We start from the raw sequence: 52,782 nt of genomic DNA, 5'->3' as shown, positions 1-52,782 counted from the left end.
AGACCTCCTCGGACGGCACACCGGGCAATGTGCCAAGATCGCCGTCAAGTCCGGCGAGCCATCCGTAGGGCGTTACGTTGAACTCCCACTCCGACTGGGCCTCTGCGGGAGTGAACAAAAGGGCCGCCACGGACAAACCGAGAGCAACAGCCCCAAGACGAATATGAACAGCCATCTGCCACCTCCCAAGTTGCGATTATTACAATATCAGAGACAGACCGGTCATTTTGCGACAAACTTCCGACCATGCTGACGGCGCTTCAAGATGTCAGAGCCTGGCACCCGGAATGGGTGGAACTCCCCAAGGCCTCGCAAAAGGGCGATACCTCACTCAAGGCCGTGTTCGGTGCACCGATACGCTACGGTGGCCGGCTAGCCGGGATTTCCAGTCCCAAGCATATGCTTCTCATGCGGAATCCGCGTTCCAGGGAGGCGAGGAATGAAATCCTGTTCAGCGACATGAAGGCGATGATCCGGCAACACCCGCCGCGCAGAACGGCGGAACTCGTATTGGATACCCTGCGTTTGCTGAGTGTCGTCGGAGATTTCTCGGAAGAGGTGATCGCCGAGAGACTTGGCATTGGGAAACGAACGCTTCAGAGGCGTCTTTCCGCGGAAGGCCACAGGTTTCGCGACATCGTTACGTCTTTCCAGATGAAACGGGCTGAGGCATTGCTGCTCGAAACCGATTACTCGGCTCAGGAGATCGCAGGCTGTCTCGGGTATCAGGAGGTGAACAGCTTCCGCCGAGCATTCCGGAGCTGGGCCGGTATGACACCAACGGAGTATTCCGCGAGGCGAGCCGGGAGCCGAATGATCTCCCAGTGATCGAAGAGACCGCCTCCGTGGGACGCTGTATGTGGCGCAGTTGACCCGCAGAGACCGCAATTCGCTCGGAGGCCGACAATGGGCCGAATTTGCCCAGACCCGTTCCTGCTATCCGCCGATCCGATCAAAGTCGGATGACGTACTCCTTGGTTGTCGTTTCGATGACTTCCCACGTGCCGGAAAAGCCCGGACGAATGACAAAGCTGTCGCCGGCTCGAACCTCGAATTCCTTGCCGCCGTCTTCCGAAATGATCGAATGACCTTCCAGAATGCGGCAATACTCCCACTCATCGTACTGGATCTTCCACTTGCCCGGAGTGGACCGCCAAGTCCCGCAATACAGGCCGTCCCGTTCTTCGATGTTCCAGGTCGTGAACTCGGGGGAGCCCGCGATGAGCCTGTCAGCGGAGGGCCGGTCGATCTCGGCGTTTTCGGTCGCGGTGATACGGAGAAAAGTCTCTGACACGAGGGCATCCAGTTTTGATCTGTGATACCAGCGTCATACACTGACCGAGCACGGATTCCCAAACAATGGCTGTCCGCCAGCCCATTTCTTCAAGGTCGCCTGCGGGATGCCCCTGTAAACCGAGCGCCCAGCCCGGTTCGGCCCTTGCAGCAGTCACGCCCGAGCTTGCTCGTTATCATTCCTGCCCGAAGTGCCGCTTATGAAGACGTTTCGGAGAGATGCCCGGCAATTGTCCGGAACATGTCCAGCATGATCGTGTCGAGCGCCTCGTCTTCCGGCAGGGGCTGGGAGGAGAGCTTGATGATCGTCACCTCGTGCCGCGGATCAACATAGATCCATTGACCGTGGATACCGATGGCGATCATCGCGCCGGGATGCGCGTCCGACAGGTACCATTGGTTGCGATAGGATCCCGTGGGCACAAGCCCGTCGAGCCCCGAGCCGCGGCTCCAGGCCTGCCGGTCGCCATTCTGCAGGATGTCCTTGATCCACGACTCCGGCACGATCTGAAGCCCGTTCGCCCGGCCCTTGTTGCGCATCATCTCGCCGAAACGGGCAAGATCGCGCGCGCGAGTGCAGATGCCACCTGCCGTGCGCGAGCCGCCCTCCCTGTCGACCGTGATCCAGGCATCGGCCTCCGCGCCAAGCGGGCGCCAGATCCTGTCCGACAGCAGATCGGCGAATTTGCATCCGGACGCGCGTTCGAGAATCCAGCCGAGCACGTCCGAATTGGGCGAGACGTAGTGGAACGCCGCGCCATGCGGGCCGCTATCCTTGGGCAGCGTTGGCAGGAAGCTGTGCAGCCCGCCTACATAGGGGAAATTGCCCGGCGGGTTCCAGTCCATCGCCACGCGGTAGCGGGAAACGTCGCCCTGCGGGTCGAGATAGTCCTCGATGAAGCGGATCGAGACCACCATGTCGAGCACGTGGCGGACCGTGGCATCGCCCCAGGCGGAGTTTGCAAGCTCGGGGATGTAGTCTGTCACGGGTCTTTCGGGGTCAAGCCGGCCTTCTTCCACGAGGATCCCGGCAAGCGCCCCGGTCACGGATTTCGAGACCGAGAAGATGATGTGCCGGTCCTCGGGCGCCATCAGCCCGTCATAGCTTTCATGGACGATCCTCCCCCGGTGCAGGACCAGGAACGCATCGGAATAGGCGCTCTCCAGTGCCTCGGCGACGCTCTGGCCGGAGGGCAGCGCGAGGCTCGCCAGATCGAGTGCGCCCGCTTGTTCTACCGGGCCACGCTGCGTCGGGGCGGCAATGAGGTGGCCATGAAGCAGATGGTCCACATGGTGAAAGCTCCACCGGCAGAAGGGGTGGGTTCGCCAGTTGGTCAAGTTTGTTTCGGCTTCGAGCGTTTCGGTCTCGGACATGGGGCAGCCCTTCACAAAATCTTTTTCACACAATCGGATAACCGTCGGGCCGTCCGCCCTCAAGCGCTCATGCACACCATCGCCGATGCGGTGTCTTCCCGCTCAGGCCAGCGCCCGGTCGAGTGCGGCGACCGCGTGGATCTCCGTCGTGTCGAAACAGGGCAGAGGAAGCTCTTCGGGCCTTAGCAGCAGGCCGACCTCGGTGCATCCGAAGATCACCGAATCCGCGCCCGCGGCGGCGGCACGGTCCACGATGGCGTTCCACTGCGCGCGGGAGGCCGGCTCGATGATCCCCTTGCAAAGCTCGTCATAGATCACGCCATGCACGCAGGCACGGTCCGGGGCGGAGGAGATCATGACTTCGAGCCCGCGCGCCTTCAGCCGGCTGGTGTAGAATTCCTGCTCCATCGTATAGGCGGTGGCCAGAAGGAGCGGCTTGCGACGGCCCGCCTTCAGCAAGGCTTCCGCCGTCACATCGGCGATATGCAGCAGGGGCACCGAGATCGCCGCCTGCACCTCGTCGGCCATCTTGTGCATCGTGTTGGTGCAGATCAGGATCATCTCGGCCCCGCCGCGCTCCAGCGCCTGCGCGGCTGCCACCATGGCCCGCGTTGCCGCATCCCAGTCGCCATCGGCCTGATAGGCCTCGATCTCGGCGAAATCGAAGGACCACAGCAGCAGCTTTGCCGAATGCAGCCCGCCAAGGCGCTCGCGGACAAGGCGGTTGAGCAACTGGTAATAGGTGGCCGTGCTTTCCCAGCTCATGCCGCCGATAAGGCCGATGGTTTTCATGGCGTGTCCCTGGATCATGGGGAGAGGAACTCGATCCCGCCCATCCCGGCAATCCGTTCGACATCGGCCTCGTAGCGCTCCGACAGTTTGGCGACGCGCTGCTGCGTCCAGCCGGGCAGGTCGAATTCCTCCTCGACCGCCTCGGGGCGCGCGAACTTGTCCAGAAAGGCCGACACGACGCGGCGCCAATGTTCCGGGCCAGAGGCCGGGTGGCCATCGAGATAGGATCTCAGCCGGCCGAAGCCGTCTTCGGTCATCAGGCTGGCGATGAAATCGTCGATCCCCTCCAGCCGCATCGGATCGGGCAGGCCCGAGAGCGCGCGCAGGATATCCAGCCATATCAGCGGGCTGTCCTCGTTGCACCAGATGGTCAGCTTCGCATCGGGCACCGCCGCGTGCAGCCGTTCCACCATATCCGCCCAGGAGAGCGCTTCCGGGTCGATCCGGGCGAGATAGCCCTCGAAGCTCTCCTCGGTGGAAAAGCGGGCATGCAGGGCCGGGATCAGGGTCGCGGGATTGCGCAAGGCCAGCGCAAACTCGGCCGGTTGCCCGGGAAAGAGGTTGCGGATCCACGGGGCGCGTTCGCCCACGAGCGGATAGAGCACGCCGTCCTGAATGGCCCGTTTCGGCACGCAGAGGAAGGAATCGTTGGAGAATAGGATTTGCTGGGGGTGGTCGATCTCGGTGATCTCTTCAAGGATATGGTCTTGCACTTCCTCGGTCGCCGGCTGCCCCTTGAGCTGGATCATCGCCTCGCGCAGCACCGGCCGGAAACGCCCTGGCTGCGCCACCACGATCCCGTTTTTCTGCAAAAGGCTGTCATTGCGCAGCAGGCAGCGCAGGGCGCGGTCCTCGTCGGTCGAGTGCAGGCCGATGTGATAGATAACCTTCATGTCGGCTGCCCGTCCTCACGTTGCCCGGTACGCTGCTCCGGTCTCTGCAGCGCAGGTTACAAAGGCGCGGGCGCGGGAGCAAACAGGATGCGGCAGGGCAGGGGCATTCCGTTGCCCTGTTGCCCTGCCGCCATTGCCCTTCAAGGGGAGGCGCGGCTTACCAGGCCTGGCTCAGGCCCGGATCGCGGCGTTTGGCGCGGGTGAAAACAGCGCCAATGCCTTGCGGACAGCGGTTGGAGACCCGTTCGAGGGTTGCGCGCGCGGCCTGTTTGTCCTCTCCGCGCCGCAGCTCGACAATCGCGTAATCTGCGGCGCTGGCGACAAGGCTCGCGCTTGTCGTCTGTTGCAGGCTGCCACCATCGATCAGAACAACGTCATGGCGGGCCGTCATCTCGGCGATGCGGCGGCGCAGTTCGGGCAGGGACATCTCCGAGCATGCGTCCCCGAAAGCCGTCTCCACATGGTAGCTGCCATTCGCCGTTGCCTCGTGTTGTGCAGGGTCGACATGGAGCAGCGCGACGGAGAGATCGGTGCGCGAAAAGCTCTCGGCCAACGCATGCGCGAGCGCCGTCTCGCCGCCTTCGCCGGTGCGCAGCATGGCAAGCGACCGGCCCGAGCCGGCCGGTGATGTGCTGCGTGCGGGCACAAGTTGCAGCGTCGTGCGCAACCGGTCGATCTCCGGGGCAAGCCGCGCGCCGTCGCTGTCGGGATCTCCCGTAAGCACCGCGAGCGGGTCGACGCCCATCGTGGCGAGGTTCATCTCGTCGCTCCAGCGCAGGCGGCGGCTGCCAAGGCCAAGCCCGAGCACCAGCAGGCTGGCCACCATTCCGCCACCGACAAAGCCCATCGCGGCTTGCATCTTGGCGCTGTCCTCGGCCGGTTCGTCCGGCGTGACGGCGGGCGACATGACGTCGGTCAGTCCGGGCGAAGTCTTGCGGCTCTCCACCCGGATCACGTCCAGCGCGGCGCGCGTGTCGTCCAGCATCCGGCGGGTCTCGGAGCGCTCTTCTTCCAGAAAATCCAGTTCGACCCGCTGCGCGTTGAGCGCGCGCGCCTCCTGCCGCGCCTCCTCCAGCTCGCCTGCGACCTTCGCCAGCAGTGCCGCGATCGTATCGATATTGTCCTCGTCGCCCGCATCGCTCTGATCGGTCAGCGCGCCTGTCTGGCCCAGCACCTGGATCTGGTTGCGGCGATCGGCCATCGCCCTTTCCAGGATTGCGATCTCGGCGCGCTTATCACGCACCTGCCGCGAGCTCTCCGTGTAGCGCTCCAGCAAGGTGGCGAGCCCGGCTTCCTGCCGCGCCAGCTCGATGTTGATGTCGGCCAGCCCGCGGTCCAGCAGCGTGGCGCGCAGGATATGCTCATCGTTCATGTCCGCACTGGCCTGCCCGTCATTCTGGCGCATCGAGGTAAGCGTGCGCTCCACCTCGGCCTTGCGGCTGGAGAGCGCGTCGATCTGGGCGATCTTCTCGCTATGGGCCTTGGCGATGGCGAAGGAGCCATATTCGCGGCCGATTTCGAGGATACGCCGGTCCAACCCGCGCAAGGCCTCCAACAGTTCCGCCTCCCGCCGGGTCAACTCGGAGGAACGCATCCGCATCTGCCGCCCGTCCGCCTCGGATTTGAGCGAGAGATAGGCGTCGGTTACCGCTCTGAGCTTGGCGGCGGCGAACGCGGCGTTCTTGCTCTTGGTGTCCAGCACGATCAACGTGTCCGAACGTTTCACGGCCACGGACTGACGCAGATCGGAATCGGTCATCTCGGCCGTCAGCTCCGGGAAATCGGCCCGCAACGTTTCTGCGGCGCGCGACATCACGTCGGGGCTGTTGGCAAAGGCGGTCTCGGCCTTGACGAAGCTGTCGAAGGTCTTGAGCACGCTGTCATCGCCGGAATTGTAGAGAATGCCGGCTTCCTTGGGATAGACCCGCAGCACCGCCTGGCTCTCGTAAGTCTTGGTGCCGCTCAGAAAGCCAGCCGCGCCGAGCGCGCCGCCAAGCACTAGGCTGAGGGCGAACCAGGCCGGCCAGCGGCCGCGCATGGCGCGCAGAAGCGGGGCGAGCGGGTTGGTGGCCGGGGCTTCCGGCGCCTGCCATGTGGTCATGGGCTCGGCGTCCTGCAAAGGCGCGCCCACGGGCATGGTCATGGTTCCGTCCATCATCTTTTTCTTTCGTTTCAGCCGGTCGGGAGCCGGCTGGTCTCGTCGCGTTCCCAGGCGCCGTTCGGCGCGGCGGGGGCGAGTTTCAGGCTGATCGCAACGGTGGCCATGACGGCACCGTAGACGGCGAAATCGAACCAGCGCGCGGGACGGCGGGCGGCACGGAGAGCAGCCGTGCCGAAACCACCGTGGGGGTGTGTCTCGGCGCCACAGACCCCGCGAAGCCGCAGCGCGTCGGTGCCCCGGCGGCTGCGGCGGCGGATGCGGAAAAGCGCGCGGAGCGTGGTCGGAACGGCAACGGCAAAGCCCGCTTCGGGTACATAGGCGCGCCGTCTGAACGCGGTGCTGCGCGCGATATACTCGTCATCGGCCACCACTTCGGGCAACGGAAACAGGCCGCGCATGATCTGGTGCGAAAGCGCGAAGACGCCGCCGAACTTGCCGTCGTCGAAATAGGGGTTGAGCTGCCAGCCGCGATAGAAGGCGCGCACCAGCGGCGCGGCGGCGGCGAGATCGGGTTCCATGCGGCCGCAGGCGACATCGGCGCGGCCTTCGAGGATCGGTTCAGCAAGACGCATGAGGCTCGTCTCGGGCAGGCTCAGATCGGCATCGAGGCAGATGATGGCGCGCCCGGTCGTCCGCCCGGCGCCAAGGTTGAGCGCGTTGGTCTTGGAGGGGAAATCCGTCTCGATCACGGTGGCTGCGGGGCAGATGGTGCGGGCGGCTTGCGCCGTCTCGTCCCGGCAGCCATTGGCGATCACGATCAGCTCGATACGTCCCGCTTCGCAGGCCTCGGCCAAGGGGGCAAGGCTGCGGGCGATGACGGCGGCCTCGTTATAGGCGGGCACCAGTACGGAAACGGCGGGCAGGTTCATCAGGCGGCGCCTCGCAGGAAATGCGCCACCGCACCGATCAGACCCGCATCCGCGCTGGCCGAGATCCGCTCGGCGGAGGGCAGGGTTGGCGCGCCGGACAGCCGGTCGAGTGACGGGCCGAGTTCCTCGGCGCTTTCGATGACGGTCACATTGGCGAGGCTCGCCATCTCCGCCGCCGTGGCGAGCTGGTGATCGGTCCGGTGCTCGCCATGGGCGGCCAGCCGGGGCAGGATGACGATGGGCTTGCCCAGCTCGGCGGCAGTCAGGATCGAGCCCATGCCGGCATGGGAGACAATGATATCCGCCTCTTCGACGGCCCCGGCATAGGCCGCGGGGGAAAGAAAGGCGGTACAGTCCATGTTCTTGAACACTTCCTGGCTGTTCCCGCTCTGCGCGCGCACGCGCTGATCGGGGTTTCGGGCGGCCCAGGAATCAAGCGCCCGCAGCAGGCGGTCGAAGGGCAACTGGGTTCCCACGGTGGCGAGGATCATGGCAGCAATCCGTTGTTCAGGTTTCAGAGCACGCGGCCGTGGAAGGCGGCGGGGGTGGCGTCGGCCACGCCGGGCCATTGCGTCAGCACCTTGTCGGTGATGCGCAGCGCCAGCCGGGCAGAGATCGAAAGCTCATGTGCATTGGCGATGGAATCGACGAACATGCCGCGAATACCGAAGAGCCGCCCGAGCGCGATGGCGAGATAGCCGCCTGCGGCGCCGGTGGTGACAATCGCGTCCGGCCGGGTGCGCAGCAGGATGCGCAGCACCGCAAAGGCGCAGAACAGGAGCTTCAGCGGCTGGTCCTTGTTGGCATCGGGAAAGCTCGAAAAAGGCGCCGGGCCGACCATCTCGGCCGCGCCGGGATCGGAGCAGGCGAAATGCACCTCCGCGCCCTCGAAGGCCGGGCGCAGGCGCAAAAGCTGGATCCAGTGGCCACCGCCGGAGGAGATGGCGAGCACCTTCGGGCGGCGGGTCTTTTGGGACGTGGGCATCGGCGGTCTCCGGTTACGGGTTTCGATGCCCCTTCTTAAGGACTCCTTTACCGTAACGGACGCCCCGCAAAGGGGCAGTCGCCGCCGCTTTTGTCTGGTGGGACTATACTTTCGAGACGGCCCGCAACTCTTCCGGATGCGCCAGCTCCCGATAGAGCGCCACGAGCCGCTCCGCCTTGGCGCTCCACACCCCCTCGCGCAGCACCTTCTGTCGCGCGCCCTGTCCCAGCCGCAGCCGAAGGGCGCAATCCTCGGCGAGATGGCGGACGGATTCCGCGATATCCCTCGCATAGCGCTCCGGCTCGGTAACCGGCAGGCGGAAGCCGCATGTCTCGTCGACGATCCAGTCCGGCCCGCCCCGCGCCGCCGTGATCACCGGCAATCCCCACCGCATCGCTTCGTAGAGTACACCGCCCGCCGGTTCGCGGAAGGACGGGAAGCAGAAGACATCATGCGACATGTAGAGCGCCTCGACCTCCTCGCGCGGGATGCGGCCGCGAAAGCGCACGCGGTCGGCCACGCCCAGCCGTTCGGCCTCCGCCCGGCAAAGATCGATCTCCTCGCCCGCGCCGGCGCTGGTCAGGGTGACGCCGGGCATGTCCTTCAGATGGGCCATGGCCCGCACGGCATCGCGCAGCCCCTTGGTCCGCACACCCCGGCCGACATGGAGGAGCTTCAACGCGCCCGGTGTCGCGCTGCGGCCAACCTCCGGGGCCAGCCCGTCAATGCCCAGCTCCAGCACCGGCTCGAAACGTTGCAGCGGCACCTCGGCAAGGATCTCGCGGACATAGGGCGCCACGCCCAACACGGCTGCCGCGCCGAAATAGCTCGCACGCAACCACGGATCGTTGCGAAACCGCCAGGCGTCCAGCCCGCGCAGCCGGGTGAAAAGCGGCGCGCTGCCAGCCTCGCCGCGAAAGCTCTCGGGCGTGTCCAGCGCGCCGCCGAGCGGGCCGATCACGTAGGGAATGTCGAAATGGCGCAGCGGCGAGGGATAGCGCGCGGCCTGTGGCATGAGCTGGTGGGCGATGTCGAAATGCCGCCCGTCGCCGAGGGCGGATTTCAGGAAGCCGCGCACCCGTCGGCAGAAGGCCGGCCAGGCGGGCTTGGCCATGGCGTTGAAGCGCTCGTGAACACGGGCAATGGCCGGCTCGGGCCAGGTGACGACCTCCGCCTTGGGCAATTGCGCGGCAAGTGGCGTGCGGCCCGGGCGCTCGAAGGAGAGCACGGTCAGCGCAACTCGCTCGGCCAGCGCTTCGGCCCATTTGAAGGCGACGAAGGCCTCGCCGACATCCGTGCCGTCGATATTGGGGGCGATCAGGAGGACGCGCATGGCTCGCTCACCCCGCCTTCGGCAGCGCCGCGCCGAGATCGGCCGTCACACGCCGGAAATGCGCCGCCCGCGCGCGGCCCGACGGGCCGGTGAGCGGCGAGAGCAGCGTCCAGGCGATGGCGCGGCTGAGGTTGAACCCGGCCAGAAGCGTCCAGCAGGCGGCGCCGCCGAGCGGGCCGAAATGCTTTCGGTGCAGCCGCACGGTGCCCTCGGTGAGCAGCACGTCCTTGCGGTGGCTGAGCTTGCGCACCGAGCCGCCGCCATGGTGGATGATCTCGCCCACGGGCGCCAGCCACAGCTCCCAACCGGCTTGCGAGAAACGACGGCACCAGTCCGTCTCCTCGCCATAGAAGAAGAAGCTCTCGTCGAGCAGCCCGATCGCCTCCATCGCCTCGCGCCGCACCAGCATGTAGCAGCCAGATATCACGTCGAGCGCGCGGGCATCGCGTCGGTCCCAGCGTTCCATCCGGTAGCGGTCGAAAAAGGCCCCGGGCAGGCGGGTCAGGCCGCAGGCTTGCAGCGAGAGGTTGAGCAGGGTGGGGAAACGCGAGCCGGTGATCTGCAGGCTGCCATCGCTGTTGAGCACCCGGCAGCCCATGACGCCCGCCTCCGGATGCGCGTCCATCCAGGCGACCGAAGCCGGCAGCACCTCGCCGCGCACCAGCGTGTCGGAGTTGAGCAGCAGCACATGCCGCCCCGTGGCCCGCGCCAGTGCCTGGTTGTTGGCGGCGGCGAAACCGCGGTTTTCGACGTTGCAGATCAGCTTCACCTGCGGAAAGAGGCCCTCGACCATTTCCGGCGAGCCATCCTCGGAGGCATTGTCCACCACCCAGATCTCGGCCTCCAGCCCGCCCAGCCCGGCCAGAGCGGTGTTCAGGCAGTCGCGCAGCATGTCGCGGGTGTTCCAGTTCACGATGACAATGGAGAGGTCCATGAAAGGCTCCGGGTTCAGAAAAGGGTTTGCGGGCGGCCGATGGGCCGGACGAAATTGCGAGGCGCGGGCGCTCGGGGGGAGCGGGGGTTGGTGTCCACCAGCCAAGCGCCCGAGCCGACGAGGAACATGAACAACACGAAAAGCGCATTCCACAAGTGCACCGTGGCGGCAGCAACCGAAATACCAAACAGCGTGAAGGCCCAGGCGTGGCGGGCATTGATCCAGTCTTTGGGCAGGTTCTTGCGCCGCCCTGCGGCGATGATAAGGCCCAGCATGAGCGCCAGCAGGAAGAAGAGCGCCGGAAGTCCGTAGCGCACGGTAATCAGAAGCCAGAAATTGTCCATGCTGTCGGACATCCAGGGTGCGCGGATCCAGTCGCCCAACCCGATGCCAAAGATCGGGTTCCGGCCGACCTCGGCGGTGCCATAGATCCAGATATTGATCCGGTTATAGGCGGAATGGGCCGAGAAGGTGAAATAGGAGACGAAGACGTGGAAGGGGGTGCGGTTGGAGAACAGATCGATGGCGAGATAGAGCAGCCCGAACAAGGTGAACAGGATCCTCCAACGCCCGGTAACGCCCTTCATGGCGCGGTCATAGCCGGCAACGAAGATCTGCATCAGCAGCACGACATAAGGCCCGCCCGAGGCCGAGATGAACGTGGCCACGACAACGCCCATCGCCAGCGCCATGCCCTTGAAATTTGTCAACGTTGCGCGGGCGCAGATGTAATAGGCCATGGAAAAAGCCGAAGCCGAGAAGACGCCGTAAAGGATCGGGTGGTCGAAGGAGCCGAAGGCGCGTTCCAGTCCCATGCGCTTGTCGATGTAATGCGCCCGCGGGCCGCCAAAAATCGAGGCCGCGCCGTCCTTGAGGATGTGGTTGCCGGTCACTGCCTCGGGGATGGTGAAGGCGAGCATGCCGACGACGAGCGCGACGTAAGCGCGGGCCATGGCGTTGAAATCTTCCACCGAGCGGATGTAGAGCCGCCCCACCAGGTAGGCGCCGAGTGCCTCGACAATGTAGATGCCGCCGGATTCGACCCCCTGCGCCAGCCCGCCCCATTTGATCAGCGCCAGCAGTGCCCAGACCGAATGCGCAATGGCGAAGCCGTCGAAGATGTTGAGCGGGCCGCGCTTGCCTGAGATCAGGGTGAAAAGCATCGGCACGAACATCACGAGCAGTACCACGCGGTAGGCCGAGAGCCGCAGCCCGCCCGCGCTGACCGAGATTGCCGTCGGCAGCACCATGCCGAGAAAGAAGAACACGACAACGATCGGCACGCCCCAAAGGCGCCGCCCGTCGCCGCCCGCCTGTGCGCGGGTGGCCATATGTGCTGATGCCGTCACCTTCAGCCGCGCCCGGAGGACGTCAGCGTTACGGGGCGACGGAGGCGGTCACGGCGGATGCGGCGAAGCGTGCCGAGAATGGATTGTGCCTTGGCCTTGAACCCGAGCCGGCGCGCCCATGTGCCGAAGCCCGAGGCACGGCTGGCCGCAGGCACCGGCATACCGGCAAGGCGCATCGCGAAGCGGCGGCCCCAGACGGCGGCATTGGTGGCCAGCAGGTTGGGCTGGGCAGCGGCGATCACGTCGCGCGGGCGGGACTTGGCCACGAGCGCACCGGAGGCGATCGCGGCCTCGACGAGTGCGCGTCCGGCCTCTGTCCGCGCCACGATCAGCGAGCGGCCGGCATCCACGTCGCCCTCGGGCGGGTTGTGCCAGGGATCGCCCACCGAGATATCGGCCAGCGCGCCGGTATGGTCATCGCAGATCCGGCAGCGCCAGCGGCGCGAGCCCTGCAGCAGCTTGCCCCAGCCCTCGGCATAGGGGATGGCGTCGCTTGCGCGCTCTGCGCCCTCGGCGTCGATCCAGCGCGCCTGCATCAGCCCCGGCCAGCCCATGCCGCGATAGCGCAGGTCGGTGAGCTTTGCCCCCTTCGGCACGCCGAGCCGGTCGAGCAGGTTTTCGGTGGCGGTGAGCGTCGGCGCTCCGGCACAGAAGATGGCGATGGTGAGCTGGACAGAAGCGTCGAGTTCGGCGTCCTGCGCGCGGGCCTTGGCCAGGCTCGCCACGTCGCAGGGCTTGCCGATGAAGCCGGTGGGCTGTTCCTTCAGTGCCGGCAGAATCTCGACCGGGCTGGCCTGCGCATAGCGCGAGCCTGCACCGCGCAACAGGGCGTCGCGGTCGCGGCTGATCGAGACGGTGTTGCGGCGCGGGTCGTCCGAACGCGCGGTGACATGGGCCACGCCCTCCACGACGCCACTCTCGACGGCGAAAGCCGCGAGCGCGGTGGCCGCGCCGCCCGAAGAGCCGCGATGGCGGATCTCAGGATCGGCGGCATAGCCCTCCCAGCAGGCCAGGACCGGGCCCCAATCGGCCTCGACCGCATCGCGCGCAGGCTGCTCCGGCGCGCCCATCCCGGCGCAGACGCCGAGCGCGGCCCGGTCTTCGACGCCACCGGGTGCGGCGGCTACCGGGCGGCGGCCCTCGATCTCGTCCTCGATCATTCGGATCGCATTCGGGAACAGGCCCGCGCAGGCACCGCAGCCGGTGCAGAGATTGCAGGCGACAACGTCGCTGACGGATTCGATGGAACGGCTCATGCGGGGCACTCCGTTTGAGTTCGGGACGACTGCGCCTTCAGCTTGGCGAGCTGCCAGCCGCGCAGGGCGGCAGCAGCTTCACCAAGGGCCGAAGTGGCGGCAAAAAGCGAAAGCGGCCCGGCGAGGGCAAGCACGGCGAGGCCGGGCAGCAGGGCAGCGGCGCGCCAGCTATTGGCGCGGAAGGTATCGGCGGTCCGGCCAGTGGCAACGGCCAGTACCGAGAGCGGTGTGCGTGCGATGCGCAGCCCGGCGGCGGCGGCGAAGGCAGCGGCAAGCGCGAAGCTCGGTGCCATCGCAGCGCCATAGACGAGGCCGATGGCAGCAGGGGCCAGCGCGGTGAAGACCAGCGCGAATGCGAGGCCGGCAAGGGCGGCGCGGCTCAGGGCGGCGCGGGCGACGGTCTCGACGCGCGCCTCGTCGCGGGCCCGGCCAAGGGCCGGCAGCAGCAACGAGCCGGCGGCGCGGCCAAAAATCTGGGCCGGCAGCATGGCGAGCTGGGCTGCGACGCCGTAGATGGCGAGGTCCGACCAGCTCCAGCCGGCGGCGACGATCAGCCGGTCGGCCTGAAGCGTGAGGAACATCAGCCCGGCATTGAGCGCCAGCGGGGCGCCGAAAGCAAAGGCGCGCATCAGGCCCGCGCGCTCGAAGCTCAATTGCCAGCGGCGATGGGCGACGCGGTGGGAGAGCGCGACCTGGCTTGCCGCCTGCGCGGCCAGCGCGATGGGCAGGACGCGGTGATCGGCCAGCCCCGCGGCCAGTGCGGCGCCAAGCGCGGTGAGCATGGCGGCAGCGGCCCCGAGTTCGACGATGGCCAGGGGACGATAATTGAAGATGCGCTCGGCCCGGCGATAGTCGAGATGCAGGAAGCCGCGCAGGAAGGGCACCAGCGCCAGCGCCGCATAGGTGTGGGCCTGCGGGCCATCGGCGAAAGCGAGACCGAGCAGCGGCGAAAGTGCCAACAGGACGAGTGCCAGCGCCATCCCACGCAGCAGCAATGCGCCCTGCAAACTGGCCTGCAGCCGCTCGGTCGCGCCCTCGGGCGCCTGCACAAGCAGACGCTCGACCCCGAGATCGCTCAACATTTCCACCAGACGCAGCACGAGGGCCAGCATTATCGCCTTTCCCAGTTCCTCCGGGCCGATCAGACGCGCCAGAAGCACCGAGCGCGCGAGCGCCAGTGCCTCGACGCAAAGCGGCACCGACCAGGCGGTGAGTTTCTGGGCCCGCGAAGCGCTCATGCCGGCAGGGCTTTCAGCGCGTTTGCAATGGCATCCATCTGAGACTCGGCCCGTGCCTTCACACCCGGCAGGACTTGCGCCAGCGCCGCATGGGTCTTGCCCCGCGCGGCGACAGAGGCCGACACGCGCTCGGCAAGCGCGGCGGCGTTCAGCATGCGCAGATCGGCGACATGACCGGCCAGCCCGCATTCCTCGAACACGCCTTGCGCCTTGTCCGAATATCCCAGCCCAAGCGTCGGCACGCCGGAGGAAAACGCCCCGATCGTGGCATGCATCCGGGCGCCGGCAAACCAGTCGAGCCGGGCGAGCACCCATTTCAGCTCCTGCGCGGAGAGCTCCCCGGGCAGCACCGCGACACGCGCCGAATAGGCGGGGCCGAGGCGCGCGGCCAGAGCCTCGGCGGCGGCGCGGTCGCTTTCGGGGTGGCCGTCGGGGCGGTGCACATGCGGCACGAGCAGCAGGCGCATGTCGGGGGCGCTGTCGAGAAGTGCGCGGGCGGCGGCCTCGATCTGGCCGCGATGGGAGGCGGCGAGGCCGAAACGGGCCTTCGAGGCCGCCTCGTCGTGCCAGAGCAGCCCGCTCACGTTCAGCCCGGCCACGGGCGCGGCGCGGTCGGCGGCCAGCCAATCAAGGATTTCGGCGGGCAGGCCCTCGGGCGCGACGCGCGGCAGCAACACCGCCATGTCTGGGCCGCGACGGTGGCGAGCAGGGTCGAAATCGGCGCCGAGAAGTTCCTTGAGCATCTCCTCGCTGCGCTTGTCGCGCAACCAGATGCCGTGTGCGGCGCGCAGGATCTCGGTCGCCTCCCGGCGTGCCTCGTCGCTGCGGAATGGGCCGATGGTCTGCGGCAGCAGGAAAAGCGGGCGGCCACAGCGCAGCGCAAGCCGCTTGGTCATGATCATCGCCCGAAAGCGGTGCGGGCCGTAGAGATCGGTGAAGCTGTCACCGCCGGAGACGTCCAGAACCGCGCGGCTCGTGGCCAGCAGGCGGGCCGAGGGGCTGGCCAGGCCGCCCAGCGGCGCGCAGAAAGACACCGTGCGCAGGCAATCGCCGCGCCACAGGCGACGGTTATGGGTGAGGCCGAAACGCTCCGTGCCATCGGCAGCAATGCGACGCCCGCGGCCGTGGTCGGCCACGGCGATCCGGTCGATCCCCCGTCGCGAAAGCCCGTCCACCGCCGCCGCCGAAAGCGCGCTGACCCCCTGGTTTCCCGTGTCCGGCGCGGCGTTGAGGAGCGTATACATGCGAAATCCCGTCTTTGTTCAATGAAGTGACGCAAGCGCGCCACTGGCGTTCGTATAACCTGTGGGAGGCATTCGCGGGAGCTTGGCAGAGGGAGGGGGGCATGTCTAAAAAGTATAGTACAGGCGCCAGAAAGAGACCCCGAGCGCTTCGGGGCGGAGCAGGCAAGATGAGCAGATACCCTTTCGCCATGGCTATGGCACGGCGCCTTGTGGCGCCATTTGCGCTTGCCCTGCTGGCTGGTTGCGGCACGACGCTCGACCGCGAACATCTCAATTACGACGGGATCGTCTCGCGCATGGCCGTTGAGGGCAACACGCCCTCCACCAGTGACGGGCCGCGTTGCTTCGGTCAGAGCATGGATACGGGCGGCAAGGCCTCGGCCGGGCCACGGGCCAAGGGCTCGGCGGCGCGCAGCTACCGGGTGGGGCCGGGCGACGAGTTGCGGTTCAACATCTTCGGCGAAGAGGGAATGCGCGACCTGACGGCGCGGGTCGATGCAGAGGGGTTCGTGCAGCTTCCCATCGTCGAGACGGTCCGTGTCAGCGGCCGGACCACGCGCCAGATCCAGGCGGATCTGAAGGAGCTCTATGCGGTTCAGTTCCAGGAGCCTTGGGTGACGGTGGAGCTGGCCCATGCCGAGAGCCACCCAATCTATTTCCTCGGCGAGTTCCGGCAGCCGGGCGTCAAACATATGGAATTCGCGACCGAGCTGATCGAGGCGCTGGCGCTGGCCGAGGGGCTGGAGGAAGACGCTTACTTGCCCGGTGCGCGGCTGATCCGGCGCGATCACGTCTGCACGGTCGATCTCGCCGCGCTGCTGCGCAATGGCGATTTCTCGCAGAATGTCTGGATGCAGTCGGGCGATATCCTGTTCGCGCCGCGCAAGGAAGACATGCGGGTCTATGTTCTCGGCGCGGTCGGCACGCCGCAGGCGGTGCCCTTTGGCGCGGATGGGCGCACGCTGCTCGAAACCCTGTCGATGGCGGGCGGACCGGATGAAGGGGCAAGCGCGCTCGGCGATGTCCGCATCGTGCGTTCCCACTCGGCGACGCGGGGCGAGCTGATCGTAGTGGACGTCTCGGCGATGCTGACGGGCGACAAGCTCGACTTCCCGCTGCAGCCCGGCGATGTCGTCTATGTGCCGCGCAATGCGCTGGGTTCCTGGAACCAGGCCATCGACCAGATCCTGCCGAGCCTGCAACTTATCTCGGGGATCCTCACGCCCTTCGCGCTGCTCGACAGCCTGCAGAACTAAGGCCGCCGGATCGGTTTCAGAACAACCCGGCTTCCTTGGCGATCATCGCGGCATGGGTGCGATTCTTGGCCTCCAGCTTGCGGCAGAGAGTTTTGACGTTCATCTTGATCGTCACTTCCTGCAGGTCCAGCTCGCGCGCGATCTCCTTGTTGGCCATGCCGCGGCACAACCCGCCCAGCACTTCAAGCTCGCGCGGGGAAAGCTTCCCGGCCAGCGGGTGGTCGATCCCGGATTCGTCGGGCTCGTTCATGAAGGCCACGGGGATGAATTGCTCGCCCATCGCCATGAAGCGGATCGCGTTGACCAGCGAATTCGCCCCCATCGTCTTGGGCAGGAAGCCGATGGCCCCGGCCTCCATGGCCTCCTGCGCGATCTTGCGGTTGGCCACGCCCGACATCATCGCAACCGGCTTGCCGCGATTGGCCTCCATCGCGCGCGAGAGCCCCGCCAGACCATCCATGCCCGGCATCTGGTAATCCAGCAGCACGAGGTCGTAGCCGCGGGTTTCCTCCATGCGTGCGCAGGCCGCGTCGAGATCTTCGACCAATGTCAGCTCGAAGCCGCCGGCATTCTCGACGAAGGCTCCGAGCGTCTCGCGCACAAGAACATGGTCATCTGCAATCAATACGCGGATCATTGTCCAATCTCCCAAACCTGTCTCTCTTCTAGCCGCGAAAAGCCGCGGTGAAAACCGCCCGCACCTTGCGCACTGTCGCAGTCAAAGCGCTATCAACGCGATCTATATAGGCCCGTTTTTTGTGCATTCCCGCGATTTTCGGGCATCGTTTTGGCGCATAAGAGAGCGGAATATCCTTTTGGATAGTTGAGACTCGCCTTCAGACAGGAGGCGGAAATTTCCGGTGCCGCGCCACGCCCTATGAGGAATGCTCCATCCTTGTGCGCGCTCGAACCATCCGCCCGGTCTGCGCAGTTTAGCTCCACATTCAGATGGAGTTATGAGATGTCTGCCACTCACGAAGTTCCCGCATTTTCTGCCATTGCCGCGCCGGGCATCCGTGCCCGTGACGTGCCGCTCTTCAAGCGTCCTTTCGACATACTGGCCGCGACCGCGATCCTGCTGGCCATCGCGCCGCTGCTGGCGTTGATTGCGCTGACCATCAAGCTGGGCAGCCGCGGGCCGGTCTTCTTTCGCCAGGAGCGGGTCGGCCGCAACGGGTCTCCTTTCACCATGTGGAAATTCCGCAGCATGTATGTGGATGCCGAGGCGCGGCTGGCCGGGCTGCAGGGCGCCAGCGAGCGGGATGGGGTCTGTTTCAAGATGCGCAACGATCCGCGCGTGACGCCGATCGGCCGCCTGTTGCGCCGCAGCTCGTTCGACGAACTGCCGCAGCTGTTCAACGTGATGCTGGGGGATATGTCGCTGGTCGGGCCGCGCCCTGCGTTGCCGCGCGAAGTGGCGCAATATTCCGCCCATGACCGCAATCGCCTGGCCGCGCTGCCCGGTATTACCGGGCTCTGGCAGGTCTCCGGCCGGGCCGACATTTCCTTCGAAGAGATGATCCGGCTCGATCTTGCCTATATCCGCGACTGCTCGCTCCTGACCGATCTTCGGCTGCTGCTGGCCACCGTCTCGGCCGTTGCGACGGCCCGCGGCGCCTATTGACCCTTTCCCGAACTCCGCTGACACGAAAAGAGATAGATCATGACCCTTTCCACCAAGCTTCCCGTCGATACCACGGCCAGTGCCGAGGAGATGGCCAATGCCATGTTCGGCGAAGGCATCACCGTGGTCAGCTCCACCTATACGGGCGACGACGCCTCCAGCGGCATCTACACCGATGGCGAGACAGTCGCGCCCGATGTCGTGCCCGCCGATAGCGGCGTGATCCTGTCCACCGGCGCGGCGGAGGATTTTACCAATGAGGGCGGGCCGGACCAGAACAACCTGACCACCAACACCTCCACCAATACCAGCGGCATCGATGGCGAGGCCGATCTGAGCGGGATCGTCGGTCGCCCTGTCTATGACGCGGCGGTCTTCGAGGCAGAGTTCATCCCCGAGGGCGACACGATCAGCATGCAGCTCGTCTTCGGCTCGGAAGAATACCTGGAATGGGTGAACTCCGGCTATAACGACGTGGTTGGCATCTGGGTAAATGGCGAGCTGGCCGAAATGACGATCGGCGATGGCGACATCTCCATCGACAATATCAACGACGCTTCCAACGAGAACCTTTTCATCGACAACACCGACGGAGCCCTCAACACCGAGATGGACGGGGTGACCGTGGTGGTGACCGTGAAGGCGACAGTCGAGCCGGGAGAGGTTAACACGATCAAGATCGCCATCGCCGATGACGGTGACGCGATTTATGACAGCAACCTTTTGATCGTGGGCGACTCGATCCAGAGCGCGGTGATCGCCGAAGACGACGCCGTAACGGTCGCCAGCAAGAACGAGCAGACAATCGACCTGACCGCGAATGACGACGCGCCGGAGGGTGCACGGGTCACGAAGATCAACGGTGTCGACGTGATCGCGGGCGACGTCGTGGCGCTGGACAGCGGCGAAACGGTGCGTCTGAACGCGGACGGCACGGTCACCGTTACCGCCGCGCCCAATGCCGACAGTAACGCCATTTCCTACACGCTGGAGAGCCCCGAAGGCACCACCGATGTAGCCTTCCTGACCATCACTACCTCGCCGGTGGACGGCACCGCAGGCAATGACCATATGGTTGGCGGCTACACGGACGCGGACGGCCAGATCATCGACGGCGCGGATGGCGTGGACGATGTGATCTACGGCTATGGCGGCAACGACAAGATCTTTGCCGGCGCGGGTGATGACGACATCTATGGCGGCGACGGCGACGACTTCATCCGGGGCGAGGACGGCGCGGATGTGATCGAGGGCGGCGCGGGCAATGACGTGATCGATGGCGGGCAGGGCGATGATGTCATGTCGGGCGGCGATGGCGACGACATCTACTACATCCATGACGCGGGCGATGTGCTGACCGGCGAGACCGGCGGCCATGACACGGTGCATTCCGCGCTGGATCACACGCTCGACATTGCCTTCGAGGATCTCTGGCTGATGGATGACAGCGCGGCGGTCCGTGGTACCGGAAACGCCTCAAACAATTTCATTCATGGCAATGGCAATGATAATTTCCTCTTCGGTCTGGACGGCGACGACGAGTTGTTGGGCTATGACGGCGCGGATGTGATCGAGGGCGGCAACGGCGCCGACAAGATCGATGGCGGCGCCGGCGCGGATACGCTTGACGGTGGCGCGGGAGACGACAAGCTCACGGGTGGCGAGGGCGCTGATCAGCTCGATGCCGGCGCCGGGCAGGACACGCTCTGCGGCGGAGATGGCGACGATATCCTTCTGGGCGGCGATGGCGCCGACATCCTGGGCGGCGGGGCCGGGGCCGACCACATGGAGGGCGGTGCGGGAGACGACGAATATGTCGTCGAGAATGCCGGCGACGTGGTGATCGAGGCGGCCGATGGCGGCACGGACCGCATTCGCAGTTCTGTCGACATCGTGCTGAGCGACAATGTCGAGGACCTCTTGATGGAAGGCGACGCGATCGTGGGCAGCGGAAATGCCGCCAACAACTCCATCTGGGGCAATGCCGCCGACAACATCCTTTCGGGCGGCGACGGGGCGGACCGGCTTGTCGGTGGCAAGGGCGATGACATCATCGACGGCGGCGCCGGCAATGACAGCCTTGATGGAGGCGCGGATAATGACATTCTCACGGCCGGCTCCGGCAATGACAAGCTCAAGGGTGGCTCGGGCAATGACCGCCTGGAGGGCGGCAGCGGCAACGACCGTCTCGCGGGCGGCTCGGGCGAGGATGTCTTCTTCTTCAATGCCGACGATGGCAACGACGTTCTCTACGATTTCGACATTGGCGCCGACAGCCTGCAATTCTCCGGGATCTCCGAGGAGGATATCTGGGTCGAGGATTACGGCAAGGGGATCAAGCTCCACTATGGCGAGAGCGATATCTACATGCTTGGCGTAAACGCCGAGGATTACGCTCAGTTCGATATCGGTTTCGAAGACGCGCTTGTCGCATGAGCCAGCCGCCGCCCCGTCGGTGTCGCGTCGGCGGGGCAGGGCAAGGACAAGGGGGACGTAACGGTCACAGTTGAAGCCCCGCCATAGGTTGGTTGCGGAGCTTCGGCCGTTCCGGGGCGCGCGCTACGCGCGCGTCTGCGATCCTCCGGATCGTGCCACCGGCGAAGGTGTCTTCTGGAAAGATAAAAACAGAAGGCGTCTTCGTCCATTTTCCAAAGGTACCGTGGGGGGAGTGCTCGCAGGAGCAGGGCGGGCAAAGCCCTCCTCTGAGGTCGGCGAATGGCCTGGAACGAACGGGCGAACCCAAAGGTTGGATAAGACACTCGGCGGCGTCACTCCGTCGAGGACGACAGCGCACGGTCGAGCTTGTCTATCTGGCCCGACAGGGCGTCAATGACCTCTTCGATGGAGTCCGCGTCCAGATACGCCGCGCTCTGCTCAAGCTGCCCGGCCAGTTCGGACACGCCGAGCGCGCCGATCAGCCCCGACATGCCCTTGAGCGCATGGGCTTCGGCGGCGGCGGCCTCAGCCTCGCCGCGCCTGAGATTGGCGGTGATCGCCGCCAGCAGGCGGCGCGCGTCGATCACGAATTCTTCCACCAGCGCGATCACCTCGTTCTCGCTCATGGACTCGATCAGACCTTCCAGGATCGGGTTCGAAAGATGCACGAAAATGGCCGGGCGGGAACCGAACTGGCGGGGCGTGTGGTGATCGGGGGTGTCATGGGCGCCGAGCTCCTCGGAGATCGCGTCACGCAGGTCACCGAACGTGATCGGCTTGCTCAAGACCCGGTCGATGCCGACCCGGGCGCTGTCCTCGTGGATCGCGTCGAGCACATGTGCCGTCAGCACGACGATGGGAGGGATCTTCTCCGCCGGCCAGCTGTCGCGGATGATCCGCGTCGCTTCCAGCCCGTCCATCTCCGGCATCGCCACGTCCATCAGCACCAGGTCGTATTTACCGGGGGCGAATTTCTCGACTGCCACGCGTCCGTTCTCGGCCAGTTCTGCGTTCACGTTCATCCGCTTGAGGAAGGTCAGCAAAAGCTTCTGGTTGATCTTGTTGTCCTCGGCCAGCAGGATCCGAGCGCCCTCCACCTGGGCTTTCACCTCGCGAAGCTTGGTTTTGCCGTTGTTTTTGGAGGGCTGGGTCGTTTCCAGCACTTCTACCGGCAGCTCGAACCAGAAGGTCGAGCCAACGCCCGGCTCGCTGAACACACCGATCTTTCCATCGGCGCCCTCGATGATCCGGCGGCTGATGGCGAGGCCGAGGCCGGTTCCCTGCGCCGCGGAGGTCAGCTTGTTGGGAACCTGCGTGAAATCCTTGAACAGGTCCTTCTGCTGCTCGGCCGAAATGCCTATCCCCTGATCCTCTATCTCGACACGGAGCAGGGCGCCTTTCTCATGCGGAGAAGCAAAGGCGCGCAGTTCGATCTGGCCCTCGGTCGAGTAGCGTCCGGCATTGGAAACCAGATTCGCCAATACCTGTCGGATGCGGGTGGCATCGCCGGCAAAGATCGGCGGCACGGTTGGCGAGATCGAACTGCGCAGTCGGGACTCGCCACCGGGCATAGAGGCGGCCGCCAGTGCCAGCACGCCACCGATCAGGGCGCGGATATCGACCTTTTCGTTTTCGAACTGGAAGGCGCCGGCCTCCATCTTGGAAAAATCTAGCACGTCATTGACGATCCGCTTCAGCGCCTCGCCGGAGGTTTTCGCATATTCGAGCAGTTCGCGTTTGGCCGGGTCGGTCTCGTCGCCATACATCAGGTCGATCATGCCCAGCAGCCCGCCCAGCGGCGTGCGGATCTCGTGGCTCATCGTGGCGATGAAACGGGCGCGCATCGCCGAGGCCGCTTCGGCCTTGTCCAGTGCAATGCGCAGCTCCGAGGTGCGTTCGGTCACCGTCCGTTCGAGGATTTCCGAGTGCTCGCTGAGCCTCTGGTTGGCGAGAAACAGCTCCCGGCTCTTGCCCTCCAGAAGGGCCTCGGCTTCCTTGCGCGCGGCTTTTTCGCGTTCGTACCTGCTGCGCGAAACGCGATCGTCCTGTTCGGATGCCAAGAGACGCTCTCCTACCTGCCGGTAATGTCGATCCGGAATGTCGTGCTGTTGTTCTGCGCCGGCGTGGTCTCGATGGCAATCTCCGCCGTCTCGTCAAACCGTTCGACACAAGCTTCGATCAACCCGTGACAGAAGGAGACCAGCGGGCGTGGAGAGGAATAGACCATCTCCAATTGCCCCTCGCCGGTGCGGTCCGTTTCGAACCGCGGCAGCTCGGCATCCGGGTAGAGCTTGAGCACCTCGACATGGATCTCTTGGTCCACGGCTTCCAGCATCTCGAAGGACGAAGACTTGTTCTCGAAAAAGGCCGGGTAGTGCTGACCGAAGAATCCCATCATCCAGTGGCCGAACTTGCGCTGCAAGAGCTCCGGGCTCAGCCCGGAATGGGCGCTGAAGGCGTCCACGATCTTCACCAGCTCCTCGCAAGGGTAGTTTCCGACGGCCGTATAGGCACCGCCATGCGCAAGGTCGGCCTTGTCGATCACGGTGTCCACAACGTCTTCGCCAAACGCATCTTCGGCCATGGCGAGCAACTCGACGAATACAACGCCTTTCATGGTCCATTCCCTTCGGATTTTCACGGTGCGCTCGGCGAACCTATCCTACCGGCGGCGTAATTCAATCGGTTCGACATGGCACATAGGTATGCCCACACTATACGAAAGTATATATCGCGGGCCGAAGGCAGCCCGCGTGGCCGAGCGCAGGGGTTCGCGGCGGTGTCGGAACCGGCAAAAGAAGCTCCACAGAGCGTCTTGCACCGGCTGAAAGCAGCCAATATACCACGGGGACGGCGCCCCTATAGCTCAGCTGGTAGAGCAACTGATTTGTAATCAGTAGGTCCGCGGTTCGAGTCCGTGTGGGGGCACCATTCCAGAAAAGCGCACCGGGTTGTTCTGGTCCTTCCGGGGACGGGCGATGCCGGATTACGCAACCTGTCTGCGGGCGATGGACCTTTCCCGCCTGACGAGGGCGACCCAACGGCCTGCCTTGCCATCAGAGGGCAGGCCTGATCGTGTAGTTGGGGGATGCAGCCGCTGTTTCGGGGCGATATTGCTCGCAGGAGCGGTTTCTGAATCGTGCCCAGCAGGAGAGCCGGAATGAATTCGAGCCACTGGAACGAACGGGTCGCGGTGCTTTTGCTCGTTGTCGTGACGCTCTTCGTGACGCTGGATCAATGGGGGCTGCTCCGGTTGCCGCCGCTGGTGCTCGCGATCACGGCCTTGGCGATCCTGCTGATGGCCGTGCGCGTGCGGTTTTCCCGCAAGGCCTTCGTGATCGCGGCGCTCGTTCTGACGGGCCTGCTCATTGCCTATGTACCTGACGGGAAAGACGTCCTGCAGGCCGGTCTGCGCACCGCCGCCTTCATCGCGGCATTCTTCATGGCGCTGTCGACGCTCCGGAACGTGTCGGAAACCTCGCCGGCCATTGCCGCCGGTGGCACCTACCTTGCTGTGCAGCCGCCCGGCCGGAGATACGCGGCGCTCACGCTTGGTGGCCATCTCTTCGCGCTGCTGCTCAATTACGGCGCGATTTCGCTGCTGGGCGGGCTGGCCACGGCGAGCGCCCGCGCCGAGCCCAATGCGGAAATCCGGCACCACCGGACGCGCAGGATGCTGCTTGCCATCCAGCGCGGGTTCGTTTCCTCGCTCTCCTGGTCCCCGCTGGCCTTCTCCATGGCGATCACCAATGCCCTCATCCCCGGTGCACGTTGGGCGGACGTCGTCGGGCCGGGGCTTGTCACCGCGGCGATCATCGCGGGGACTGGCTGGGCGCTCGATACCGCCTTCAAGCCGCGCTTGTCGGCGCCCGCGCCCCCGCGTGGCCCGGTCGAGGGTTCATGGACGGTGCTGGTGCCGCTTCTGGCGCTGCTTGTCGGGATGGGGCTGATCGTGGGGGGGCTGCATGAGCTGAGCGGGGTTTCGGTTGTCGGCATCGTCATGCTGACCGTGCCGTTTCTGTCGCTGGGCTGGGCGGCTCTGCAGCATGCGGGCGGGGCGATGCGTTTTTCCTTTCGGGACAGGATGCGCAATTACCTGTGGCAGGACCTGCCGGGCTATCGCGGCGAACTCACCTTGCTGACGATGGCCGGCTATATCGGAACGGTCGGTGCGCCATTGCTGCTGCCCGTCGTCCCCGCGATGGGATTGGATGTAACGGGCTTGCCGGCTTGGCTGGTTGTGGTCTCCTTCGTCTGGCTTATTCCCATTCTCGGCCAGTTCGGGATGAACCCGATCCTCGCGGTCACCCTGATCGCACCGCTCATCCCCGCCGCGTCGCAACTGGGCGTCACCCCCGCCGCGCTCGTCGTCTCGATCACGGCTGGTTGGGCCCTGAGCGGCGCCTTCTCGCCCTTTACCGCGACAACCTTGCTGATCGGATCCTTTGGCGGTGTCAGCGCGCTGCATGTTGGATGGCGCTGGAACGGGATCTTCGTCCTTTGCTCTGGCATGGTGCTTTCGCTCTGGGTGCTGATCTTCGCGTTTTTGCTCGGGTAGGTTGTCCGGACCGGTGCCGAAAGAGCGGCAATGACAGCCGGGTTGCGACCACGCCGCATACACAGAGTTCCTGACATTTCTGGCGTCGTCCTCTATGACGGCGTAGGGCAACAGCGCCCGAACCAACGGATTGCAGCGGAAATACGAACATGGAACGCATTTTTATTACCGGAACCGCGGGTTTCATCGGCTATCACCTTGCGCGTCTTCTTTTGGATGAAGGGTACAGCGTCCACGGCCTCGACGGGATGACCGATTATTACGACGTGCGCCTCAAGCAACGTCGCAACCAGAACCTGCTGCAGTTTCCGGGCTACGGCTTCACCGAGGCGATGTTGGAAGACAGCGCGGCAGTCGATGCCGCGATCGACGCTTTCAAGCCGGACGTGATCATCCATCTGGCCGGGCAGGCCGGGGTGCGCTACAGCCTCGAGAACCCGCGCTCCTATATCGATTCAAACGTGGTCGGCACTTTCAACGTGATGGAAGCGGCCCGCCGGAACGCGGTGCGCCACCTGATGATGGCCTCGACCTCCTCTGTCTATGGCGCCAACGAGCAGATGCCCTTCACCGAGACGGACAAGGCGGATAACCAGCTGACGATCTATGCAGCGACGAAGAAGGCCAATGAAAGCATGGGCCATGCCTATGCCCATCTGTGGAACCTGCCGACGACCATGTTCCGCTTCTTCACCGTCTACGGGCCCTTGGGACGGCCGGACCTGGCGCTCTACAAATTCGTGGATGCGATCCTCGATGGGCGGCCCATAGACATCTACAACCATGGCGAGATGTATCGGGACTTCACTTATGTGGAGGACCTGGTGCGCGGCATCCGGCTTCTGATGGACGCCGCCCCCGTGCGCCCGGAAAGCTCCGAGGACATTCCCGAGGGCGACAGCCTGTCGCCGGTGGCGCCCTACCGGATCGTGAATATCGGCAATTCGGACAAGGTCCGCCTGCTCGATTTCGTCGATGCGATCGAGGCGGAACTGGGCGTTCCGGCCGTGCGCAATTACATGGAAATGCAGAAAGGCGACGTGCCGGCCACTTGGGCCGATGCCAGCCTGTTGCAGGAGCTGACCGGTTACCGGCCCGCGACGGAGTTCCGCGAGGGGATCGCGCGTTTCGTCTCCTGGTTCCGGGATTATTACGGCAAATAGGACGGTTCCCATCGACGGCACCGTGAGGAAACGGAACCGGTGAAAGACAACAGCCCCGAAGCGCTGCTTCGGAGCTGTTCTGTTCGTCTCTGTACGGAGGCGTCAGATGCGCTGCATCAGCGAGGGCGCGCTGAAGGCCGCGGCATAGGGCTTGGCCAGGTCGAGGAAGGCATTGTAGCTCTCCAGGCACTTGGCGAAATCGGGATTGGCTGCGGCTTGTTCCTGGAGCACCTCGGCCACGGCCGTTTTCAGCGCCGCGAGGACGTCTTCGGGGAAAGCCTTGAATTCGACACCGCTATCCTGAAGCGCCTTGAAGGCCTGGATATTGAAATACTCGAACTGCGCGATGCTGACGCTCTCGGCCGTCGTTGCTGCGCCGCGCAGGATGGCCTGCAGATCCGGGCTGAGCGAGTCCCAGGCATCCTTGTTGACGGCGATGTTGAGGCCGGCGCCGGGCTCGTGGAAGGCCGGAGCGTAGCAGATATTGGCCACCTTGTTGAGGCCGAAGGCCTGATCGAGCATCGGGCCGACCCATTCGGCCGCGTCGATCGCGCCCGACTGGAAGGCCGGGAAGATCTCGGTCGGCGGCAGCAAAACGGCATTGACGCCGAGCTTGCGCATGGCTTCGCCGCCAAGACCCGCGATGCGCATGTTTAGACCGGAGAGATCTTCCAGTGAGTTGATCTCGGTCTTGAACCAGCCCGCGGCCTGAACGGTGGAGTTGCCGCAATAGAGCGGCACCAGCCCGCGTTTGCCGTAGATCTCGTCAAAGAGCGCCTGTCCTTCGCCAAAGCGCAGCCATGCGGACATCTCGGTGGCCGACATGCCGAAGGGGATGGTGGTGAAGAAGTGGTTCGCAGAGTTCTTGGAGGCGTTGTAGTAAGCCGTGGTGTGGCCGATCTCGACCGTGCCCTGCTGCACGGCGTCTTCCACCGCGAAGGGCGGTACCAGTTCGCCGGCGGAATAGAGCTTCAGCTTCAGCTTGCCTTCGGCCATGGAATTGACGGCGTCCACAAAGGTCGTGGCATTGGTGCCGACGCCAGGGGCCTTCGCCGGGAAAGACGTGGGGCATTTCCACTCGATCACGCCCGAGGCAATTGCGGGTGCTGCCAGTGCGGCGGCGGGGGCGGCAAGTACCCCGGTCTTCAGGAATGAACGACGTTTCATCTGATCCTCCGATTTGCCGGGCCTCTGTCGCACCGACTTCACCTTGCAATCAACATGTGAGGCCAGGGATCGCAAGGACAGGCTACAGAAAGCCGCAGGCAGATGGCGTTCGATGATGAATTCGCAGGCAAAAACGAAAAAGCTTCGAAGGAAATGAGGGGGCTTTGCCCCCGCGCTCATGGGAGCGCTGCCCCAGGATATTTGGAAACAGATGATGAACTGGCCGAACCGGCTTCATCTTTCTCCGAATACCTCTGCCGGAGGCGCGATCCGAAGAGCGCGCCCTCAAACGGAGGCCGGACCGGTATTCTCGACCGTCCCAGATTGGCGATGTCGCGATGTGCCGCGAGCTTTTCCCTCGAGGTGTCGTGCTCCCGGCGCACGGGCGCCGGGAGGCCGTCGTATGAACAGGCTGGCTCAGGCGCGTTGCAGCAGCGACGGGGCCATGAAGGCCGCGTTGAACGGGCGGGCGAGCTCGAGATAGGCGTTGTAGCTCTCAAGGCATTTGGCGAAGTCGGGATTGGCCGCGGCCTGTTCCGCCAGAACTTCGGCGGAAGCCGTCTTGAGCGCTGCGAGCACGTCCTCGGGGAAGGTCTTGAACTGGACGCCCGCTTCCTGAAGCGCCTTGAACGCCTGGGCGTTGAAATACTCGAAGCGGTTGATGTTCTCGATCTCGCAGGCGCTGGCCGCGGAGCGGATCATCTCCTGAAGATCCGGGGTCAGGCTCGCCCAGGCCTCCTTGTTGACCACCACGTGCAGGCCGGAGCCGGGCTCGCTGAAGGCTGGGGCGTAGCAGTAATCGGCGACCTTGTTCATGCCGAATGCCAGGTCGAGCATCGGGCCGACCCATTCGGTGGCGTCGATCGCGCCCGACTGGAAGGCAGGGAAGATCTCGGTGGGCGGCAGCAGAACCGCGTTCACGCCGAGCTTGCGCATGGCCTCGCCGCCGAGGCCCGCGATGCGCATGTTGAGGCCCGACAGGTCCTCGACGCTGGTGATTTCATTCTTGAACCAGCCGGCAGCCTGCACGGAGGTGTTGCCGCACATGAAGGGAACCAGGTCCCGCTGGCCATAGATCTCGTCATAGAGCTCCTGACCGCCACCGAAGCGCAGCCAGGCGCCGACCTCGCCCGCTGTCAGGCCGAAGGGGATGGTGGTGAAGAAGTGGTGTGCCGAGTTCTTGCCGGCGGCGTAATAGGCGGTGGTGTGGCCGATCTCGGCGGTGCCCTGCTGGACGGCATCCTCGACTGCGAAAGGCGGGACCAGTTCGCCACCCGAGTAGAGCTTCAGCTTCAGCCGGCCTTCGGCCATCTTGTTGACGCGATCCACGAAGGAGGTCGCGTTGGTGCCGATGCCCGGCGCCTGCGCCGGAAAGGCGGTGGGACATTTCCACTCGATCACGCCCGAGGCGAGCGCGGGCGCCGCGAGCGCGGCGGCCGGAGCGGCGAGAACACCGCTCTTGAGGAATGCACGACGTTTCATCTTCTATCTCCCAATGAGGGGCTCCTCACCCCGTTCCGGTTTGCGCATTTCCGGGTCATCCAAACAATACCTGCGGCAGCCATGTCGCAAGTGGTGGCCAAAGGAACACCACTCCGAGCGTGATCACCTGGATCAGCACGAAGGGTATGACGGCCTTGTAGATTGTTGTTGTCTTGATCTCTTCCGGCGCCGCAGAGCGGTAGTAGAACAGCGCGAAGCCGAAGGGCGGTGTCAGGAACGAGGTCTGCAGGTTCAGCGCCACCAGGACGGCGAACCAGACCGGGTCGATATCCTGCAGAAGGATCGGGCCGACCAGCGGGATCACGATGAAGACGATCTCGATGAATTCGAGGATGAAGCCCATGATGAAGATCACCAGGAGGGTGAAGAGCAGCATGGTGGTGTGGTCGCCGGGCAGGTTGCTCAGCAGGTCATGCACCCATTCGTCACCGCCGAAACCGCGGAAGACGAGCGACAGCATGGAGGCGGCGAGGATGATCCCGAAGATCATCGCCGAGATCCGGGCTGCCTGTGCGAGCGCGTCGCCGAAGACGCCGGCGCGGGTCAGTACGACGACCGAAATGATCAGGCCGGCCACCAGCAGGACGGTCATTGCCAGCGCCAGCAGCGAGCCGCCCGAGAGGCTGATCTCGGCGGCGTTGAGGTTGATGCGGCCGACACCGGAAAGGCGGAGCGCCACGAGGCCGAAGCCGACCACTGCCGTTACCGTCATGACATGACGGAGCCAGGCCGGGCTGCGGCGTTCGCCGGGGGCATGCGCCTGAGTGCCACCGGGCAAGGAGTCCGTGTCGCGGGCGGCGCTGACGCGCGCTGCGGTGATCAGCAGCGTACCCGCCACGCCGATGGCCGCGGCCTCCGTCGGGGTCGCGACGCCGGCCAGGATCGAGCCAAGCACGGCGAGGATGAGCAGGATGGGGGGCAGGACTTCGCGGACGAATTCCCACGGGCCGATCGGGTCGGTTACCACGTTTGTCTTTGCCGGTGTGCGGGCGAGGCGGACCGTAACGAACAGTCCGTAAAGCGCCACCAGCAGCAGGCCGGGCAACAGGGCCCCGGCGAAAAGATCGCCCACGGTGACGGCATCGGGGGCGAAATTGCCCGCGCGTTGTTGCGCGTCCAGATAGGCGTTGGAGACCTGATCGCCCAGCAGGATCAGGACGATGGAGGGGGGGATGATCTGCCCCAGCGTTCCGGAGGCGCAGATCAAGCCGCTCGCGGTGCTGTCGGGCACGCCGACCTGGCGCATCGCCGGCAGGCTGATCAGCCCGAGCATGACGATGGTGGCGCCGATGATGCCGGTCGAGGCGGCGATCAGCGTGGAAATCATGAGCACAGAGAGCGCCAGCGCTCGCGGGCTGCCACCCAGCAGGCGGCTGACCTGCATCAGCGTGCGTTCGGCCACGCGCGACCGTTCCAGCAGTACGCCCATGAGCACGAAGAGCGGCACCGCGACCAGCAGCGAGTTCTGCATCACGCCGAAGGCGCGTTGCGGATAGGCCTGCAGGAAGCTCAGGTCGAAAGCCCCGAATGCGGCGGCGATGAAAGACACAGCCACCGGCACGCCCGACAGGATAAGCATGACGGGAATGCCCGAAAGAATGCCGCCCAGCAGGCTCAGGCCGAGAACGATCAGCCAGAAATGCTCAATCATCTTTGGGTCTTTCGAAAGAGGCAACGAAGCCCGCGATGCCTTGCAGGATCATAAGGGCGCAGGCGAGGGGCAGCGTCGTCTTGACCAGGTAGAGCCCCGGCAGGCCGCCCGTTTCCACGGAGCGCTCACGGATCGACCAGGAAAAGGCGATATCGGGCCAGACCCACCAGATAGTCAGCCCGAAGACGGGGATCAGGAAGAAGACGGTGCCGAAACGGTCGAACCATTTCTTTGTGGCCTTGGACTGGCGCGTGCGGATGACATCGACCCGCACATGGGAATCGAGCACCAGCGCCACCGGCAGGCCCAGAACCACCAGCGCGGCGAAGCTGTAGGCGATGGCGTCCTGCAACTCGATGAACCCCACGCCAAAGACATAGCGAAGGATGACCACGGTCATCTGGCCGACAAAGACCAAACCGAGCAGGAACTGGCAGATACGGCGGGTGAGGGAGTGTATCCGTGCGGCGCTTGTCGTAAGGACGGTCATCCGTTTCTCCTTGTCGTCAGCCACATGCCGAAACCGTTTGCGATCCGCAAGCCGGTCATCCGGTTTCCGCGACACAATGGCTCTCCAACCGGGGGGCGGCACGACAAGAAACCTGCTTCAGGCGAGGATATTGCGACAGATTGTGAAAATCGGCAGGTCCGCTGTTCCGCTGCGCGCATGGCGGCTTTGCGGGGCGGCATCACGAAAATCACATATACGGCCGGTAACAAGGGGACAACGCGCCGCCCCAACGGAACCGAGCATGAGACGATTGACCCTGACGCTGCTTCTTCTTTCCGCCGCCGGAGCGCTCACGGCGCAGGAAGCTCCCTCCGGAAAATGGCTCTACACGGAGAATTGCGTCGACTGCCATGGTGAGGATGCGGAGGGCGACGATGATGCGGCGCCCGATATCCGGGGCGCCAACCGCAGCGCGCTTGACCGTGCGCTGCCGGGATTTGACCAGATGCCGGAATTCGATTTCACCGAAGACGAGATTCGGGCGTTGCAGGCGTATCTGAAGGACCTCGAAAACGCGTGATCCGCGGGCCGGGCAGGGCGCGCCCCGCCCGACCGGGCCATCGGCTCACTCGGTCCAATTCAGCCGGATGTCGTGCGAGTAGCGATGTTCCGGCGGCAGCGTCGGGGCGGTGGCCTCGTCGATCCGGGCATGCACGTTGACCGGCGGCGTCACCGTGGCATCGCGGCCGAACAGGAAGCTCTGCTCCGCGACCAGAACGCGGTAAGCCTTGTTGAGCATCAACGCGCGTTCGCGCGAGGGCGTGATCAACTCGTAGACGCTCTTTCCCGCCATCGCTTCCAAGTCGATGCTGCCATCCTGCTTGAACCAGCGTTCGCGCACCTCGGTATTGGAGCGGAACTCGTCCCCGCCACCCGCGCGTTGCAGGTAGAGCGCGATCTCGCCTATCTGCTCGCCGATATTGGGCACGTCCTTCTGGCTCCTGAGGTCGATATAGCCCCAGCCCGCCGCTCCCGTCATCTTGCGCGGGAAGGCCCAGGTCTGGTCGATATTTGCACCGGCGGAGGTGTGGCAGCCGCGGCAAAAGAAGGTCTCCTCGTTGGTCTGCCGGCGGAGCGTGCCGTCTTCATCCTCGATCCATGCCAGCAGCGTCCAGCCCATGCCGTTATCCATGCCCCGGTCGCCGAGATCGATATAGCGGGGCAGGTTCTCGTCGAGCTTTTCCTGGATCTCGTTGCCATAGCGCGAGGCCAGCGCCGCGATGGAGAACTGGCGCGACTTGACCATGTAGCGCAGCTCCTTCATCCGCCGCGCCGGTTTGATCGAGCCATCCTCGTTTATACCAACATAGCGGACCGAATGCAGGAAATCCGTCCGTTCGGGATAATTCATGCGGATGACCGGCTCAGCGCTGGCCGCGCCGAGATAGGTTTCCCGACGGTCGATCTCGGTCGCTATGCCAAGCGCGCCGTCGCCGTCGATATCCACGCCAATCACGGTTTCATCCACGGGCGGAAGCGAGACGCGGTCGAGATCCTGAAAGGTCATTTCCAACAGCGCGAGATTGGCGAAATAGACGTCGCGACTCTCAACGCCGGTCTGGGTCGTGTAGAAAGGCGCGGGCAGGCGTATCAGCACGTCGTCGGTGGAGCCGTTCGTGGGCCAGAAGGTCGACGGCTGCGGCTTGTAGTTGAAAGCGACCCACCACGAGCCGTCGCGCGCCAGCCCGTACGCGTCGAAAGCCTCGGCCGCGTTCTCGTAACCCGCGAGATCGGGGATCCAGCCCTCGAAGCCCGCGGCCTCCAGGCGGTCGCTGAGATCCGAGTAATTGTCGCTACGGGTCCAGTCGAGGATTTCCGCATCGGAGATCGCGGCCACGTCGGCGGAGCGGTCCACGAAGAGGTTCACGTGGTGGTTGGTCAGCCCCGCCTCCGAGAAGGCATATTCGGCCTGCAGGTCGCCATCCTGCATGAAATTGGTCCGGGTCCGGTCGTCATTACCCTGGTGGCAGACATAGCAGGGGTTATGGCGCCCCTCGATCCGGGTGTAGCACTGCGGTGGAACCGGTGCTTCGGGGTTGTAGATGCGACCGGCGGCGGCGACATCCTGCGAGCGCGGTCGGCGCTGCATCAGGTCGCTCTCGCCGAGCCCGGAAAGGTCTTCGGCGATGGCCGCCAGCGGCATCAGCAAGAAAAGGGGGAGCAGGGGCGCGCGTTTCATCGTGGTCTCCGTAAGGCAGGGAGGGCAGGGTTTCCCCCGCCCTCCAATGTCGTCATTTCCGTTCGAAAGGGGCGATTACATCGCGCCTTTGCTCCACAGCCACATGGCGTTGTTCTCGTGCGCGCCGGTGTCTTCGCCGATCAGCACGTCGCCATTGGACAGCACCAGCAGGTTGTCCGGGTTGGAGATGGCGTCCACGTTGCAGGCATTGGCCTCGGCGTTCTTGTCATAGGCGCCACCAGCGACGACCGGGACCATTTTCGTCGTGTTGTAGTCGGCTTCGAGCGGGAACTCGTAGACAACGCCACACTTGACCTCGGACACCTGGATGTCGCCCTCGGCGTCCGACATGCCCTTGGCCACTTCCGACATCGCCATGTACATGAACGGAACCGAGCCATCCTTGGCCGCGGCATAGTTGATGTTCACGCCTTCCATCTTGCGGAATTCGGCGGTCGCCCCCTTGGCGCTCGCGGCCTTGCGGCTTTCGAGGAAGGCAACGCGGTTGTCGGCGGCCTCTCCGGCGGCCCAGGCGGCAACATCCTCATCGGAGATGTAGGCGGTGGCGTCGGCCATGTAGTCGTCCGTGGTGATGCCGTCATACTCGGCGATCCAGCCTTCGATTTCGGCATTGTTGCCGGAGGCCAACTCGATCCACTCGACATCGAAACCGGTGGTGGCGGCATCGGCGCCGGACTCGGCGGACTGGGTCATCTTCGCGGCGTAGAGCGTGCCGGCCGAGAGGTCGCCTGCCGCGTCGGCGACGAACTTGTAGAAGACCACATTGGTGCCGTCATCGGAGAGGTACACGGTCTTGTCGTCGGGCATGACGACCGAGTTTTCGTGGCTGTAGCGGCCCATGGAGAAGTGCTTTACCGGTGTGGCGCTGCCGGCGGGATCGGTGATCTCGACGATGTAGCCGTAGCGGTAGGGGTTCGGCCAGGCACCGACATAGGCGGCAAGGTCCTCGACGCCGTCGATATACTTGTAGTCCGGGTTGTTCCAGTCGGCGGTGTCGTCGAAATAGAGCTCTTCGGAGGTCAGCGGGGTGGACCACGGTGACAGCGTGCCGAAGCAGTTGACCCAGGTGCCCTGAACGGCGGAGAAGTCGATCATCATCGCATCGGCTTCGTCGACCGAATAGGTGCCATCCGCGGCGCGCATCAGCTTGACGCGGGACATGCCGCCGGGGCGGTCTTCCCAGTTGGTGAAGAGGTATCCTTCGGCGTCGCCGGTGGCGACATAGGCGTTGAAGTCGGGGTCGTTGGACACCTTGATCTCGCCGCCGGCGCCCGCGATGTGGCCGATCTTGCCGAAATCGCCTTCCTGGACCAGGACCTGGTACGCGCCGAGGGTGGACTTGACGACTTTCATCTCGTCGCCTTCGGGCACGGCAAGCTCGCCAGCGGCGAAATCGGCATTGGCGATGACGCCCACGGTTGCCTTGGCGAACGCGGTGCCGATGTCGTCAGCGGGGTGCTGGACGTTGAAGAACAGGTCGTCGCCCTGCTGAAACATTCCGGTGATTTCGCCGCCAAGCGGGACGGTGGCCACGCGGGTCAGGCTTTCGGCAAAGGCCGGGGCGGTCAGGGCGCTCGTCAGAAGAAGAGCAGAGGCAATGGACGTTTTCATGTATGTCTCCGTTGGCTGGATTCGGCGGCAACATCGCTGCCAAGTCGCGCTGGGCCCCATTGAGCAGAGCCGGGTAACGGGCATGTGACAGGGAGATGAAGAAATATTACGATCGTCGAGACGCCTGGTTTCCCAAGGCGAAGCGCGCGGCAGATCCGGTGGCAAGCGTCGGTCAGACCGCCCGCCGTACCACCTCATGCCATTCGTAGACCTCGAAACTCGCCGCGGTCCCGCAGCCGGAGCAATGGCCGGAGCTGTGGCAGTCGCCGCAACTGCCGGAGAAATCGTGGCGGACGACCTCGCCCTTGGCGATCCAGTGTTGGAGCATCCCGCGCAGCGCGTCCGGCGACACGCGGAAATGGTTGGACAGGTCGAGAATATTCGCCGAGCCGTGCAGTTTCAGGTAGGCCCGGATTTCCATCAACATCATGGGGTTACCTATTCCGCGATCGTGACGGGCACGCTGTTGTCCTGGTCCCGCTTGCCGATCCACCGCAATAGCAGGAAGAATCCGGCAAAGGCCAAAACGATGCCGCCGATCCACAGCATCGACGCGACGGGATGGGCGCCGTAACTGGCGAGTTGGTAGAAGAAAACCGCAGAACCGTAGCCGAGCGCGAGTGTCCAGAGACCGGCAAACACGGTCCAGCCAAGGTTGGTTTCCCGCCAGATCGCCCCAATCGTCGCCGCGCAGGGCATGTAGAGCAGCACCATCAGCAGATAGGCGAAGGCGCCGATCTTGCCGTCGAACAGGTTGACCATGGTGCCGAACGTGCCGACGGCGACCTGCTGTTCCTCGGCGGCCAGTTCCGGGTTGTCGATGGAGCCGACATCGAGGCCCAGCGGGTCCGTCGCCATGCCGAACGCATTGCGCAGGTTCGGCCCGATGGTGCCGAAAGCCTCGGCCACACCCGCGCCGAGCGAGAAGGGCTCCTCTTCCGGTGCCTCTTCCGACAGCCCTGCGTAGAGCGTGTTCAGCGTACCGACCACGGCTTCCTTGGCGAGAATGCCGGTGAAGATGCCGACTGTCGCCGGCCAGTTGTCTTCCTCGAGCCCCATCGGCCCGAAAACCGGCGTCAAACTGCGTCCGATCTCGGAGAGCACGGAATTGTCGCTGTCCTCGTTGCCGAAGCTTCCATCCATGCCCCAGGAATTGAGGAAGGTCAGCACCAGTACCATGGCCACGATCACCCGGCCGGCATCGATGATGAAGGTTTTCAGCCGCTCCCATGTGCGCAGCAGCAGCCCGCGCAGGGTGGGCAGGTGATAGGGCGGCAGCTCCATCACGAAGGGCGCGGTTTCGCCCTGAAGCAAAGTTTTTTTCAAAAGCAACCCGGTGCCGACAGCCGCGCCCAGCCCGATCAGGTAGAGCGCGAAAACGAGGTTCTGCCCGCCGGTGGGGAAGAAGGCGGCGGCGAAGAGGGCATAGACGGGCAGGCGCGCGCCGCAGGACATGAAAGGCGTCATCATGATCGTCAGCGTGCGGTCGCGCTGGTTTTCGAGCGTGCGCGTCGCCATGATCGCCGGCACGTTGCAGCCAAAGCCGACGATTAGCGGCACGAAACTTTTTCCCGGCAGGCCGATCATCCGCATGAAGCGGTCCATGACAAAGGCCGCGCGGGCCATGTAGCCGGAATCCTCCAGCACGGAGAGGAACAGGAACAGGAAGCCGACGATGGGAATGAAAGTCGCCACCGTCTGGATGCCACCGCCGATGCCGGTGCTCAGCAGCGTGTTGAGCCAGTCCGGCAGGCCAATGGCGGCGAACAGCGCAGCGGGCGCTTCCACCAGGAGCGTTCCTGCTAAAATGTCAAAGAAATCAATGAATGCGCCGCCGATGTTAATGGTGAACATGAACATCAGGTATATCACCAGCAGGAACAGTGGGATGCCTGCGGCGCGGCTGAGAACGATCCGGTCGAGCCGGTCCGACATGGTTCGGGTCAGCTCGGTCGTCTTGCGCATGCTGTCGGCGGCGATGCGGGTGACGAAATCGTAGCGGCCACAGGCAATCGCCGTGTCGGCGTCCATTTCGACCGCCTCTTCCAGATCGGCTCGCGCCTGGGCAACGGGTACCTGCAGCGCCGGGTCGGTCATGGCGGGGCAAAGTTCGTCGCCTTCGAGGTGCTTGATCGCCAGCCAGCGCGGGTCAGCATTCTCGATGGAGCTGGCAATTGCCGGCAACAGATGCGCGATGGCTTTTTCCAGCTCCGGCCCGAATTCGACGTCGCCGGAGGGCGTCTTGCCTTCCTGCGCCGCCTGTACGGCCACATCCACCAGCGCCTCCACGCCGTTGCCACAAGCAGCCACGAGCGGCACAACCGGGCAGCCGAGATGCTCGGAGAGCCTGGCGGTATCGATCTCGATATGGCGGCCCTTGGCCACGTCCATCATGTTGAGCGCCACAACCATCGGCCCGCCGATTTCCAGCAGTTGCACCGTGAGATAGAGGTTTCGCTCGAGGTTGGAGGCGTCGAGCACGTTGATGACGAGATCGGGCTTTTCGGAGACGAGATAGTCCCGCGCCAGCCGCTCATCGAGCGAGGTCGCACCGCCCGCCACGCTGAGCGAATAGACACCGGGAAGGTCCACGAGATCGACATGAATGTCCTTGTGGCGGAAATCCCCGACCTTCTTCTCGACTGTCACGCCGGGCCAGTTGCCCACATGCTGATGCGTGCCGGTCAGCGCGTTGAAAAGCGTGGTCTTGCCGCAATTCGGGTTGCCGGCGATGGCAATGGTTAGATCGGCCATTAGGAAGCCTTCCGCACGTCGAGCGCATCGGCTTCGGCCTTGCGCAAGGTCAGGGCAAAACCGCGCACGCGGATTTCAACCGGATCGCCCATCGGCGCGACGCGGGTCACGCTGATTTCGGCGCCCGGCGTCAGTCCCATCGACAGCAATTTCTGCCGGTAAGCCTTTCCGCTTTCAGCGAAACCAACGACGACGGCACGGTCGCCTACGGCAAGATCCTTCAGCTTGACATTCATCGCGCGCGTTCCCTTTGTCCTGCGACGGCGCGACGAGGATCTTCTGGGCCATTCCCTGGCCCAGGGCAAACCGCGTCTCGCCCACGGCGACAACCATCTGGCCACCGCCATCCTTCTGGACCACCTGCAGCACTCTGCCGGCGATAACCCCAAGGTCCCCGAGCCTTTTTTCCATTGCTCTTCCCCCGCCAACGGCGGTTACCTCGACCCATTCGCCGGTCGATGTCAGTGCAAGAGGCAGCCCGTTGAGACTCATATGCGGTTCTCCAGAAGCATCCGTATCCACATTTTCTCGCAGACATCCAAGGAAATCCGACAAAAAAACTGTGTTTCGAATACCTATCCGACAAAAAGACTTCTTTGACTTCGATCAAGTTTGCATTTCTCCCATGCGCTCGGCGCAAACACGGGCCGCTCGACTGTGCCAAGGACATATCGGGTGCCGAAAACGGGCGCTGACAGAGCCCTCGTGTGGGCGACGCTGCCGTGCCCGGCATGGGCCTTTCGTCTTTTGCAGGTTTACCCGGGCACGTCGTGGGCGTAGCTCCAAGACATCACAACGAAGGAAGCAGAGAGATGTCCAAGCTCACCATCATCGCCGATATCAAGGCCAACCCGGATAAGGTCGACCTCGTGAAGGCTGCATTGCTCAAGCTCATCGAACCGACGCGTGCCGAAGAGGGCTGCATCAATTACGATCTGCACCAGGACAATGAAAACCCCGCGCATTTCTTCTTCTACGAGAACTGGGAGACGCGGGAGCTGTGGCAGGCACACATGAACAGCGCGCACCTGAAGGCGCACAAGCTCGCCACCGAAGGCTGCATCGAGGCCACCGTCGTGAGCGAGATGACTGTCATCGGCTGATGCCGGCATGACCCGTGCCTGTTTCGGCCCGGACCGACTGTCGAAAGGGGGGGCGCTGCCCCCCCCAGATGTATCTGGGAAAGATGATTGAAGGCCTCGTCCATCATCATCTGTCGATAAATAGCTCCGCCGGAGGCACGATCCGCAGAATCGTTTCCGCGCGCGAAGCGCGCGCCTCCGAACGTCGGAAAGCATGATTGATGGCCAAAACGACCGAATACTGCCATCGACGAAAAAAAATGGCGGCGAAGTTTTCACTCCGCCGCCCCGGTATAGTCTCCAGGGAAGAGAGGCTTACGCCTCGTCGTCCTTCTTGGCCATCTCGCCGGTCTCCTGGTCGACGACCTTCATCGACAGCTTGACCTTGCCGCGATCGTCGAAGCCCAGCAGCTTGACCCAGACTTCCTGACCTTCCTTGAGCACATCCGAGGGATGGTTCAGGCGGCGGTTCTCGATCTGGGAGACGTGCACGAGGCCGTCGCGCTTGCCGAAGAAGTTCACGAAGGCGCCGAAATCGACGATCTTCACGACCTTGCCCTTGTAGATCTTGCCCTCTTCCGGCTCGGCCACGATCGAGTAGATCATGTCATAGGCCTTCTGGATGGCTTCGGCATTCGGCGAAGCGATCTTGATGACGCCGTCGTCGTTGATGTCGACCTTGGCGCCGGACACTTCGACGATCTCGCGGATCACCTTGCCGCCCGAGCCGATCACTTCACGGATCTTGTCGGTCGGGACCTGCATGGTCTCGATGCGCGGCGCATGGGCGGAGAATTCCTGACGGCCAGCCGACAGGGCCTTGCCCATCTCGCCGAGGATATGCATCCGGCCATCCTTGGCCTGGGCCAGGGCGTTCTTCATGATCTCCGGCGTGATGCCGGCGACCTTGATGTCCATCTGCAGCGAAGTGATGCCGTTCTCGGTGCCGGCAACCTTGAAGTCCATGTCGCCGAGGTGATCCTCGTCGCCCAGGATGTCGGTCAGGATGGCGTAAGAGCCGTCCTCTTCCAGCACCAGGCCCATTGCAACACCGGCAACGGCGGATTTGAGCGGTACGCCCGCATCCATCATCGAGAGCGAACCGCCGCAGACGGAAGCCATCGAGGAGGAACCGTTGGATTCGGTGATCTCCGACACGATGCGGATCGTGTAGGGGAAGTCGGTCGGAGCGGGCAGGACGGCCTGCAGCGCACGCCAGGCCAGCTTGCCGTGGCCGATTTCACGACGGCCCGGGCCACTCACGCGGCCGACTTCACCAACCGAATACGGCGGGAAGTTGTAGTGCAGCAGGAAGTTCGAGCGGAAATTCCCGTGCAGCGCGTCGATGATCTGCTCGTCTTCGCCGGTGCCCAGCGTGGTGACCACGAGGCCCTGCGTCTCGCCGCGGGTGAAGAGCGCGGAGCCGTGGGTCCGCGGCAGAAGGCCGGTTTCCACGTTGATCGGGCGCACCTGAGTGGTGGAACGACCGTCGATACGCTTGCCATTCTTGACCACGTCGCCGCGCAGGATGGAGCTTTCCAGCTTCTTCAGCGCGGAGCCGAGATTGGCGTCTTCGCGCTGCTCTTCGGTGAGTGCCTCGATGATCGCGGCGCGCACTTCGCTAACCTTGGAGGTGCGTTCCTGCTTGTCGAGGATCGCGTAGGCGGCACGCATCTGCTCTTCACCGGCGGCCTTCACGGCGGCCAGAAGCTCGGAGTATTCCGGCGGCTGGAAGTCGAAGGGCTCCTTGGCGGCAGTTTCGGCTAGGTCGATGATCAGGTCGATCACCGGCTGGATCTGCTCATGGGCGAAGGTCACGGCGCCCAGCATTTCTTCTTCCGAAAGCTCGTAGGCCTCGGATTCGACCATCATCACGGCGTCCTTGGTGCCGGCGACGACGAGGTCCAGACGCTGCTCCGGGTTCAGGCGCAGCTGATCCATATCCGCGACATCCGGGTTCAGCACGTATTCGCCATCGCAGAAGCCCACGCGGCAGGCGCCGATCGGGCCCATGAAGGGCACGCCCGAGATCGTCAGCGCGGCAGAGGCGGCGATCATGGCGACCATATCGGGGTCGTTGACGAGGTCGTGGCTGAGCACGGTGCACATGACGAGCACTTCATGCTTGAAGCCGGGGACGAAGAGCGGGCGGATCGGACGGTCGATCAGGCGCGCGGTCAGCGTTTCCTTCTCGGTCGGGCGGGCTTCACGCTTGAAGAAACCACCCGGAACCTTGCCGGCAGCATAGTATTTTTCCTGGTAATGCACCGTCAGCGGGAAGAAATCCTGACCCGGCTTCGGTTCCTTGGCAAAGGTCACGTTGGCCATGACCGAGGTTTCGCCCAGCGTGGCGATCACGGAGCCGTCGGCCTGACGGGCAACCTTGCCAGTTTCGAGCGTGAGAGTCTCCTGACCCCACTGCATCGATTTTTTCACTTCATTGAACATCTATCGTATCCTGTCTGGGAGCCCTCCCGGGCGTATCCCGGGTCTCCCGTTTGATTGGCGGCCCCATTGCCGCCGACCCTTAATCCTGTTGCACGCGCCCAGGGTCAGAGGCGTCACGTCTCAGATGGGCGGGCAATACAGCAGATGAACTGCTTTGGAAAGCACTTGATTGCCGGGTTTTGGGCTCGAAATCACACGTTTTCGCTATTTTTTGAAGGGATGCCGCGCTGTCGCGGTCGGCTCTCGATCCCGTGTCTTTCGCCCGCAGGCCAGCGTGCCTATAGTCCGCGTGAAATCACTACGAGGCGATCATGAAACAGATCCTTGCGCCCGCCGCGCTCCTGCTGTCGCTTGTCGGTGCCAGCCTGGCCTATGCGGCCGATCTTCCGGCGTCGAAGCAAACCGCTCTTGGCCTGTATCTCTCGGCCAGCGAGGCGGCCGGTTTCATGGCCGAACATCCGTCCGCGATCATGATCGACGTGCGCACGCCAGAGGAGATCGACGAGACGGGCATTGCCGACGAAGTGGATGCGCTGATCCCGCTGGCGATTGTCGACAAGAGCAAGCGCCTGGTCTTCAATCCCGATTTCATTCCCGGTATCGCGAAGCTGGTGCAGGATCGCGGTCTCGGAGCCGATCACCCTATTGTCGTCATCTGCCGCTCCGGTAACCGCAGCGCGCAGGCCGTGGACGCGCTCTCCCAATACGGATTCACGCAGCTTTATACGGTAACCGACGGGTATGAAGGGGACCGCGCCCCCTCTGGCGCCAATGCGGGACAGCGCGATGTCAATGGCTGGAAGAATGCCGGGCTGCCCTGGCATAGCCAGAAAGCGGCGAGCTGTGCGCCGGCCCGCAAAGGCGGCGCCTGCTGAGGCGTCCCTGCCGCGCCGGTCTTGGCTGTGCAGGAGCACAGGCGGCTGAGCCCGGCGGATTGCCCGGAAATGCGTCAGGACCGGCTTGGCAAATGCGTGTTTTGCGGGCAGTTTCCTTTTCGGCCATTCATTGGCAATGGTCCCGCCACGTGCAGGTTTGTTTGCGCTATCACTTGCGTGTAAACCCCGCTAATGAATGGCGAAACAATTTTGGGAGTCGTCATTTTGGCACAATCCAACTCCGTCCCCGAGACCGGTGAACGCAATCCGCAGGCCGATGAAGGTATCCGTTTCCTCGGCCGTATTCTTGGCCGGGTTCTGCATGCGCAGGAGGGCGGCCTTGCCTTCGACACAGTTGAAAACATCCGCCTTGCGTCGATCGAGTACCACCGCACGGGCGACGAGAACGCCTATGCCAAGCTCCAGCGCACGATTGCCGGGCTTTCCGAGGAGCGCACGCTGCAGGTGCTGCGGGCCTTTACCTATTTCCTGCACCTGCTCAACATGGCGCAGGACCAGGAGACGCTGGCGGAAGGGCGCAATGCGGAATCACAGCTCGACACGGTGCTCAAGGCGGTGCGTGATGCCGGCTATACCGAGGAACAGATCCTGAAGTTCTTCCGGGAAGCGCTGGTCAGCCCGATCCTCACCGCGCACCCGACCGAGATCCGCCGCCAGAGCACCATGCGCTCGGAATTCTCCATTGTGCGGCTGCTGGACGAGCGCTCGCGCGCGCGCGCCGTCGGGATGGAGCATGCCGAGATCGACCGCGCCATCGAGCGCGAGATTGCCACGCTCTGGCAGACACACCTGCTGCGCCGCACCAAGCTGACGGTCAATGACGAGATCAAGAACGGTCTGGCCTATTTCGATCACACCTTCTTCCAGGCCGTGCCGAAAATCCTTGAAAGCACCCGCGAGGCGCTCGAATTCCGCCCAGGCGAGCCGGTGCCGCCCTTTCTGCGTATCGGCTCCTGGATCGGCGGCGACCGCGACGGCAACCCCTTCGTGACCGACGAGGTGCTGCGCAACGTGTTCCGGATGCAGGCCGGGCACGTGCTGACCCATTACCTGAACGAGGTGGACATGCTCTCGCGCGAGCTGTCGATCTCCACCCGTGTCGTCAAGGTGAGCGACGCGGTTCTGGCGCTGTCCGACGCCTCGCCCGACGATAACCCGCACCGGGAGGATGAGCCCTACAAGCGCGTCATGATCGGTGTGTTCGCCCGTCTGGCCGCGACGCTTAAGGAACTCGACCCGGACGCGCAGCTGCCGCGACCCGCCTTGCCGGCGCCGGCCTACGACGGAACCGACGAACTTCTGGATGTGCTCGATGCGGTGGATGCCTCGCTGCGCGCCAACCAGGCCGCGATCATTGCCGATGGCCGGCTCCTGTCGCTGCGGCGCAAGATCCGTAGCTTCGGCTTCCATCTCTCTTCGGTCGATCTGCGCCAAAACTCCTCCGTGCACGAAGCCACGGTGGCGGAGCTGTTCGAGGCGATCGCGCCCGGCACCGATTACAAGAACCTGGACGAAGATGCGCGGATCGCGCTGCTGCGTGGAGAGCTCAACTCGCCGCGCTCCCTGATCCGGCCGTTCTGGGACTATTCGGAGGCCACCGAGACGGAGCTGCGCATCTTCCGCGCTGCGCAGGAGATCATTTCCCGTTTCGGCCCGAAGGCGATCACCACGTCGATCATCTCGAATGCGCAGTCGGTTTCCGACGTGCTGGAGGTCTGCGTGCTGCTCAAGCAGGTGGGGCTGATGGATTTGGACGGGCAGTGCTCGATTTCGGTCGTGCCGCTTTTCGAAACCATTGCCGACCTTCAGATGGGCCCGCAGATCGTGGCCAACCTGCTCGACCTGCCGGAATATGCCCGCGTGCTCGACAGCCAGTTCGGCACGCAGGAAATCATGCTCGGCTACTCGGATTCCAACAAGGATGGCGGTTTCGTCACCTCCGGCTGGGAGCTTTACAAGGCCGAGCGCGAACTGGTGAAGCTGTTCAAGGCCCGCGCGCTGCGGATGCGCCTGTTCCATGGCCGCGGCGGCTCTGTCGGCCGCGGGGGCGGACCGGCCCGCGAGGCGATCGTCGCCCAGCCGCCGGGCGCGGTGGACGGCCAGATCCGGCTGACCGAGCAGGGCGAGGTCATTTCCTCCCGCTACAGCCATTCCGAGAGCGGCTATGCCCACCTCGAGACGCTGGTTTCCGCGACCATCGAAGCCTCGCTTCTGCCCGGCGAAGACCTTGCCACCGAGGAATCGGCCGCGATCATGGAGACGCTTTCCGAGAACGCCTTTCATGCCTATCGGGATCTGGTCTTCAATACCGAGGGGTTCCAGGATTTCTTCTGGTCCTCGACCATCATCAACGAGATCGCCGAGCTGAATATCGGCTCCCGCCCGGCTTCCCGTGCGGCCACCCGCGAGATCCGCTCCCTGCGGGCGATCCCCTGGGTGTTCTCCTGGGCGCAATGCCGGCTGATGCTGCCCGGCTGGTACGGGTTCGGCACCGCCATTCAGCAATGGATCGCGGCCAATGGAGACGGGGCAGGGGAAGAACTGGCGCGGCTCTACCGTGAATGGCCCTTCTTCCACTCGATGGTGGAAAAGGTAACCTCGGTGATCCGCAAGAGCGACCTGTCCATCGCCGCCCACTATGCCGAACTTGTCGAGGACGAGGCGCTGCGCGAGCGGATCTTCACCCGGATATCGGATGAATGGAATGCCACCGTCGCGGCGCTGGAAATCCTGACCGGGGAGCAACTGGAAGAGGAGCTCTCCGATCGCACGCCCTATCTCGACCCGCTCAACCACATCCAGGTGGCGCTGCTCAAGAAGTCCCGGGGCCAGGAAGTCAGCGCCCGCCTGCAACGCGGCCTGCTGCTGTCGATCAACGGGGTCGCGTCGGGTCTGCGCAATACCGGCTAGGCCGGGGCGTGGGCTGGCGCCGCGCGCGATCCAGACGAGGGTGCTTCCGCGTCATCCGGGTGGTGCGCAGGACCAACGAATGCGCATTTGCATTTGCGCGACGGGGCGGCTTTCAGGCCGCCCCTTCCATTTTCTCCCAGATCCGGTTTGGATTGGAGGGGAGCTCTTTCTCAACGAAACAGTCGAATTTCCGGCAGGCGCGATTATTAGCCCGATATTCTTTCATGAGGCACCCCGATGACGGTTACTTATCTGAAGCAAGCGGCTCCCCGGCCGAGCGCGGAAAACAACGATATCCGCGACATCGTCCGGATCATGCTGGCCAATATCGCGCGCGATGGGGAGGACGCCGTGCGCCGCTATGCCGAGCAGCTCGACGGCTGGCGCGGCGATATCGTGCTGTCGCAGGCCGACCGTGCGGCCGCCTGTGCGCGTGTGCCCGACGAGGTGAAGGCGGATATCCGCTTCGCCCACGGCAATATCCGCCGCTTTGCCGAAGCGCAGATGGAGACGGTGCGGGAGTGCGAGGTCGAGGTGATCCCGGGCCTGATCGCGGGACAGAAGCAGATCCCGGTGTCCAGCGCGGGTTGCTACGTGCCGGGCGGGCGCTACAGCCACATTGCCAGCGCCCTGATGACCATCACCACGGCCAAGGTTGCGGGCGTGCCGCATATCACCGCCGTCTCGCCGCCGCGCGCGGAGGGTATTCCGGATGCCATCGTCTATGCCATGGATCTCTCCGGTGCGGACCTGATCCTGAACCTTGGCGGGGTGCAGGGGGTTGCCGCCATGGCGCAGGGCCTGTTCGGCGCGCGGCCGGCGGATATCCTCGTCGGCCCCGGCAATTCCTACGTTGCCGAGGCGAAGCGGATGTTGTTCGGAGCGGTTGGCATCGACATGTTCGCCGGACCGACGGATTCGCTGATCATCGCCGATCATACGGCTTGTGCCGAAACCGTCGCCTGGGATCTGGTCAGTCAGGCCGAGCATGGGGCGGACAGCCCGGTCTGGCTGGTCTCGACGGATAGCAGGCTCGCCGAAGGTGTCATGCTGCGCGCGCGGGAACTGGCCGCGAGCCTGCCCGAGCCCAATGCCACCGCCGCGCGGACCGCGTGGGAGGACCGGGCCGAAGTCATCCTGTGCGATACGCGGGAAGAAGCCGCGACAGTCGCCGATAGCTATGCCCCCGAGCACCTGCAGGTGCAGGCGGAGGATCTGGACTGGTGGCTGGGCCGGCTGACCGCCTATGGCTCGCTGTTTCTCGGCAGGGAAACGACCGTCGCCTTTGGCGACAAGACCTCCGGCCCGAACCATGTTCTGCCGACGAGCGGGGCTGCGCGCTATACCGGCGGGCTGTCGGTGCACAAGTTCACCAAGACGGTGACGTGGCAGCGCTGTACCGCCGAAGCGTCGCACGAGTTGGCCCGAAGAACCGCACGCATCAGCCGCAGCGAGGGCATGGAAGGCCATGCCCGCGCCGCCGAATTGCGTCTGAAACGGGAGTGAACCTGCGCGTCCCGCCGTCAGAGCGGGGCAACCTCGTGCCCGTCCGCTTCGAGCCCCGCACGAACGGCGCGCGCGATTTCGAGGCTTTCGGGCGTGTCGCCATGCACGCAGATCGTATCGATGCGACATGGCAGGCGCTTGCCGGAGGCGCAGATGATCGCCTGTTCGCGCACCATCGCCGCCATGTTTGCCGCCGCCTGCGCCCCGTCATGGATCATCGCGCCCGGTTGGGAACGGTCCACCAGCGTTGCGTCCTCGTTGTAGGCGCGGTCGGCAAATATCTCGCCCGCCCATTCGCCGCCGAGCACCTCCATCGCCTCTTCCATCGCCGTCAGCGGCAGGATCAGGATCACCAGTTCGGGATCGAAATCGAGGGCGGTTTCGTAGCAGGCCCGCGCCAGCGCGGCATCCTCGGACGCCATGTTGGAAAGCGCACCATGCAGCTTGAAATGCTGCAGCCGCCCGCCCGCCGCGCGCGCCATCGCATCGGCGGCGCCAAGCTGGTAGCGGATCATGTTGCGCAGCGACGCCTCGGGCAGGGTCATCCGGCGGCGGCCAAAGCCCTGAATATCCGGAAAGCCTGGATGCGCGCCAAGGTTCACGCCCATTGCCAGCGCGGCGGCCATGGTGGCGGCCATCACGTCGGGGTCGCCCGCATGCAGCCCGCAGGCGATATTGGCCGAAGTGATATGTTCCAGCAGCGCGGCATCGTTGCCAATGCTCCAGCGGCCATAGCCTTCGCCCATGTCTGCGTTGAGATCGATCCGGCGGTTCATGCGTCGTCCTCGCTGTCGAAAATGTCGATGGCGACCCCGGAGATGAGGTTGTGCACCATCAGGTTGTGATATGGGTTGCTTTCCTGCGCCTGCAATTGGCCGCTTGCGTCATCATACACACGTTCGATGGCCCGGTGCGAGGCCAGCGCCTCCTCTAGCGTCACCATGCGGAAGCGCAACCGCGCGCCGGGCGTGGCCTGCATGACCCGGGGCAGATCCTGCGGGGCGACGGTTGCGATGCGGGGGTAGCCGCCGATGGTCTGGCATTCCGGGCCGAGCACATAGGGCGTGCCATCCCCCGTCACCTGGATGTCGCCCGGCACGATGACCTCGGACATGAGGTCGAGCCCGCCGGCAGGGCGGAAGCCCTCGCCTTCATGGCCGAGCTTCACGCCCTGGCGATTTCCCCAGGCTGTTCGGATAAAGGGCGTGGCAAGGAAACGCTCCAGCACCTCTGCGGGGAACAGGCCTGTCTGCGGTCCGGCCAGCACGCGGATTTCGCCACCGCCGAAGCGGCTTTCGGAGGGCAGGGCGCGCTCGCGCTGGTTGGGCTCCGGTGGCGGGCCGATCGGCAGGCGCGTTCCATCGGACAGAACGGGGCCGAGCCTGGCGGTCAGATGCGCGCCGCGCCCGCCGACCTGTTGCGGCGTCTCGATGCCGCCCGCGAGGTGGAGATAGGCGTAATTTCCCTCTGTCGCGGTGCCGAGGCTCAGGCGCTGCCCGGGGTCGAGCCGGTGGCAGGCGTTCCAGCACAGCGGCTGGCCGTCGCGGCTGGCCTTTTTCGGTGCGCCGGTGAGCGCGATCCAGGTCGGTTGCGTGACCTCGACCTCGACGCTGGACACGATTTCCAACGCGGCAAGGGCAGGGGGCTGGTTGAGCAGCGCGGCCCCTTCGGCCAGCGCGACGGGGTCGGCGGCGCCGCCGCGCGAAAGGCCCTGGGCGAGGAAGCCGCTGCGCCCGAGGTCCTGCACGCTCGTGCCGGGGCCGGTGCGGTGGAGAATCAACGTGTTCATGGGGCGGGCTCGCAGCTTGCGCCACCATTGGGTGCTTCCGCGAGACGGTCGAAGTCGCGCGCCGGCGCTGCGGGAAACAGGATCTCGTCGCCCGGTTGCAGCAGGAAGGGCTGGTCGTGATCGGGGCGGAAGCTGCGGAAGGCGGTGGTGCCGACATGGCGCCAGCCGGTGGGGCTCTGGGTGGGAAAGAGCACGCATTGGCGGATCGCCAGGCAAAGTGCGCCCGGTGGCACGGCCGTTTTCAGGTCGTCATGGCGCGGCAGGTTCCAGCGTTCGGGAAGTTGGCCGAGATAGGGAAATCCGGGGGCAAAGCCGATGGCCATGACCCGCAGCCGCGCGGTGGAAAGCGCTTCGATGGCGCTGTCGGCATCCGTGCCTGCCAGATCGGCGGTGGCGTCGAGCTGCGGACCATGCGCGCCTCCATAGACAGTCGGGATTCGCCAGACCCGGTGGTTTGCAGGCAGGGGCGCGTCGTACCAGTTCCGCTCGGCGAGCAGCCCCCTGAGCCTGTCCATAAGGTCCGCATGGGCAAGCGTGTGCGGATCGAAGCGCAAATAGACGGCGCCAAGCGATGTGGAGGTTTCCTGCACATCCGCCATTGCATCGGCCAAAGCTCGGAAGGCGAGGGCGGCGCGGTTGGCGGCATCGTCGAACCGGTCGGCGAATCGAACCAACAGGCCGTCGATGCCCAGCGGGGAGATCTGCGGGAAGCCCGTTTCTTGATCTGATTTCACGTTAATGCTGTCTTTTTGAGCGGTTAATTGTCAATTTCCGGCGGCGTACTGTGGGTTCAGGTTACAAAACGCTTGCAAATTGTCAACGTAATGTTCTTGATGAAGTTATCAAGAACCCGGGTATGCCGGGGAGAACCAGCAGGAGAGAACGAGATGATCAGGATTGCCGCGCCGGCCATGGCCGCGCTGATGATTGCAGCACCGCTCGCCGCCGAGACATGGGACATGCCAACCCCCTACGGCGACGCCACTTTCCACACCCAGAATATCCGCACCTTCGCCGAAGATGTCGCCGCGGCCACAGACGGCGCGCTCGAAATCACCGTTCACTCGGCCAATTCGCTGTTCCCGCACGCCGAGATCAAGAACGCCGTGCGCTCGCGCCAGGTGCCGATCGGGGAGTTCTTCCTGTCGCGCCTGTCCAATGACGACCTCGCCTATGGCCTCGACAGCCAGCCCTTCGTGGCGACCTCCTATGACGACGCCGCCAAGCTCTGGGCAGCACAAAAGCCGGTGGTGACGGAACTGCTGGCCAAGGAAGGCCTGATGCCGCTCTTCTCGGTGCCGTGGCCGGCACAGGGGCTCTATACCAATGGCGAGATCAAGACGGTGGATGACCTCGCCGGCCTGCGCTTCCGCGCCTATAATGCCGCGCTGGAAGAATTCGCCGCCCTTGCCAAGGCCGCCCCGGTGCAGGTCGAAGCCGCCGACATTCCGCAGGCCTTCTCCACCGGCCAGGTCGAGGCGATGATCACATCGCCCTCCACCGGCGCCAACTCCAAGGCCTGGGATTTCGTGACCCATTACACCGCGATCGACGCCTGGGTGCCGAAGAATATCGTGGTGGTGAACCAGCGCGTCTTCGACAAGCTCGACCCGACGGTGCAGGAAGCCGTAATGACCGCCGCCGCCGCAGCTGAGACGCGTGGCTGGGAGATGTCCAAGGAAGAGGCTGCGGCCAAGACCAAGGTGATGGAAGAAAACGGCATCACCATCGTTCAACCTTCCGAGGAACTGGTTGCCGGACTGCAGGCCATCGGCGCGGCAATGCTCGAGAAGTGGAACGAGAAAGCCTCCGACGAGGCGAAAGCGATCCTCGAAGCCTACAATCAGTAATCCAAACGGCCCCCTGCACCATTGCGGGGGGCCTTTTCCTATTCGGGGGAGCCCTGAATGCGACGTGTCCTAGATACGCTCTACACCGCCGCCGGCGGGCTGGCTGCGCTCAGCATATTGGCGATCTGCCTGCTCGTGTCGGCCCAGGTCGGGCTGAATATCCTCGCGCGCATCGGAGGGCCGGCGCTCTCCTATACCATTCCATCCTATGCCGATTTCGCGGGCTTCGCGCTGGCGGCGGCGAGCTTTCTCGCCATGGCCTACACGCTGCGCGCGGGCGCCCATATCCGGGTCAACCTGCTGGTCTCGCGGCTGCCAAAGGGCGGGCAATGGGTGGCCGAGATGGTGTCGCTTGCGCTTGGCGCGGCGATGGTTGGCTATGCCACCTGGTTTTCCGTGCAGCTTCTGCTGGAGAGCCTGCATTACGGCGATACCTCGCCCGGCATCATCGCGGTGCCGCTCTGGATTCCGCAACTCACGATGGTGACTGGGCTGGTCCTGCTGACCGTGGCGCTGCTGGACACGCTCGTGCAATCGGTGCGCAACCGAGCGCCCGTTATCATCGATTTCGGATCGGAGTGACATGATGGCCGAACTTTCCGATCCCGTCATCTTCGGCATCCTGCTGAGCCTTCTGATCGCGCTTCTGGCCGCGGGCGTCTGGGTGGCGCTGTCGCTGATGATCATGGCCTTCGTCGCTATCGTCGCCTTTTCCAATGCGCCGGCCGGGCTGGTGCTGGCCACGACGCTCTGGGGGCATAGCCATTCCTGGCCGCTGGCCGCGTTGCCGCTCTTCATCCTGATGGGGGAGATCCTGCTCAGGTCCCGCCTATCGGAGGACATGTTCTCGGGCCTCGCCCCGTGGCTGACCCGACTGCCCGGGCGCCTGCTGCATGTGAACGTGCTGGGTTGCGCGATCTTCGCCGCCGTCTCCGGCTCCTCGGCCGCGACCGCGGCCACCATTGGGCGGATGTCCGTGCCGGAGCTCAAGGCACGCGGCTATCCCGAGAGCCTGATCCTCGGTACGCTGGCGGGCTCCGCCACGCTCGGCTTCCTGATTCCGCCTTCGATCATCCTGATCGTCTATGGCGTAGCGACCGAGCAATCCATCGCCCGGCTCTTCATCGCCGGCATACTGCCCGGCTTCATGCTGGTCTGTCTCTTTGGCGGCTACGTGATGATCCGCGCCTGGATGGCGCCGGATTCGATCCCGAAAGAGGATGACACGATGTCCCTGCGGGAGAAATTCGTTGCCTCCCGTCGGCTTCTGCCGGTGATGCTGCTTATCGCCGGCGTGATCGGCACGATCTATACCGGCGTCGCCTCGCCGACCGATGCGGCCGCGGTGGGCGTGGTCCTGGCGACCGTTCTGGCGGTGATGACCGGCAGCTTCGGACGCACCGAGTTCATGGAAGCGCTGATGTCGGCCACGCGGACCTCCTGCATGATTGCGCTGATCCTGTTCGGGGCGGGCTTCCTCGCCATCGCAATGGGCTTCACCGGCATCCCGCGTAACCTCGCCGCCTGGATCGGCACGTTCGACCTCTCGCCCCATGCGCTGCTGGCGGTGCTGACGGTGTTTTTCGTGCTGCTGGGCTGCTTCCTCGACGGGATCTCGGTCGTCGTGCTGACCACCTCAATCATCTTGCCGATCGTGCAGGCCGTCGGTATCGACCCGCTCTGGTTCGGCATCTTCCTCGTGCTCGTGGTCGAAATGAGCCAGATCACCCCGCCCGTTGGTTTCAACCTCTTTGTGATCCAGGGACTGACTGGCATCGATATTCTGCGGGTTGCCAAGGCCGCTCTGCCCTTTTTCCTGCTGCTGATGCTGGGGCTGTTGCTGATCACCGTGTTCCCGGGGATCGTGACAATGCTGCCGAACGCGATGGGGAACTGATCTGCGAATGAGCCATCCACTTGGATGATCGGTCGGAGCCGGTTGGGACGATTGGGGGCTCTGCCCCCAAACCCCCGCGATTTCTTCTGACCTGATTTATCCCCGCCTGGGGCACGATCCGCAGGATCGTTGGTGTGATGGAAGAACGTTTGGTGGAAAGGCGTTCGAACCGGGTGCTACCAGTTGCGCGCCGCCGTCGAAACCGACCACTGCGCGAGAGCCAAGGACGCCGCTGCTTCAGAGCGACGC

At 64.5% G+C, this 52,782-nt stretch carries 46 protein-coding genes and 1 tRNA gene (1 of these 47 cut by a window edge); 15 read left to right on the top strand and 32 right to left on the bottom strand.

The features are described 5' to 3' along the window. The first annotated feature begins 246 nt into the window (after positions 1-246). On the top strand, positions 247-828 hold the full coding sequence (locus tag AX756_RS08775) for a helix-turn-helix domain-containing protein (protein ID WP_068310097.1): 582 nt from the start codon (positions 247-249) through the stop codon (positions 826-828). A 124-nt stretch (positions 829-952) separates the two neighbouring features. On the opposite strand, the gene AX756_RS08770 is transcribed toward AX756_RS08775, so the two are convergent. The 14 genes from AX756_RS08770 to AX756_RS08705 all read right to left on the bottom strand — a co-directional run bounded on the left by AX756_RS08770 (position 953) and on the right by AX756_RS08705 (position 15,721). After that, a complete protein-coding gene (locus AX756_RS08770; protein WP_068310095.1) occupies positions 953-1,294 on the bottom strand; it encodes a cupin domain-containing protein in 342 nt (113 codons plus the stop codon). Positions 1,295-1,491: 197 nt separating this feature from the next. Next, a complete protein-coding gene (locus AX756_RS08765) occupies positions 1,492-2,667 on the bottom strand; it encodes a serine hydrolase domain-containing protein (protein ID WP_068310093.1) in 1,176 nt (391 codons plus the stop codon). Between the two features lie 102 nt (positions 2,668-2,769). Next, positions 2,770-3,459: an aspartate/glutamate racemase family protein gene (locus AX756_RS08760; RefSeq protein ID WP_068310091.1), complete on the bottom strand. Its 690-nt coding sequence runs from the start codon at positions 3,457-3,459 to the stop codon at positions 2,770-2,772. Between the two features lie 14 nt (positions 3,460-3,473). Then, positions 3,474-4,352, bottom strand: a complete 879-nt coding sequence (locus AX756_RS08755; protein WP_068310089.1) for a hypothetical protein — start codon at positions 4,350-4,352, stop codon at positions 3,474-3,476. 157 nt (positions 4,353-4,509) lie between these two features. Further along, positions 4,510-6,510 carry a GumC domain-containing protein gene (locus AX756_RS08750; protein ID WP_068310086.1) on the bottom strand — a complete coding sequence of 667 codons (2,001 nt, stop codon included), beginning with the start codon at positions 6,508-6,510 and terminating at the stop codon, positions 4,510-4,512. Positions 6,511-6,524: 14 nt separating this feature from the next. After that, positions 6,525-7,382 (bottom strand): glycosyltransferase family 2 protein, encoded by an 858-nt coding sequence (locus AX756_RS08745; protein ID WP_068310084.1) that lies wholly within the window; start codon positions 7,380-7,382, stop codon positions 6,525-6,527. Next, positions 7,382-7,873 (bottom strand): glycosyltransferase, encoded by a 492-nt coding sequence (locus AX756_RS08740; RefSeq protein ID WP_068310082.1) that lies wholly within the window; start codon positions 7,871-7,873, stop codon positions 7,382-7,384. The genes AX756_RS08745 and AX756_RS08740 overlap by 1 nt, the downstream gene beginning before the upstream one ends. A 23-nt stretch (positions 7,874-7,896) precedes the next feature. Further along, entirely contained in the window at positions 7,897-8,367 is a 471-nt protein-coding gene (locus tag AX756_RS08735) for a glycosyltransferase family 28 protein (protein WP_068310080.1), read from the bottom strand. A gap of 103 nt (positions 8,368-8,470) precedes the next feature. After that, positions 8,471-9,700 carry a glycosyltransferase gene (locus AX756_RS08730; protein ID WP_068310078.1) on the bottom strand — a complete coding sequence of 410 codons (1,230 nt, stop codon included), beginning with the start codon at positions 9,698-9,700 and terminating at the stop codon, positions 8,471-8,473. Between the two features lie 7 nt (positions 9,701-9,707). Further along, a complete protein-coding gene (locus AX756_RS08725; protein WP_068310076.1) occupies positions 9,708-10,634 on the bottom strand; it encodes a glycosyltransferase family 2 protein in 927 nt (308 codons plus the stop codon). 14 nt (positions 10,635-10,648) lie between these two features. After that, positions 10,649-11,983, bottom strand: coding sequence for an O-antigen ligase family protein (locus AX756_RS08720; RefSeq protein WP_156461428.1), 1,335 nt, complete (start codon positions 11,981-11,983; stop codon positions 10,649-10,651). A gap of 2 nt (positions 11,984-11,985) precedes the next feature. Beyond that, positions 11,986-13,239: a Coenzyme F420 hydrogenase/dehydrogenase, beta subunit C-terminal domain gene (locus AX756_RS08715; protein ID WP_068310072.1), complete on the bottom strand. Its 1,254-nt coding sequence runs from the start codon at positions 13,237-13,239 to the stop codon at positions 11,986-11,988. Next, entirely contained in the window at positions 13,236-14,477 is a 1,242-nt protein-coding gene (locus AX756_RS08710) for an oligosaccharide flippase family protein (protein ID WP_068310070.1), read from the bottom strand. The genes AX756_RS08715 and AX756_RS08710 overlap by 4 nt, the downstream gene beginning before the upstream one ends. Continuing rightward, positions 14,474-15,721: a polysaccharide pyruvyl transferase family protein gene (locus AX756_RS08705; RefSeq protein WP_068310068.1), complete on the bottom strand. Its 1,248-nt coding sequence runs from the start codon at positions 15,719-15,721 to the stop codon at positions 14,474-14,476. Before AX756_RS08705 ends, AX756_RS08710 begins: the two co-directional genes overlap by 4 nt. Before the next feature lie 167 nt (positions 15,722-15,888). Here AX756_RS08705 and AX756_RS08700 point away from each other — a divergent pair, with 167 nt between their 5' ends. Continuing rightward, positions 15,889-16,977 (top strand): polysaccharide biosynthesis/export family protein, encoded by a 1,089-nt coding sequence (locus AX756_RS08700; protein ID WP_163886893.1) that lies wholly within the window; start codon positions 15,889-15,891, stop codon positions 16,975-16,977. 16 nt (positions 16,978-16,993) lie between these two features. On the opposite strand, the gene AX756_RS08695 is transcribed toward AX756_RS08700, so the two are convergent. Then, positions 16,994-17,611, bottom strand: a complete 618-nt coding sequence (locus AX756_RS08695) for a response regulator transcription factor (protein WP_068310155.1) — start codon at positions 17,609-17,611, stop codon at positions 16,994-16,996. Between the two features lie 327 nt (positions 17,612-17,938). On the opposite strand from AX756_RS08695, the gene AX756_RS08690 reads away from it, so the two are divergent. Continuing rightward, the gene (locus AX756_RS08690; protein WP_068310064.1) at positions 17,939-18,601 is read left to right on the top strand and encodes a sugar transferase; all 663 of its coding nucleotides are present in this window, start codon (positions 17,939-17,941) and stop codon (positions 18,599-18,601) included. A gap of 39 nt (positions 18,602-18,640) precedes the next feature. Further along, the gene (locus AX756_RS08685) at positions 18,641-21,037 is read left to right on the top strand and encodes a choice-of-anchor L domain-containing protein (RefSeq protein ID WP_068310062.1); all 2,397 of its coding nucleotides are present in this window, start codon (positions 18,641-18,643) and stop codon (positions 21,035-21,037) included. Between the two features lie 332 nt (positions 21,038-21,369). Here AX756_RS08685 and AX756_RS08680 read toward each other — a convergent pair whose 3' ends face one another. Both AX756_RS08680 and AX756_RS08675 read right to left on the bottom strand, forming a co-directional pair. Continuing rightward, the gene (locus AX756_RS08680) at positions 21,370-23,097 is read right to left on the bottom strand and encodes an ATP-binding protein (protein ID WP_170307732.1); all 1,728 of its coding nucleotides are present in this window, start codon (positions 23,095-23,097) and stop codon (positions 21,370-21,372) included. 11 nt (positions 23,098-23,108) lie between these two features. After that, the gene (locus tag AX756_RS08675; RefSeq protein WP_068310058.1) at positions 23,109-23,654 is read right to left on the bottom strand and encodes a heme NO-binding domain-containing protein; all 546 of its coding nucleotides are present in this window, start codon (positions 23,652-23,654) and stop codon (positions 23,109-23,111) included. 238 nt (positions 23,655-23,892) lie between these two features. Between AX756_RS08675 and AX756_RS08670 the strand changes: the two genes are divergently transcribed. The 3 genes from AX756_RS08670 (at position 23,893) to AX756_RS08660 (ending at position 26,758) form a co-directional block, all read left to right on the top strand. Next, positions 23,893-23,968 (top strand) — tRNA-Thr (locus AX756_RS08670). A 229-nt stretch (positions 23,969-24,197) separates the two neighbouring features. Beyond that, positions 24,198-25,595, top strand: coding sequence for a hypothetical protein (locus tag AX756_RS08665; RefSeq protein WP_068310057.1), 1,398 nt, complete (start codon positions 24,198-24,200; stop codon positions 25,593-25,595). A 149-nt stretch (positions 25,596-25,744) separates the two neighbouring features. Next, the gene (locus tag AX756_RS08660) at positions 25,745-26,758 is read left to right on the top strand and encodes an NAD-dependent epimerase/dehydratase family protein (RefSeq protein ID WP_068310055.1); all 1,014 of its coding nucleotides are present in this window, start codon (positions 25,745-25,747) and stop codon (positions 26,756-26,758) included. A gap of 102 nt (positions 26,759-26,860) precedes the next feature. Here AX756_RS08660 and AX756_RS08655 read toward each other — a convergent pair whose 3' ends face one another. The 4 genes from AX756_RS08655 to AX756_RS08640 all read right to left on the bottom strand — a co-directional run bounded on the left by AX756_RS08655 (position 26,861) and on the right by AX756_RS08640 (position 31,569). Beyond that, the gene (locus tag AX756_RS08655) at positions 26,861-27,925 is read right to left on the bottom strand and encodes a TRAP transporter substrate-binding protein (RefSeq protein WP_068310153.1); all 1,065 of its coding nucleotides are present in this window, start codon (positions 27,923-27,925) and stop codon (positions 26,861-26,863) included. 417 nt (positions 27,926-28,342) lie between these two features. Then, complete coding sequence (locus AX756_RS08650) at positions 28,343-29,407, bottom strand: TRAP transporter substrate-binding protein (protein WP_068310053.1); 1,065 nt, start codon at positions 29,405-29,407, stop codon at positions 28,343-28,345. Positions 29,408-29,462: 55 nt separating this feature from the next. Next, entirely contained in the window at positions 29,463-31,079 is a 1,617-nt protein-coding gene (locus AX756_RS08645) for a TRAP transporter large permease (RefSeq protein WP_068310051.1), read from the bottom strand. Further along, on the bottom strand, positions 31,072-31,569 hold the full coding sequence (locus AX756_RS08640; RefSeq protein WP_068310151.1) for a TRAP transporter small permease subunit: 498 nt from the start codon (positions 31,567-31,569) through the stop codon (positions 31,072-31,074). Before AX756_RS08640 ends, AX756_RS08645 begins: the two co-directional genes overlap by 8 nt. A 262-nt stretch (positions 31,570-31,831) precedes the next feature. Here AX756_RS08640 and AX756_RS26045 point away from each other — a divergent pair, with 262 nt between their 5' ends. Continuing rightward, positions 31,832-32,110, top strand: a complete 279-nt coding sequence (locus AX756_RS26045) for a c-type cytochrome (protein WP_068310049.1) — start codon at positions 31,832-31,834, stop codon at positions 32,108-32,110. Between the two features lie 45 nt (positions 32,111-32,155). On the opposite strand, the gene AX756_RS08630 is transcribed toward AX756_RS26045, so the two are convergent. From AX756_RS08630 to AX756_RS25065, 6 genes are all read right to left on the bottom strand, one after another. Next, a complete protein-coding gene (locus AX756_RS08630; protein ID WP_068310048.1) occupies positions 32,156-33,769 on the bottom strand; it encodes an Aq_1262 family (lipo)protein in 1,614 nt (537 codons plus the stop codon). A gap of 75 nt (positions 33,770-33,844) precedes the next feature. After that, a complete protein-coding gene (locus AX756_RS08625; RefSeq protein WP_068310046.1) occupies positions 33,845-35,401 on the bottom strand; it encodes an alkaline phosphatase PhoX in 1,557 nt (518 codons plus the stop codon). A 172-nt stretch (positions 35,402-35,573) separates the two neighbouring features. Next, on the bottom strand, positions 35,574-35,831 hold the full coding sequence (locus tag AX756_RS08620; RefSeq protein ID WP_068310044.1) for a FeoC-like transcriptional regulator: 258 nt from the start codon (positions 35,829-35,831) through the stop codon (positions 35,574-35,576). 8 nt (positions 35,832-35,839) lie between these two features. After that, positions 35,840-38,155 (bottom strand): Fe(2+) transporter permease subunit FeoB, encoded by a 2,316-nt coding sequence (gene feoB, locus AX756_RS08615; protein ID WP_068310042.1) that lies wholly within the window; start codon positions 38,153-38,155, stop codon positions 35,840-35,842. After that, a complete protein-coding gene (locus AX756_RS08610) occupies positions 38,155-38,391 on the bottom strand; it encodes a FeoA family protein (protein WP_068310040.1) in 237 nt (78 codons plus the stop codon). The genes feoB and AX756_RS08610 overlap by 1 nt, the downstream gene beginning before the upstream one ends. Beyond that, positions 38,330-38,647 carry a FeoA family protein gene (locus AX756_RS25065; protein ID WP_082739009.1) on the bottom strand — a complete coding sequence of 106 codons (318 nt, stop codon included), beginning with the start codon at positions 38,645-38,647 and terminating at the stop codon, positions 38,330-38,332. Before AX756_RS25065 ends, AX756_RS08610 begins: the two co-directional genes overlap by 62 nt. Before the next feature lie 320 nt (positions 38,648-38,967). On the opposite strand from AX756_RS25065, the gene AX756_RS08605 reads away from it, so the two are divergent. Further along, positions 38,968-39,258, top strand: coding sequence for a putative quinol monooxygenase (locus AX756_RS08605; RefSeq protein ID WP_068310039.1), 291 nt, complete (start codon positions 38,968-38,970; stop codon positions 39,256-39,258). A gap of 294 nt (positions 39,259-39,552) precedes the next feature. Here the strand turns inward: AX756_RS08605 and pnp are convergent, their stop codons facing one another. Next, positions 39,553-41,685, bottom strand: coding sequence for a polyribonucleotide nucleotidyltransferase (gene pnp, locus AX756_RS08600; RefSeq protein ID WP_068310038.1), 2,133 nt, complete (start codon positions 41,683-41,685; stop codon positions 39,553-39,555). Between the two features lie 311 nt (positions 41,686-41,996). Here pnp and AX756_RS08595 point away from each other — a divergent pair, with 311 nt between their 5' ends. The 3 genes from AX756_RS08595 (at position 41,997) to hisD (ending at position 46,997) form a co-directional block, all read left to right on the top strand. Further along, positions 41,997-42,560, top strand: coding sequence for a rhodanese-like domain-containing protein (locus tag AX756_RS08595; protein WP_068310037.1), 564 nt, complete (start codon positions 41,997-41,999; stop codon positions 42,558-42,560). A 225-nt stretch (positions 42,561-42,785) separates the two neighbouring features. After that, complete coding sequence (gene ppc / locus AX756_RS08590; protein ID WP_163886891.1) at positions 42,786-45,491, top strand: phosphoenolpyruvate carboxylase; 2,706 nt, start codon at positions 42,786-42,788, stop codon at positions 45,489-45,491. Between the two features lie 237 nt (positions 45,492-45,728). Continuing rightward, a complete protein-coding gene (gene hisD, locus AX756_RS08585) occupies positions 45,729-46,997 on the top strand; it encodes a histidinol dehydrogenase (RefSeq protein WP_068310035.1) in 1,269 nt (422 codons plus the stop codon). Between the two features lie 17 nt (positions 46,998-47,014). Here hisD and AX756_RS08580 read toward each other — a convergent pair whose 3' ends face one another. The 3 genes from AX756_RS08580 to AX756_RS08570 are packed head-to-tail and all read right to left on the bottom strand — an operon-like array spanning position 47,015 to position 49,520. Then, the gene (locus AX756_RS08580; RefSeq protein WP_068310034.1) at positions 47,015-47,773 is read right to left on the bottom strand and encodes a LamB/YcsF family protein; all 759 of its coding nucleotides are present in this window, start codon (positions 47,771-47,773) and stop codon (positions 47,015-47,017) included. Then, positions 47,770-48,786: a 5-oxoprolinase subunit C family protein gene (locus AX756_RS08575; RefSeq protein WP_068310033.1), complete on the bottom strand. Its 1,017-nt coding sequence runs from the start codon at positions 48,784-48,786 to the stop codon at positions 47,770-47,772. The genes AX756_RS08580 and AX756_RS08575 overlap by 4 nt, the downstream gene beginning before the upstream one ends. Continuing rightward, positions 48,783-49,520, bottom strand: coding sequence for a 5-oxoprolinase subunit B family protein (locus AX756_RS08570; RefSeq protein WP_068310032.1), 738 nt, complete (start codon positions 49,518-49,520; stop codon positions 48,783-48,785). Before AX756_RS08570 ends, AX756_RS08575 begins: the two co-directional genes overlap by 4 nt. Before the next feature lie 153 nt (positions 49,521-49,673). On the opposite strand from AX756_RS08570, the gene AX756_RS08565 reads away from it, so the two are divergent. From AX756_RS08565 to AX756_RS08555, 3 genes are read left to right on the top strand one after another with little or no spacing between them, the layout of a single operon-like run. Further along, positions 49,674-50,636, top strand: coding sequence for a TRAP transporter substrate-binding protein (locus AX756_RS08565; protein ID WP_068310031.1), 963 nt, complete (start codon positions 49,674-49,676; stop codon positions 50,634-50,636). Positions 50,637-50,693: 57 nt separating this feature from the next. Next, positions 50,694-51,218 (top strand): TRAP transporter small permease, encoded by a 525-nt coding sequence (locus AX756_RS08560; protein ID WP_068310030.1) that lies wholly within the window; start codon positions 50,694-50,696, stop codon positions 51,216-51,218. A gap of 4 nt (positions 51,219-51,222) precedes the next feature. Then, positions 51,223-52,533, top strand: coding sequence for a TRAP transporter large permease (locus AX756_RS08555; protein WP_068310149.1), 1,311 nt, complete (start codon positions 51,223-51,225; stop codon positions 52,531-52,533). 237 nt (positions 52,534-52,770) lie between these two features. Here the strand turns inward: AX756_RS08555 and AX756_RS08550 are convergent, their stop codons facing one another. Continuing rightward, on the bottom strand, positions 52,771-52,782 hold the 3' portion of the coding sequence (locus AX756_RS08550) for a winged helix DNA-binding protein (RefSeq protein WP_438938397.1). It continues 504 nt past the right edge of the window; the window shows 12 of its 516 coding nt (coding positions 505-516); the start codon falls outside the window, past its right edge; the stop codon is at positions 52,771-52,773.

Source organism: Aliiruegeria sabulilitoris, from assembly GCF_001558155.1.
GTDB classification, from domain to species: domain Bacteria; phylum Pseudomonadota; class Alphaproteobacteria; order Rhodobacterales; family Rhodobacteraceae; genus Tropicimonas; species Tropicimonas sabulilitoris.
The sequence above is the reverse complement of the archived record's forward strand: the minus strand, read 5'-3'. Positions and strand labels throughout refer to the sequence as shown.

Bases quoted from the DNA above. Each gene is read 5' to 3' on its own strand.
- AX756_RS08560 (WP_068310030.1), top strand. From the start codon at position 50,694: ATGCGACGTGTCCTAGATACGCTCTACACCGCCGCCGGCGGGCTGGCT.
- AX756_RS08645 (WP_068310051.1), bottom strand. From the start codon at position 31,079: ATGATTGAGCATTTCTGGCTGATCGTTCTCGGCCTGAGCCTGCTGGGC.
- AX756_RS08575 (WP_068310033.1), bottom strand. From the start codon at position 48,786: ATGAACACGTTGATTCTCCACCGCACCGGCCCCGGCACGAGCGTGCAG.
- hisD (WP_068310035.1), top strand. From the start codon at position 45,729: ATGACGGTTACTTATCTGAAGCAAGCGGCTCCCCGGCCGAGCGCGGAA.
- AX756_RS08735 (WP_068310080.1), bottom strand. From the start codon at position 8,367: ATGCCCACGTCCCAAAAGACCCGCCGCCCGAAGGTGCTCGCCATCTCC.
- AX756_RS08760 (WP_068310091.1), bottom strand. From the start codon at position 3,459: ATGAAAACCATCGGCCTTATCGGCGGCATGAGCTGGGAAAGCACGGCC.
- AX756_RS08660 (WP_068310055.1), top strand. From the start codon at position 25,745: ATGGAACGCATTTTTATTACCGGAACCGCGGGTTTCATCGGCTATCAC.
- AX756_RS25065 (WP_082739009.1), bottom strand. From the start codon at position 38,647: ATGAGTCTCAACGGGCTGCCTCTTGCACTGACATCGACCGGCGAATGG.
- AX756_RS08745 (WP_068310084.1), bottom strand. From the start codon at position 7,382: ATGAACCTGCCCGCCGTTTCCGTACTGGTGCCCGCCTATAACGAGGCC.
- AX756_RS08610 (WP_068310040.1), bottom strand. From the start codon at position 38,391: ATGAATGTCAAGCTGAAGGATCTTGCCGTAGGCGACCGTGCCGTCGTC.
- AX756_RS08705 (WP_068310068.1), bottom strand. From the start codon at position 15,721: ATGTATACGCTCCTCAACGCCGCGCCGGACACGGGAAACCAGGGGGTC.
- AX756_RS08690 (WP_068310064.1), top strand. From the start codon at position 17,939: ATGTCTGCCACTCACGAAGTTCCCGCATTTTCTGCCATTGCCGCGCCG.
- AX756_RS08620 (WP_068310044.1), bottom strand. From the start codon at position 35,831: ATGATGTTGATGGAAATCCGGGCCTACCTGAAACTGCACGGCTCGGCG.
- AX756_RS08595 (WP_068310037.1), top strand. From the start codon at position 41,997: ATGAAACAGATCCTTGCGCCCGCCGCGCTCCTGCTGTCGCTTGTCGGT.
- AX756_RS08685 (WP_068310062.1), top strand. From the start codon at position 18,641: ATGACCCTTTCCACCAAGCTTCCCGTCGATACCACGGCCAGTGCCGAG.
- AX756_RS08750 (WP_068310086.1), bottom strand. From the start codon at position 6,510: ATGATGGACGGAACCATGACCATGCCCGTGGGCGCGCCTTTGCAGGAC.
- AX756_RS08710 (WP_068310070.1), bottom strand. From the start codon at position 14,477: ATGAGCGCTTCGCGGGCCCAGAAACTCACCGCCTGGTCGGTGCCGCTT.
- AX756_RS08580 (WP_068310034.1), bottom strand. From the start codon at position 47,773: ATGAACCGCCGGATCGATCTCAACGCAGACATGGGCGAAGGCTATGGC.
- AX756_RS08665 (WP_068310057.1), top strand. From the start codon at position 24,198: ATGAATTCGAGCCACTGGAACGAACGGGTCGCGGTGCTTTTGCTCGTT.
- AX756_RS08755 (WP_068310089.1), bottom strand. From the start codon at position 4,352: ATGAAGGTTATCTATCACATCGGCCTGCACTCGACCGACGAGGACCGC.
- AX756_RS08655 (WP_068310153.1), bottom strand. From the start codon at position 27,925: ATGAAACGTCGTTCATTCCTGAAGACCGGGGTACTTGCCGCCCCCGCC.
- AX756_RS08650 (WP_068310053.1), bottom strand. From the start codon at position 29,407: ATGAAACGTCGTGCATTCCTCAAGAGCGGTGTTCTCGCCGCTCCGGCC.
- AX756_RS08730 (WP_068310078.1), bottom strand. From the start codon at position 9,700: ATGCGCGTCCTCCTGATCGCCCCCAATATCGACGGCACGGATGTCGGC.
- AX756_RS08700 (WP_163886893.1), top strand. From the start codon at position 15,889: ATGAGCAGATACCCTTTCGCCATGGCTATGGCACGGCGCCTTGTGGCG.
- AX756_RS08740 (WP_068310082.1), bottom strand. From the start codon at position 7,873: ATGATCCTCGCCACCGTGGGAACCCAGTTGCCCTTCGACCGCCTGCTG.
- AX756_RS08565 (WP_068310031.1), top strand. From the start codon at position 49,674: ATGATCAGGATTGCCGCGCCGGCCATGGCCGCGCTGATGATTGCAGCA.
- AX756_RS08775 (WP_068310097.1), top strand. From the start codon at position 247: ATGCTGACGGCGCTTCAAGATGTCAGAGCCTGGCACCCGGAATGGGTG.
- AX756_RS08765 (WP_068310093.1), bottom strand. From the start codon at position 2,667: ATGTCCGAGACCGAAACGCTCGAAGCCGAAACAAACTTGACCAACTGG.
- AX756_RS08675 (WP_068310058.1), bottom strand. From the start codon at position 23,654: ATGAAAGGCGTTGTATTCGTCGAGTTGCTCGCCATGGCCGAAGATGCG.
- AX756_RS08715 (WP_068310072.1), bottom strand. From the start codon at position 13,239: ATGAGCCGTTCCATCGAATCCGTCAGCGACGTTGTCGCCTGCAATCTC.
- AX756_RS26045 (WP_068310049.1), top strand. From the start codon at position 31,832: ATGAGACGATTGACCCTGACGCTGCTTCTTCTTTCCGCCGCCGGAGCG.
- AX756_RS08630 (WP_068310048.1), bottom strand. From the start codon at position 33,769: ATGAAACGCGCGCCCCTGCTCCCCCTTTTCTTGCTGATGCCGCTGGCG.
- AX756_RS08725 (WP_068310076.1), bottom strand. From the start codon at position 10,634: ATGGACCTCTCCATTGTCATCGTGAACTGGAACACCCGCGACATGCTG.
- AX756_RS08605 (WP_068310039.1), top strand. From the start codon at position 38,968: ATGTCCAAGCTCACCATCATCGCCGATATCAAGGCCAACCCGGATAAG.
- AX756_RS08640 (WP_068310151.1), bottom strand. From the start codon at position 31,569: ATGACCGTCCTTACGACAAGCGCCGCACGGATACACTCCCTCACCCGC.
- AX756_RS08555 (WP_068310149.1), top strand. From the start codon at position 51,223: ATGGCCGAACTTTCCGATCCCGTCATCTTCGGCATCCTGCTGAGCCTT.
- AX756_RS08625 (WP_068310046.1), bottom strand. From the start codon at position 35,401: ATGAAAACGTCCATTGCCTCTGCTCTTCTTCTGACGAGCGCCCTGACC.
- feoB (WP_068310042.1), bottom strand. From the start codon at position 38,155: ATGGCCGATCTAACCATTGCCATCGCCGGCAACCCGAATTGCGGCAAG.
- pnp (WP_068310038.1), bottom strand. From the start codon at position 41,685: ATGTTCAATGAAGTGAAAAAATCGATGCAGTGGGGTCAGGAGACTCTC.